Annotated in this window: 42 protein-coding genes, 2 tRNA genes and 1 pseudogene (2 of these 45 running past the window's edge); 32 read left to right on the top strand and 13 right to left on the bottom strand. The window is 45.8% G+C overall.

What is annotated here, in order from left to right; translation table 11 throughout:
* The 5 genes from H5647_RS13780 to H5647_RS13800 form a co-directional block, all read left to right on the top strand.
* Positions 1–2,205, top strand: partial view of a S8 family serine peptidase gene (locus H5647_RS13780; RefSeq protein ID WP_052692070.1) — the 3' portion only. The gene continues 3,666 nt to the left of window position 1, outside the view; 2,205 of the gene's 5,871 nt are visible here — the last part of the coding sequence; its start codon lies beyond the left edge, outside the window; the stop codon is at positions 2,203–2,205.
* A 185-nt stretch (positions 2,206–2,390) separates the two neighbouring features.
* Positions 2,391–3,419 (top strand): extracellular catalytic domain type 1 short-chain-length polyhydroxyalkanoate depolymerase, encoded by a 1,029-nt coding sequence (locus H5647_RS13785; protein WP_052692071.1) that lies wholly within the window; start codon positions 2,391–2,393, stop codon positions 3,417–3,419.
* Between the two features lie 434 nt (positions 3,420–3,853).
* The gene (locus tag H5647_RS13790) at positions 3,854–4,411 is read left to right on the top strand and encodes a hypothetical protein (RefSeq protein WP_045859354.1); all 558 of its coding nucleotides are present in this window, start codon (positions 3,854–3,856) and stop codon (positions 4,409–4,411) included.
* 449 nt (positions 4,412–4,860) lie between these two features.
* Positions 4,861–5,310: a DUF5675 family protein gene (locus tag H5647_RS13795; RefSeq protein WP_045859356.1), complete on the top strand. Its 450-nt coding sequence runs from the start codon at positions 4,861–4,863 to the stop codon at positions 5,308–5,310.
* A gap of 229 nt (positions 5,311–5,539) precedes the next feature.
* Positions 5,540–5,917: a glutathione S-transferase N-terminal domain-containing protein gene (locus H5647_RS13800; RefSeq protein WP_045859358.1), complete on the top strand. Its 378-nt coding sequence runs from the start codon at positions 5,540–5,542 to the stop codon at positions 5,915–5,917.
* Here the strand turns inward: H5647_RS13800 and H5647_RS13805 are convergent.
* Positions 5,883–6,590 carry a pseudouridine synthase gene (locus tag H5647_RS13805; RefSeq protein ID WP_045859360.1) on the bottom strand — a complete coding sequence of 236 codons (708 nt, stop codon included), beginning with the start codon at positions 6,588–6,590 and terminating at the stop codon, positions 5,883–5,885. The two genes, H5647_RS13800 and H5647_RS13805, sit on opposite strands and share 35 nt — an antisense overlap.
* A 281-nt stretch (positions 6,591–6,871) precedes the next feature.
* On the opposite strand from H5647_RS13805, the gene H5647_RS13810 reads away from it, so the two are divergent.
* The 4 genes from H5647_RS13810 to H5647_RS13825 all read left to right on the top strand — a co-directional run bounded on the left by H5647_RS13810 (position 6,872) and on the right by H5647_RS13825 (position 11,909).
* Positions 6,872–7,477: an HAD family hydrolase gene (locus H5647_RS13810; RefSeq protein ID WP_045859362.1), complete on the top strand. Its 606-nt coding sequence runs from the start codon at positions 6,872–6,874 to the stop codon at positions 7,475–7,477.
* Positions 7,478–7,530: 53 nt separating this feature from the next.
* Positions 7,531–9,354, top strand: a complete 1,824-nt coding sequence (locus tag H5647_RS13815; RefSeq protein ID WP_082087060.1) for a M2 family metallopeptidase — start codon at positions 7,531–7,533, stop codon at positions 9,352–9,354.
* 585 nt (positions 9,355–9,939) lie between these two features.
* Positions 9,940–11,178 (top strand): hypothetical protein, encoded by a 1,239-nt coding sequence (locus H5647_RS13820; RefSeq protein WP_045859364.1) that lies wholly within the window; start codon positions 9,940–9,942, stop codon positions 11,176–11,178.
* A 230-nt stretch (positions 11,179–11,408) separates the two neighbouring features.
* Entirely contained in the window at positions 11,409–11,909 is a 501-nt protein-coding gene (locus H5647_RS13825) for a hypothetical protein (protein WP_162926397.1), read from the top strand.
* 461 nt (positions 11,910–12,370) lie between these two features.
* On the opposite strand, the gene H5647_RS22335 is transcribed toward H5647_RS13825, so the two are convergent.
* Positions 12,371–12,505 (bottom strand): hypothetical protein, encoded by a 135-nt coding sequence (locus tag H5647_RS22335; RefSeq protein ID WP_268871355.1) that lies wholly within the window; start codon positions 12,503–12,505, stop codon positions 12,371–12,373.
* A 285-nt stretch (positions 12,506–12,790) separates the two neighbouring features.
* Between H5647_RS22335 and H5647_RS13830 the strand changes: the two genes are divergently transcribed.
* The 3 genes from H5647_RS13830 to H5647_RS13840 all read left to right on the top strand — a co-directional run bounded on the left by H5647_RS13830 (position 12,791) and on the right by H5647_RS13840 (position 15,013).
* The gene (locus H5647_RS13830) at positions 12,791–13,000 is read left to right on the top strand and encodes a hypothetical protein (protein ID WP_045859368.1); all 210 of its coding nucleotides are present in this window, start codon (positions 12,791–12,793) and stop codon (positions 12,998–13,000) included.
* 369 nt (positions 13,001–13,369) lie between these two features.
* Positions 13,370–13,738, top strand: coding sequence for a gamma-glutamylcyclotransferase family protein (locus tag H5647_RS13835; RefSeq protein ID WP_045859369.1), 369 nt, complete (start codon positions 13,370–13,372; stop codon positions 13,736–13,738).
* Positions 13,739–13,816: 78 nt separating this feature from the next.
* Positions 13,817–15,013 (top strand): TMEM143 family protein, encoded by a 1,197-nt coding sequence (locus tag H5647_RS13840; protein ID WP_236074898.1) that lies wholly within the window; start codon positions 13,817–13,819, stop codon positions 15,011–15,013.
* 150 nt (positions 15,014–15,163) lie between these two features.
* Here the strand turns inward: H5647_RS13840 and H5647_RS13845 are convergent, their stop codons facing one another.
* The gene (locus H5647_RS13845) at positions 15,164–16,564 is read right to left on the bottom strand and encodes a DEAD/DEAH box helicase (RefSeq protein ID WP_045859372.1); all 1,401 of its coding nucleotides are present in this window, start codon (positions 16,562–16,564) and stop codon (positions 15,164–15,166) included.
* Between the two features lie 352 nt (positions 16,565–16,916).
* On the opposite strand from H5647_RS13845, the gene H5647_RS13850 reads away from it, so the two are divergent.
* Entirely contained in the window at positions 16,917–17,219 is a 303-nt protein-coding gene (locus tag H5647_RS13850; protein ID WP_045859373.1) for a DUF6172 family protein, read from the top strand.
* Between the two features lie 20 nt (positions 17,220–17,239).
* Positions 17,240–17,689, top strand: coding sequence for a YehS family protein (locus tag H5647_RS13855; RefSeq protein WP_082087061.1), 450 nt, complete (start codon positions 17,240–17,242; stop codon positions 17,687–17,689).
* A 548-nt stretch (positions 17,690–18,237) separates the two neighbouring features.
* On the opposite strand, the pseudogene H5647_RS22450 reads toward H5647_RS13855, so the two are convergent.
* The 6 genes and pseudogenes from H5647_RS22450 to H5647_RS13890 form a co-directional block, all read right to left on the bottom strand.
* Positions 18,238–18,417: pseudogene (locus H5647_RS22450) on the bottom strand (integrase core domain-containing protein); the annotation flags it as partial.
* A 710-nt stretch (positions 18,418–19,127) separates the two neighbouring features.
* The gene (locus tag H5647_RS13870; protein WP_045859375.1) at positions 19,128–19,517 is read right to left on the bottom strand and encodes a hypothetical protein; all 390 of its coding nucleotides are present in this window, start codon (positions 19,515–19,517) and stop codon (positions 19,128–19,130) included.
* Between the two features lie 347 nt (positions 19,518–19,864).
* Positions 19,865–22,117, bottom strand: coding sequence for a ribonuclease R (gene rnr / locus H5647_RS13875; RefSeq protein ID WP_045859377.1), 2,253 nt, complete (start codon positions 22,115–22,117; stop codon positions 19,865–19,867).
* 247 nt (positions 22,118–22,364) lie between these two features.
* Complete coding sequence (locus tag H5647_RS13880) at positions 22,365–22,574, bottom strand: cold-shock protein (RefSeq protein WP_045859379.1); 210 nt, start codon at positions 22,572–22,574, stop codon at positions 22,365–22,367.
* Between the two features lie 331 nt (positions 22,575–22,905).
* Complete coding sequence (locus H5647_RS13885) at positions 22,906–33,903, bottom strand: invasin domain 3-containing protein (protein ID WP_045859381.1); 10,998 nt, start codon at positions 33,901–33,903, stop codon at positions 22,906–22,908.
* Positions 33,904–34,582: 679 nt separating this feature from the next.
* Positions 34,583–35,104 (bottom strand): MarR family winged helix-turn-helix transcriptional regulator, encoded by a 522-nt coding sequence (locus tag H5647_RS13890; RefSeq protein ID WP_045859382.1) that lies wholly within the window; start codon positions 35,102–35,104, stop codon positions 34,583–34,585.
* A gap of 289 nt (positions 35,105–35,393) precedes the next feature.
* Here H5647_RS13890 and ectA point away from each other — a divergent pair, with 289 nt between their 5' ends.
* From ectA to H5647_RS13910, 4 genes are all read left to right on the top strand, one after another.
* Positions 35,394–35,912 (top strand): diaminobutyrate acetyltransferase, encoded by a 519-nt coding sequence (gene ectA, locus H5647_RS13895; protein WP_408034003.1) that lies wholly within the window; start codon positions 35,394–35,396, stop codon positions 35,910–35,912.
* Positions 35,909–37,201, top strand: coding sequence for a diaminobutyrate--2-oxoglutarate transaminase (ectB, locus tag H5647_RS13900; protein WP_045859387.1), 1,293 nt, complete (start codon positions 35,909–35,911; stop codon positions 37,199–37,201). The genes ectA and ectB overlap by 4 nt, the downstream gene beginning before the upstream one ends.
* Positions 37,202–37,246: 45 nt before the next feature.
* Positions 37,247–37,651 carry an ectoine synthase gene (locus H5647_RS13905; protein ID WP_045859389.1) on the top strand — a complete coding sequence of 135 codons (405 nt, stop codon included), beginning with the start codon at positions 37,247–37,249 and terminating at the stop codon, positions 37,649–37,651.
* A gap of 106 nt (positions 37,652–37,757) precedes the next feature.
* Positions 37,758–39,155: a sodium/proline symporter gene (locus H5647_RS13910; RefSeq protein ID WP_045859391.1), complete on the top strand. Its 1,398-nt coding sequence runs from the start codon at positions 37,758–37,760 to the stop codon at positions 39,153–39,155.
* 805 nt (positions 39,156–39,960) lie between these two features.
* Here the strand turns inward: H5647_RS13910 and hemN are convergent.
* Entirely contained in the window at positions 39,961–41,364 is a 1,404-nt protein-coding gene (hemN, locus tag H5647_RS13915) for an oxygen-independent coproporphyrinogen III oxidase (protein ID WP_045859394.1), read from the bottom strand.
* Positions 41,365–41,597: 233 nt separating this feature from the next.
* Here hemN and H5647_RS13920 point away from each other — a divergent pair, with 233 nt between their 5' ends.
* The 7 genes from H5647_RS13920 (at position 41,598) to H5647_RS13945 (ending at position 47,079) form a co-directional block, all read left to right on the top strand.
* A complete protein-coding gene (locus H5647_RS13920; protein WP_045861400.1) occupies positions 41,598–42,095 on the top strand; it encodes a flavin reductase family protein in 498 nt (165 codons plus the stop codon).
* A gap of 186 nt (positions 42,096–42,281) precedes the next feature.
* Positions 42,282–42,357 (top strand) — tRNA-Val (locus tag H5647_RS13925).
* A 28-nt stretch (positions 42,358–42,385) separates the two neighbouring features.
* Positions 42,386–42,462: transfer RNA gene (locus H5647_RS13930), tRNA-Asp, on the top strand.
* A 409-nt stretch (positions 42,463–42,871) separates the two neighbouring features.
* Positions 42,872–42,997 (top strand): hypothetical protein, encoded by a 126-nt coding sequence (locus tag H5647_RS22340; protein ID WP_268871356.1) that lies wholly within the window; start codon positions 42,872–42,874, stop codon positions 42,995–42,997.
* A gap of 329 nt (positions 42,998–43,326) precedes the next feature.
* Positions 43,327–44,691: a sodium:proton antiporter gene (locus H5647_RS13935; protein WP_236074899.1), complete on the top strand. Its 1,365-nt coding sequence runs from the start codon at positions 43,327–43,329 to the stop codon at positions 44,689–44,691.
* The gene (locus H5647_RS13940; RefSeq protein WP_052692073.1) at positions 44,660–45,658 is read left to right on the top strand and encodes a 1-aminocyclopropane-1-carboxylate deaminase/D-cysteine desulfhydrase; all 999 of its coding nucleotides are present in this window, start codon (positions 44,660–44,662) and stop codon (positions 45,656–45,658) included. Before H5647_RS13935 ends, H5647_RS13940 begins: the two co-directional genes overlap by 32 nt.
* 281 nt (positions 45,659–45,939) lie before the next feature.
* On the top strand, positions 45,940–47,079 hold the full coding sequence (locus tag H5647_RS13945; protein ID WP_045859396.1) for a cyclic nucleotide-binding domain-containing protein: 1,140 nt from the start codon (positions 45,940–45,942) through the stop codon (positions 47,077–47,079).
* On the opposite strand, the gene H5647_RS13950 is transcribed toward H5647_RS13945, so the two are convergent.
* Positions 47,040–48,101 (bottom strand): DUF1853 family protein, encoded by a 1,062-nt coding sequence (locus H5647_RS13950; RefSeq protein ID WP_052692074.1) that lies wholly within the window; start codon positions 48,099–48,101, stop codon positions 47,040–47,042. The genes H5647_RS13945 and H5647_RS13950 overlap by 40 nt on opposite strands.
* A 36-nt stretch (positions 48,102–48,137) precedes the next feature.
* Between H5647_RS13950 and H5647_RS13955 the strand changes: the two genes are divergently transcribed.
* The 7 genes from H5647_RS13955 (at position 48,138) to H5647_RS13985 (ending at position 55,178) form a co-directional block, all read left to right on the top strand.
* Positions 48,138–49,022 carry an NAD(+) kinase gene (locus H5647_RS13955; RefSeq protein WP_045859398.1) on the top strand — a complete coding sequence of 295 codons (885 nt, stop codon included), beginning with the start codon at positions 48,138–48,140 and terminating at the stop codon, positions 49,020–49,022.
* A 14-nt stretch (positions 49,023–49,036) separates the two neighbouring features.
* On the top strand, positions 49,037–50,017 hold the full coding sequence (locus H5647_RS13960; RefSeq protein ID WP_236074900.1) for a metallophosphoesterase: 981 nt from the start codon (positions 49,037–49,039) through the stop codon (positions 50,015–50,017).
* Positions 50,018–50,065: 48 nt separating this feature from the next.
* Positions 50,066–50,923: a rhomboid family intramembrane serine protease gene (locus H5647_RS13965; protein WP_045859403.1), complete on the top strand. Its 858-nt coding sequence runs from the start codon at positions 50,066–50,068 to the stop codon at positions 50,921–50,923.
* Between the two features lie 21 nt (positions 50,924–50,944).
* Entirely contained in the window at positions 50,945–51,199 is a 255-nt protein-coding gene (locus H5647_RS13970; RefSeq protein ID WP_045859405.1) for a YeaC family protein, read from the top strand.
* A 15-nt stretch (positions 51,200–51,214) separates the two neighbouring features.
* Positions 51,215–53,881, top strand: a complete 2,667-nt coding sequence (gene pepN / locus H5647_RS13975; protein WP_045859407.1) for an aminopeptidase N — start codon at positions 51,215–51,217, stop codon at positions 53,879–53,881.
* A gap of 10 nt (positions 53,882–53,891) precedes the next feature.
* Positions 53,892–54,437 carry a cytochrome b gene (locus H5647_RS13980; RefSeq protein WP_045859409.1) on the top strand — a complete coding sequence of 182 codons (546 nt, stop codon included), beginning with the start codon at positions 53,892–53,894 and terminating at the stop codon, positions 54,435–54,437.
* Between the two features lie 120 nt (positions 54,438–54,557).
* A complete protein-coding gene (locus H5647_RS13985) occupies positions 54,558–55,178 on the top strand; it encodes a YceI family protein (protein ID WP_082087065.1) in 621 nt (206 codons plus the stop codon).
* 135 nt (positions 55,179–55,313) lie between these two features.
* Here H5647_RS13985 and H5647_RS13990 read toward each other — a convergent pair whose 3' ends face one another.
* Entirely contained in the window at positions 55,314–57,044 is a 1,731-nt protein-coding gene (locus tag H5647_RS13990) for a BatD family protein (RefSeq protein ID WP_045859411.1), read from the bottom strand.
* An 18-nt stretch (positions 57,045–57,062) separates the two neighbouring features.
* On the bottom strand, positions 57,063–57,671 hold the final stretch of the coding sequence (locus tag H5647_RS13995) for a VWA domain-containing protein (protein ID WP_045859413.1). The gene runs 1,410 nt beyond the window's last position; only the last 609 of its 2,019 coding nucleotides appear in the window; the start codon falls outside the window, past its right edge; the stop codon is at positions 57,063–57,065.

Consider the following 57,671-nt stretch of genomic DNA (forward strand, 5'->3'; position numbering starts at 1 on the left):
GATAACGATCATGGTACTCATGTTGCCGGTACTATAGGAGCAACAGGCAATGATGGCATCGGTATTGTGGGAGTTAATCACGCCGTTAAGCTAATGGCTGTTAAATTCTTAAGCGGCAGTGGCGGCGGCTCTACTGCCCAGGCAATCGAATCGATAGTCTATGCCGTCGATAATGGTGCAACCATATTGAATAACAGCTGGGGTGGAGGTGCAGAGTCCGTGGCGTTGTTAAATGCCATTCAGTACGCAAACGATCAAGATGTTCTATTTGTGGCAGCAGCAGGTAACCGTGGTACAAATAATGATGCTCTCCCTAGTTTTCCTTCTGGCTATGAGGTTGATAACATTATTGCGGTTGCAGCAACAGATCATAACGATCTGCTCGCCTCATTTTCCCAGTATGGTCTAGCCACTGTTGACCTAGGCGCTCCGGGTGTTGATATCTTAAGTTCTGTTACAGGGGGCGGCACTAGTTCCTTTAGTGGAACGTCAATGGCTACACCACATGTGGCTGGCGTTGCAGCGCTAGTAAAATCGTATAAAACATCGCTCACTACGCCCGAATTGAAGGCAATACTTTTGGAAAGCGTCAACCCAATTGATTCGTTGTTGGGCAAAACTGTCACTGGAGGGCGCTTGAATGCTTACGACGCTTTACAGCTTTCAGGGCCGGATTGGATAGTGCTTCCCGATATAAGGAATGGTTCATTAACGGGTGGTGAATCGGCCACTGTCGAGCTGAGTATAAATGCGTTGGCGCTTCCCGTTGGTGACTATGTTATCGACTTGGTGTTTGCTTCAAATGATCCTGAAAACCCAAGAGTTACGGTTCCAGTGACAGTCACAGTGACGGATGATGGTGTAGCACCTAGTGCTATTGTCGATCTTACCGTTAGCGATATTGCAGATACGCAAGCCGTATTCAACTTTACCGCAACAGGCGATGATGGCAGTCAAGGAACGGCTACTCGCTATGATATTCGTTATTCAGATGAGCGGCTAACAGAGCAGAATTGGAATGAAGCCTCTGCGGCTCTTGTCTCAGCCCAGCCTTTGGGGGCTGGAGAAACCGAAACCATTACTGTTACGGGGTTGCAAGGCAACTCTTCTCTTTGGGTTGGTGTGAAAGTTATCGACTTCGGTGATCTTGCGTCAGCGCTATCGAATGTGGTTTCAATTGATACGTTAAATACATCACTTGTCGTTACACCAAGGCCTATCCCCGTAATTGCGATTGAAGAAGGTGAGCTTGCAGTCGTCGAGCTTAGCCTTACGAATGACGGTGATATTGATCTAGAGGTGTCGGTAGCCGTTGATTACAATGCGTCTGGTGCGAGTCAGTTGCAATCGGCGCAATACGTTCACTCAGAAATCATCGAGAAAGGTGAAGAAGATCGACGTAGGGGATCGCCAGTAACGCTGTCGAGCGGTGGGCCCGATACTTTTGGCTATCGCTGGAGTGACAGCCATGATTCAAGCGGTCCCTTGTATGACTGGATTGATATAGCGTTGACCGGAACTGAAATTACTGGGTTTGGTGACGACAATGTTAGAGGGCCCATCACTATTGGTTTTAACTTCCCTTTTTACGGCGGTATACAAAACGAAGTATTCGTCTCCAGTAATGGTTTTATCTCTTTTGATCAAGCAATATTAAACGGCTGTTGTTCAGGTCAGCCCATCCCGCGTGAAGATTCCTATAATAATTTAATTGCTTGGCTATGGGATGACCTGCATCCAAAAGCAGGGCTAGTGCACTATCAGGTTTTTGATGACGAAAGATTTGTTCTTCAGTTTTCAGGGTATGGAGAATTTGGCGGCGCCGGTAGTATTGATGCTCAGGTCATTCTATCGGCCAATGGTGCAATAAAATTGCAATACAGAAATATCAGCAGTGGAATGGATATTTCAAGGGCCAGTATCGGGATTGAAAATGAAAATGGAACCGATGGTCTACAAGTGAGTATTTTTGCGCCCTATGTTGAAAATGAACTTGCGCTGGAGTTCACCAATTTTTGGTTGAGTGTGGGGCAGACCACTTTTACTCTTCCAACAGGGGAAACGGCAGCACTCCAACTTAATATAGATGGGCGCTCAATGACCGCTGATAGCTATGAAACCAACGTAACGTTATTTAGTAATGACCTGGATGAGCCGATAATCACGCTACCGGTTACCGTTGAGGTCACGGCGCCAATCGAGTAAATGGTAGTACTGTGTAGTGTGTAAAAAACCTCTCAAAAGGCATTGAGCGTTCCAAACGTGGTTCAAGTGATACTAAGGTCGAATGGCGCCTTATTCGTTGCGCTAATACTATGGTGTTCCGGCTAAGCGGCAATGTTGTTGCTTATTCTGGATCACTAATACCGATATTGACGAGACGTTATATTATGTTTAGAACGGCTAAAATTGCAGTATATTGCTGCATAATGCTATACCTCGTGGCGTGTGGAGGAACGGGCTCATCTAGCTCAGAGACCACCGAGGCATCGACAGCGCAACCGACAGCCGTTCCAACGGCAGAGCCTACGGTCGTTCCAACGGCAGAGCCTACGGTCGTTCCAACGGCAGAACCTACGGTCGTGCCCGGGGTATTATCTAAAATTGAAAATTTTGGGGATAACCCAACGCGTTTGGACATGCACTTGTACGTGCCCGAAAATCTACCGAATATGGCGCCGGTGTTATTGGCTGTGCATTACTGTACGGGCGACGGCCCAACATTTTACCGGTACACACCTTTTGCTAATGCTGCAGACACGAATGGCTTTATTGTTATCTACCCGTCTGCTACCCGTAGCTCAAAGTGTTTTGATGTAGCCTCTCCGAACGCACTTGTACGCGATGGCGGCAGTGACCCTCAGGTTCTACGCACCATGATCCGCTATGTGCAGAACAATTATAATGTGGATAACGACCGCATATTTGTTACTGGAGTGTCTTCTGGCGCCATGGCCACGAACGTGATGCTAGCGCTCTATCCCGATGTTTTTGCGGCTGGAGCAGCGTTTGCTGGCGTACCATTTTACTGCTTCGCTACGGGTAGCAGTATTGAATGGAATAGTGCTTGCGCAGGAGGTGCAAATACTAAAACTCCGCAGGAGTGGGGCGATCTCGTTCGTAACGCGAATATAGGTTATACCGGCTCCTACCCTCGTGTTCAGTTGTGGCATGGAACGGCAGATGACGTGCTCGATTTCATCAATTTTGGAGAAGCTATTGAGCAATGGACGGATGTACACGGCCTCTCATTAACGCCGGATAATAGTACTGAAATTTCGAATACCGTTACGCGCACTCGGTATGGTAGGGCGGGCGAAGAGGCCGTAATAGAAGCCTATCGAATGGAAGGCGTTTCGCACGATCTACCGGTTGATGGGGAAGAGGCACTACGCTTTTTTGGGCTCGACACGCCTTAAAACCCGAACCAAGATGTTTAGTTAACATATAGTGCTATCGAAAACATGCTTTTTTGGTTAAAGCGCAGTATGGGGTGCACCTATTCCGCATACTGCGCGTTTCTTCTTTTAATTGGCTTTTCTCTCTCGTTTTATTCCTACCTATCCTGCATGCCCCCCTCATCAAACACAAACAACGACACTTTAAACTTAACAGCTGCACAGAAAAGCCTGGCGCTAGAGGTGGCGGTTAAGTCTGTGAGGCTTCCTTTATTGTGCCCGTAGCGGAGGGCTGAATAGTCGTGTTGATACAGCTTAATGAGGTATGCGCTAATGCAGTACCTTATCCTAATAGACATAATTGTTTTTTTCTGGGAGTATTGCGCGCATCCGGTTTCAGATAGCGCAGTAATACAGGGCAAAAGTACGTCATTCATGAAAGGAGTAGGAAGACTATGAGCGGAATTATAACTACATTAAAAAAGTTGTTGGGTTGGGGCAGTGAATCGTCTAGAAGCTTGCCTACCGGACATCAGGCCAACGGCTCACATGTTACTCAGCTGTCTGTAAGCGTAATTGTTCATGCGGCTCAGAAAGAAGGTTACCTTGCCTCGAGCTTTAACCTGTCTTTAATAAAAAGTGATGGGAATAATTGGGGTATCGGTGGTGAGGGCGAGCAAGTGTTTAATGAAAAACCTGAAATTGCCGTGGGAGCAACCCGTTTTGATATAGAGTTAGTCGACAATAACCTATCAACGTTATATGTTTTTGGTAGCGGCGGCATTAAAAATAGCCAAGGGCAAGAGTCTATTTTTGTGATGGAGCCACCTAAAGAGCACGTATCCGATAGAAAGGCGTTTGATTTTGGCCCTCCATGGATTCCGTTAGATGGTTTGAGTGCGAGCAGCGCACTGGCGGGTGATTTGTACATCATTAACGGTGATGACCCGCAAGAAGGTGGGGCCCATCCAAAATTAATAGGAGCATGGGCGCTTAACGTAAAAGACGCATAGACAAATAACGTGTTATCTCGCGAACTAAACTTTGACGAGAGCATTACAGATAACTATTGCAGGTCGCAAGCGAGCTCATATACTATTTATTAAACCCTTTATTTATCGTCTTTAATGTACTCCTTCTGCCTACTGGGTGCCCCCTTGTTTATTCGCAGGTGTTGGTATCGTTTAAAGCATTTTTCTGGTCAGGTATAATTTGACGCCATTTATGCGCAAAAAGAACAATGTTTAAACGACGCGTAGCACTAAGATCTCAACTCAATAATGTGTGGGCATTGGCATGTCGCGATGCGGTCAGTAATTGTTGCGTGCTATAGCTGTCGTTAACAATGAACGTTTATAATCTTTCCCGTTTTTTAGTGTGTGTATCGAGAATTTAAATTGGCGTGAGTGGCTGTTACTTTTTAAGGCAAAACAATACCTCAATAAACCGAAGGAAATAAGCTATGGAAATAGTGGTCGATAGAATCGTATCAGATGATGATACAACCATCAGCAGAGTGTCAGTAGACGGAAAGTTTGTGTGTTTTGGCTTAGAAGATGAATTTCGTGAAGAAAAAGTTCAGAACGAAACACGTATTCCGGCGGGTACCTATAACATTAAATTGAGAACCGAAGGTGGTTTTCATAATCGATACCAAAAGCGTTATCCTGATATGCATAAAGGGATGTTGCATCTACAAGATGTGCCTAACTTCACGTATGTTTTAATTCATTGTGGCAATACAGATGAAGACACCGCGGGTTGTCTATTAGTGGGTGCTGGCTCGAATACAACGCCAGGTGATATGAGTATTTCGTCAAGCCGTGTCGCGTACGCCAATTTCTATCCAAAAGTCGTTGATGCGGCTGCAGCTGGTAACCTTAGCATTCGGTATGAAGACAACGACCTCTAGCCGAACGTTTATTTCAAGCGAATAGGCTACTTTTTTAAGCCTATTCGCCTTCTTTTCCCAATTATCACTCCCAGTCCGTTGTAGTCTTACCCACATTTACGTTTTTTATCGGTACCTTCCCCTGCCATACGTTACCTGTACACCGAGTGTAAACGTTCCATAGAGTCTGTTAGAGTACGCGCCTTTAAAATTCTGTAGCAATCGCACTAAAACAGGTGGTCTGTGTAATATGGTTAAATCGTTATTATTAAAAGGTTTGAGAGAAGGTTTGGGGCGAATTATAGTGTTGATAAGCTTCATTACGCGGCCCAGTAAAATCAAGCGTTCTACTGAGCAGCAAGCGGCAATAGCGTTGAAAGCAGAAGGTTTATCTATCTATCAATTTTATGCCTGTCCATTTTGCGTCAAAACGCGCCGCGCCGTACATAAGCTCAACCTGCCTATTGCATACAGGAATGCTCAGGCCGGAGAATACCGAGAAGAATTGGCTAAAGAGGGTGGCCAGATAAAAGTGCCTTGCCTGCGCATAGAAGAGGGCGATTCGGTACAGTGGATGTATGAGTCTGGGGATATTATTCGCTATTTGAACCAGCGCTTTGCTGCTTAAGCAATCGACATTTACCCTCGGGTAAATCGTCCAGAGTAAGGGCGCCAACTTGGTAGCGGTGAAGGCTTAGCACCTCGTTCTGAAAGACACCAAACATTCTTTTTATTTGATGATAACGGCCTTCAGTTAACGCTACTGTGGCACAGCGAGCGCCTTCAGGGGTTAGCGTTGCAGGCCGTGTGGTGATGTTTTCGTACTTAAAATAAATGCCCTCAGCAAACGCTCGAACGGTTTCTTCGGTTATTGTTTCGGCTAACGTAACACGATAATATTTTTGTATGTGGGCCGTTGGTGAGAAGAGGTTACGTGACCAATGGCCATCGTTAGTCAACAGCACTATTCCTGTTGAGTTAAAATCCAGGCGCCCCGCGATATGCAAATGGTCTTTCATCGGGTGATCGATCAAATCTATAACGGTTGTATGACGTTTGTCTTGTGTCGCACATACGACGCCTCTAGGCTTGTGCAGCATAAGATACACAGGGGAGTTGTCTTGCAGTAACTGCCCATTCACCGAGATTCTGGAAAACTGGGTTACAATCTGCTTATGATCGAGCGCAGTGTTCCCGTCAACTTCAACTTGCTTTCTGGCAAGCATCAGACGTACCTCGCTCATGGGTATTTGGGTTTTTTGGCTGATAAGCCGATCGAGTCGAGCACGTGTTGATTTCATAGTGCGAGGCACAATACCAGTAATCGGGGCAACTATCCAAATTTGAGCGCGCTATCAACACCTATGCTCTAAAGGTTATGTTAGCGTGTTTAAATGAAAACGCATTGGATGGCAATGGTGTGAAACAGTCTATCGGCGAGTCATGCGCAGTTACCCGTTTAGCAGTTGCTTGCTGCCCTCTGAAGGTTTGAAGTCATTGCATAACATTGTGTTGTGCTCCACCCTCGAATACCCATTAATGATTGGTATTTATTTTATTTCTTGCGCATACGGTAATGATTATGACGGCTATTAGTACACTACTATTTGATCTTGGCGGCGTTTTAATTGAACTGGATGGCCCTCCCATCAAAAAAGAATGGATTAACGAGACGCTCAGTCATGAAGAAAACTGGCAACGTTGGATGTCATCGTCGTACGTAAAAAATTTTGAGACAGGAAAAATTACGGCAGAAGATTTCGTAACCGGCGTTGTAAAGGAATTGAGCCTTAATACGTCGGAAGATACCTTTAGGCAGGCCTTTGTCGAATGGCCGAAAGCACTTTTTCCTGGTGTTACCGAACTTTTGTGCGCACTCAAAAAAAACTATAATCTCGCATTCTTCTCAAATACGAGCTCTCTTCACTTGCCCCGTTTATTAAACGAACTACAACTGGCTGATTACTTTGATTATACTTATGCTTCCTATGAAATCGGACATTTCAAACCGGATGTGAGCGGCTTTCACTATGTGTCGGCTGATATGGGCGTATCACCAGAATCTATTTTATTTATTGATGATAACCAAATAAATATTCAGGGTGCACTTGCAGCAGGGCTACAGGCCCAGAAGGCTGTAGGTTTCGATGACGTTTTAGCTGTGCTAACTCAGCATAATTGTTTGTAAAATATACAGATGGCGTGTTTTCACGCAGGCCAAAATATAGGAGTCGTGTTGCGATGAATAGGTTGTATAGCATATTAATTATGGGTTTGGTTTACTGTAGTGTTGCCGCTTGCGAGTTCCGTTCAAATTCACTAGCTTCCACAAATACAGTTTACAACGAAGAAAGTGCTAGGGTTTTTCTAGCCGAGGCTGAAGATGCAATTGCTGACGCTAGCGTGTTTTATAGTCATGCTGCATGGTTAAGCGCAACTTACATTAATATGGATAGTCAACATGTCGAAGCTCGTGCATTTAAAGATTTTACGCTGAAGACCGTAAAATACGCGATGCAGGTTAAGCATTGGGATAATGTTACGTTGGATCCAGTAACCCGCCGAAAGCTGAATGTTCTTCGAGCAGGGTTGGATTTCCCCTCCCCAAACGACGAAATGTTGGCGACTGAACTTTCTGAAATAGCAGCAAAAATGCAGGCGTTATACGGTGAGGGTAAGTATTGTCGTGAAACCGGCGAGTGTTTTAATTTAATCGAAATGAGTCAGTTCCTTGCGAAAAGCGATGATCCTAAATTAATGCAAGAAATGTGGGAAGGTTGGCGAACAATATCGCCTCCTATGCGCTCGCTTTATGAGCGGCAAGTTGAAATAGCCAACCAAGGCGCTCAAGACCTTGGGTTTGAGAACCTCTCCGTAATGTGGCGATCGAATTACGATATGCCTGCCGATATTTTTAGTCAATATGTCGATACTCAATGGAATATGGTAAAACCATTGTACGATGCACTGCATTGCCATGTACGTGCGGAATTGAATAAAACCTATGGTGATGAAATTGTATCTAAAACGGGCAAGATACCCGCGCATTTACTCGGCAATATGTGGGCGCAGTCATGGGGTAATATTTACAATAAAATTAAGCCTGCTGGTGAAACATCTAGCGTCGATATTACATCGCTTATAGAGGAAAAAGGAATGACCGAGTTAGACATGGTCGAAACCGGAGAAGCCTTTTTTTCCTCATTAGGTTTTGAGTCTTTGCCTACCAGCTTTTGGGAACGCTCACTTTTTGTCAAGCCAAGAGATAGAGAGGTGGTGTGCCATGCGAGCGCATGGAATTTGGATGACAAAGATGATCTGCGCATTAAAATGTGTATTCAAAAAGACTCCGAAGATTTTCAAACCATTCATCATGAGTTGGGGCACAATTATTATCAGCGTGCTTATAATCATCAGCCCTTGTTGTTTAAGGGAAGCGCGAATGACGGTTTTCACGAGGCTCTAGGCGATACCATTGCGCTTTCAATTACGCCCAGTTATCTTGTGTCCATTGGGATGCTGGATAAAGAGCCGCCCGCACATGAAGATTTAGGGTTTTTACTGAATCAAGCGTTGGATAAAGTGGCTTTTTTACCGTTTGGGCTCTTAGTGGATAAGTGGCGGTGGCAGGTGTTTAATGGCGAGCTGTCACCCGAAAATTATAATGAAGGGTGGTGGGCTTTGCGTGAGCACTACCAAGGTATAGAGGCACCGGTACACCGAAACGAAAATAATTTTGACCCCGGGGCCAAATACCATATTCCAGGCAATACACCCTATAGCCGTTATTTCTTATCGTATATTCAACAGTTTCAATTTCATCGTGCGCTTTGTGAAACAGCAGAATACGAAGGTCCGCTGCATCGATGCTCTATTTACGGTAATAAAGCTGCTGGAAAAAAACTAAAGGCCATGATGGAAATGGGCCGCAGTCGGCCATGGCAAGACGCCATGTTCGCGCTAACAGGCCAGCGGGAAATGGATGCAAGTGCAATTGTTGATTATTTTGCTCCCGTTAAAACGTGGTTAGATAAGCAAAATGAAGGTAGGGTTTGTGGTTGGTAATGTCATCGCACAATAAAAGCTTGTCCTACTTATTTCACTTGCTTAGTTAGTATTTTCTATAGGGCAAAATATTGTTTTAGTTTGCGATTTTCCCTTATCTGTTTTAATTTTGAACCGGCTTTATAGCATAAACGGCGCGAGCTTTCCTGGCGCCCCCTTTTTTATGTCAATTTATTGCTTCTGCTCAACATGAAGTGGAAGTTCTCGCTGTACTATAAAAATGCACTGTATCGTATAGCGGTATACCCATTAGCAATCTGTGGAACGACGGAGGTTAACGCGTTAAATAATGTCTTTGTAGGGTTGCTTCATTTTACAGCACTCTCACTTTGTGCAATAAATCACAGTGTTTCATCGGTGTTGAACGAGAGTTCTTACACGTTTATGCCCGCAACAATTGCTTAATATTGCAATACGTGGATATTGATAATGTGCGTGGTTATTCGTATTATCAATCCGTAAATACGTTAGAGCGCGCATTTTGCGTCGTAAGGAATGCACGCATTGTGATCGATGGATTAAGGGATGCTCATTTTCTAGTCGCGCTCAGCATTCAGAGCGTATTAAGAGGTATAAGGAGATACAATGACCGAAGAAACGCTGTTTAATGTTGTGTGTACGGGGGAGTTCCAGAGAGAGTTCGTGCCCAACGATGTTATTGCAGCATTTGCCTCGTTGGCCAAAATAGAGGCTTCAACAGCCAAGAAAATTATTCTTGGCAAGCGTGAAATTAAAAAATCGATTCCCCACGATAAGGCGTTTCATCTAAAAACAAAGCTTGAAACTCTAGGCCTTAAAATTAAACTAGAGCGTATCTTGCCAGATAGAACCTCTTTAGCGTTAGCGCTAGAGCCTATAGATAATCCCGAGATAACCACTTCTGCTGTACCCAGCCCAAGCTTGTTGGCACCTCAAGGGCTCTCTTTGGCTCCTATATCGAACGATGAGTCTCCCCTCGAGAAAATTACTAATACACCACCTCACACTCCCGCTGAGATGACATGCCCCAAGTGCAGTCTTGTACAGGCTCAGAATGACGAGTGCCATGGGTGCGGTGTAATTGTCGCAAAGGTTGCGAAAGTTAATGCTCCAATGGAAAAGTTAGCTAAAACAGAGCCTTCTAGGGCAAGCACCGTGCGGGATTCTGCTGAACGTATCGAAGAAAATAGCGGGATAACACTGAAAATGGTATTAGCGACGGCAGCTGCGGCTCTAATTAGCGCTTTTGTCTGGAAGGTTGTGGCGGTTCAGTTTTACACCGAGTTTGGTGTTTTAGCGTGGGCAATCGGCGGCCTAATTGGTGCAGCCGCTGTATTTTACGGTGCCTATGGGGATGACGCAGCCTACCTGTGTGCCGTAATGGCCTTAGTTGCTATCGTCGGTGGCAAGTACATGGTTGCATCGTCGTTATCACAAGAATATTTCAGTGAATTACGCGATTCATCGAGCACGGAATACTTGGATGAAATGGCGAGTGAGATGCAATACGAAGCGCAAGCAATGCAAACCGCACTTGCAGACGATCAGGCAATGCGTGAGTACATGATCGAGTACGGTTATGTTGACGAGCAAGATCCAGCAGCGATCGATCAACACTTAGTTGATCGTAGCCGTGTCTCGCTAGAAGAAGCCTATGAAGATTTCTCCTTGATGGTAAATTTGTCGTCAGGCGAGGACTTGGAAGGAGCGCTGGGGTCATTCGCCACAATGGAGGTATTTAAAGATAGCTTTGACTGGCTAGATTTCATTTTCATATTTCTTGGTATATCAACCGCCTACCGAATGGCGAGTGAAGGCCGTATATCATTCATCCGTAGAAATTGATCGTTTACCCGCTGGTTTATTTCCTATGGGATCGTGCATGAGTATGCCCGTATTTATCATAAAGGTAAGATGGTAAACGTAATTTACCCATCAAGTGGGTTCGCTATATTGTATTGTGTGGGTGTATTGCTAGTACATAATGTTTGACCGAAACCCATAAAATTTCATTAGAGTATTTCACTGATTTTCAGTAATGAGTCGTTTGGGTAACAGGCAAAGGACGTTCGTTTATGAAGTCTATAGTTTTGATGTTGGTGGCTTTTATTTTAGGTGGGTGCGTCAATTTAACGAAATACGAGCGCGCTAGCGTTTTGGGCCCAAAAGCGAGGGTTCGAGTAGTTACCGGTATGACCAGTACAAGAGTTTATAATGTTCAGAATAATGACTGTCGTCAATTGATAGGTTATGGATTGTTAAAGAAGGGGTATTCGGACGGTTCATTGCCTGAGAATAGTTTGGGTATGCCATGGATTCGCGAACGGAAGGGTGAAGTTGATAACTACCAATATATGGAGGTTTATATGTCAACAGAAAAACCTCAGGATATTTACGTAGCGGCTAAAAATAACTTCGGGAAAGCGACGTATAATTTTAGGGTAACCTTTGAAGAAGGTAAAGATTACGAGATACATTTTGTTTTTCCGTATGTTAGCGTGTATGAAATAAGTGCTGGTGGAAGCGATTTTTGGAAAATAGACGTCGAAAAAACTGAAACTTCCTGTATATACTAATATCTAGCACGCCAGTTAATCGGTAGTTCTTCAGCCTAAACGGACTAAACATCGAGAAACTCACATGGCAAAAAGGCTACCCTCATTAGAAGCGAATGCACGGGCGAAGCAAACCAACTTGTCCCCGGAATGCACGCCCCATTATTAAATGACCCTGAGGTTTTGCAGTGAATAAACCAAAAATAAACACTAAAAACTCACAGTAAAAAATTAGTTAAAAAAGAAGGGTGCTGGTGTTGTTTTTTGGCTTCGCTTAGGGTGGGGCATGGCTCATTACTTCAGCTTATGAGTGCGGTAATAATACACTCCATCACCTTGGCCTAAGGCATTGACTAATTACAGTCACGCCACTACAGCCGCCATGCCGTGTACGGATACGAGAAACGCTTACAGCAACTTTTAGCGTGTCTTACAGTAATCACTTGCGTTATTGCGGTAATTGATTTAGCGCGTACCACGGGCTACAAGATTGCAGGATTATCGAAACTTTGTACCGTACTGGCATTGGCCACTTGGGCCAAAGCAAAGCCACGATCAATATCAATAAAGCGGGAGGCTGTCTCTTGTTTCGCCACACCCAAGAGATGCTTGGGCATAAGAGTTTAAGTTCCACGCAGATCTACGCCACCGTGAGCCAACAGACGCTGAAAGAAGTGTGAATTAGACCGTATCGTATTATCTACCTTCCAAAAGAAAGCCAAACTGATGTGATTATCGTGATGCGCTATCGCCGTTTGTTCGAGATAGACTTGGCGGAGTTCAGGGAGACAACACACTAGATACCCCCTAATCCCATCGAAATAAAGCCGCCAGCCCCACTTAACATAATGCAGGAATTATGTGCAATGCCCCACAGAGCCGTATAAAAAGCACAAGGCACTGTGGGCCATTATTTTGCTCACTACCGTTTATACATCGGTCAGCATAAAAAACAAGAAGTGGATGAGGCCACCATGCAAAACTGGCTAAGCACCCAGAAGCTCACATGGCAAAAAGGCTACCCCAGCAAAAGCGAAAGCACGGGCGAAGAAAACCAACTCATCCCCGAAATGCACGACCCATTATTAAATGACCCTGATCTTTTGCAGTGATCGACACAATAAATGGCAATTGAGAATACGCTGGTTTTGCGTAAAGGTTGCGAATGCTATATTTCCCAGCCGCGATGGTTCTGTTGGTTTCGGGTGTGGTGTATATAGGGCATTGTTTTAGAAGCCTGTGGTAAATATTAATGAATAGGCAGCTTATTTTTTGGTTGTCTCGTCAAACCTGTAAAGATAAGTGTTTGTGTTGGCCGATGTTTGGCTTTTTATTGAATATTTATTTTTATGGCTTGTTGAAGCCGGTGGTGTTGTGGACGGTTGGTTCGTCATTAACCGCCAGATAGGCAGTTAATTTACCTGGCGCGTTATAGCGTTCTATAATGCGGCCACCCTTTAAGCTTTCTGTAGGATTATATTATGGAAACTCTTTTCGTTTACGGTACGCTCCGTACTACAGAAGGCCATCCCATGCACAATTTTCTGCGGGGCTATTGTGATCTATTAGGTGAGGCTAGCATGGGTGGGATTAAGGTACAGCTAGAGGGTTATTGTGGTGTGCAGCCTTCAGGCGACCCTAATGAAAGGGTGGTAGGGGAGTTGTACCGTATTCACTCTAACGCCAGTGATGATCTTTTTCGTGGGCTTGACCGCTACGAGGGCTGTAGCGAAGAGTGCACTGAGCCCCATGAGTTTTTCCGCCATCGGCAGGAGGTTAGGCTGCTGGCGGCTTCAGAGATTTATGATGCGTGGGTTTATTTGTATAGCAGTTGTGCGGGGCCAGAGTAGTTATCGTTAATTTCGCTTAGATATCGTTAGCCATTTTTAGCCGCTTTAAATTTAACATAGCAACGTAGGACACGAATCGTGAACAATACTGAGACGAAGGCTTTTAGATTTATTCCGTTTCGCGTAAGCGACATTGTTAAAATGTGTTTAAGTGAGAGTGAGCTGGCAGAGCAACGAGAGGCGTTTCTACAGTTTACAGGTGTGCTCACGCAAGTTTTTCATTATGAGTTCAAGGGCGTTTTGGACGCATTGAAAGAAGCCTATTCGCCAATGGACCCAGACGCCGACACGCGTAGTGTCTTTCCTGTTGCGGAAGATTCTACCGGCCAGTTTGTTGCACTCTTAAAGACCACATTGGAAAAAGCTAATTATCAGGCGGTTTCTGACGAAGAATTAAATCGGGCAATGACCAACGCGTCTTTATTTGATTTGCGGTTGCATGTGGATTTTAATGATTTTTCTGAAGTGTTGCTTTTTTGTAGAGGGCAGTCTGTGCAGCAACAGAGTGTTAGCCGTTGGTTTGGTTTGTCCTCCAAAACGGTGGAATTCGTTAACTACGACCGAGTGGTGGTGTACATACGTTTTAAATCGAATGAGAGTGTGTCGACGTTGAAACTTTTTCAAAATGTACCTCAAGCCGATTTGGAAATGTTGTTTCCCAACACTCAATTGCGTATGCGTACGCAGGATAAAATTCTCATTGGTGTTCCTGCGGTGGTGAGTGGGGCTATTGTGCTAACCACTAAGGTGGGGGCGACTTTTTTACTTATTGCTTCTATGTTGGGGTTTTGGTTTGGCTTTCACCAAAAAGCAGTGGAAATGAATGCAACCAATCTTTCTATTGTGTTCGCGGGTTTGGGTGCGCTGGGTACTTATTTGTGGAAGCAGTTTTCTAACTTTAAGAATCGAAAGTTGCGTTTTATGCAGCAATTAACGCAAAACTTATATTTTAAGAATTTAGATAATAACGCAGGTGTTATTTTTCGATTGATCAACGATGCTCAAGAGGAAGAGTGTAAAGAGGCTATACTGGCGTACTATTTTCTTTTGCTAAGCGATGCGCCGCTAAGCCGTAACCAGTTAGATGATAGTATCGAGCGATGGCTGGTAGAGAAATGGGGTTGCACGATTGATTTTGAAATAGATGACGCAATGGCGAAGTTGTTGCGGCTAGGTTTGGTGTATCACGCCCAAGGTGGCTACACTGCGTTGCCATTAAAAAAGGCGATGCTGATATTAGACCAGCGCTGGGATGCGTATTTCGACTTCACGTAAAAGCCGATTATACGGCTTCCCCATTACGCGAATTTTCTGCCCTAACTACAACTAAAGGCGGCTATTTTTAGCCGCTAACTCGTCGTTATAAAAATTTTTTATGCGCGTGTTTGGGTTCTAGCTAGGGGGTAGCAGTATTCGCTTATCCATTTAACGCGGCTTAATGGTAATATTCTTTTTAACCTTTTTATTCTTCCAAGGGAATGTGCCGTCGCTGGTTTTAGTGCTCGCCGTTTTCGGTTTTTTCACTGAGGCCTTTTGCTTAAGTTTGCTTGGTGCTTTGTCGTTTTGGGAAGCGCTTTTTTTATTGGCCGATTTTGACGGCGTATTTTTTTGGCTTTGTCGGGTTGCATCGCTTTTCGGCGACGTATCGAGTCTTTTGTTTTTGGGCACGTAGTTTAAAATGGAGATGGGCACTACTTTCCTTGGTGCGAAGGCTTCTAAATCCCTGCGCTCAACTATATGACCTAATCGGCTTTCTATCGCGCAAAGTGTATTAAAGTCATCTTTTGAAATAAGCGAAACCGCTTCACCTTTTGCGCCGGCACGGCCCGTACGACCAATGCGGTGAATATACTCGTCAACCTCATTGGGTAGATCGTAATTCACAACACGGTCTAGGGTGTCTATATCCAACCCTCGAGCAGCGACACCGGTAGCCACGAGCAAACCACATTCTCCCGACTTGAAACTGGCTAAAATTTCGGTGCGTGCCGCTTGGCTACGATCACCGTGAATATAGTCTGCGGTTATGCCGCGCTTTGCTAGTTGCTCAACCAGTTTTACGGCGCCGTGTTTGGTGCGAATAAAAATAAGTGCCTGTTGCCAGTTGTGCGTTTGAATAAGGTGGCTTAATAGCGCCGACTTTTTATCTTTATCGACTGTGACTAACCACTGTTCAATATCGGGTTTATTGATATTGCTGCTGCCCAACGATATCTCCACCGCATGAAAAATGGTTGTTTTGACGAGTTGCTTAACGGATTTAGACATGGTGGCTGAAAACAGCAGGTTTTGGCGTTCTGTGGGTAAGCGCTCGATGATCTTATTAATATCATCGACAAAGCCCATATCGAGCATGCGATCGGCTTCATCTAATACCAGGTATTCTAGTTCATCGAAATGTAGCGCGCGTTGATGGACCATATCCAACAACCTGCCGGGCGTTGCCACGACAATATCGACACCGGCAATCAATGCTTGTTTCTGACTTTCCATATCACTGCCGCCATACATGGCAATACAGCGAATGTCCGAATGGACGGAGTAGCGGGCGACATTCTCGGCAACTTGTACTGCCAGTTCGCGGGTGGGAACCAAGACTAACGCTCGAATTCGTTTACCGCGCAGTTTGCGACCGGCTACGCGGTCTATAATAGGCAGTATAAAACTGGCTGTCTTACCGGTGCCTGTCTGGGCGGTAGCAATAAGGTCTTTGCCCGCGAGCACAACGGGTATGGCCTGTTCTTGAATGGGTGTAGGCGTTACATAGCCCTTGTCAGCAATGGCCTGCAACAATGACTGACTTAAACCAAGCTCTGAAAACGACATATACCACCTTAGAAATAAGATTAAAAAAACAAAAAACGCCAAATACGCGAAGGTTCGCGCACTATACAGGATCGGCACGAATAGCCGTAGCTAATAGCACTGTATAAAGCCTGCGTTGCGAACGTTTGGGGGCGCTAACGCGTTAATAGCGTTAGGTGGCTAATACTCGCCTAGCAGCGCGTAAGCTTAAGGCCAAAGTAATGGTAGAATTGCCCCATAAACATTACACTGCGCGGCATTCGCTACGCTCCCCTGTACCATGCCTCTGCAAAGGAGTGCGTATAGAGGCTGCCCATGCTAGTCGCTACTCAATTGTAGCAACCCATTAGTAGGAACCATTAGTAGGAACCCAATGAAAAAGACCTTTAAGCTAGAACACCCTAAGATAAAAGTGCCGCGCGTAGTCGATTCTGTAAAGCACGATATTAGAAAATACCTCAAAAAAGAACGTAAACGACCTTTGCCTGCTGGGGCAAAGTATTGGGGTTTTGATTGTAAATTTGGGCAATCTGAAGAGACCGCTGTAGAGGTGCATTTGTCCACGCTAACGAAGAATATTGATGATCTTGTGGCCAACAATATTTTGACCATTTACGTGGAAATTACAGCGAAGCCCATTGAGGCCGCTGAAAACCCATCTGCACAGGAGGGGTAGCTATCAACACTAACGCTATATTGCAGCGAGTACAGACTATTTTTGGTCTCACCGATGAGCTTATGCTGTCTGTATTTGCGCAGGGCGGGCACGAAGGTAGTCAATCAGAGTTGGCCTCTTGGTTGGCTAGTGAAGGCGAGCCTGAATTTGCTTTGTGTAAAGATGAAAAGCTAGCGCGTTTTCTAAATGGGTTAATAAGCCATAAGCGAGGCGCTAAAGATGACACCATACCAGAGCCTGAGACTGTTCTAAGTAACAATATGGTGTTGCGTAAATTAAAAATAGCACTCAATTTACAGGCGGATGGTTTGCTCGAAATACTGATGCTAAACGAGGTTACGTTAAGCAAACATGAACTCAGCGCTTTATTTAGGCGCCCAGACCATAAAAATTATCGAGAATGCCTAGACCCATTGTTGAATAACTTTCTGGATGGAATGGAAAAGCACTTTCGTAAAAATCAAACGTAGACTTTGACGCAGTTTTTTGTGTGACGCGCCACGGTAAAACTTTTAATTGCAGAATTGACGTGGCGCACATGAACTTTCTTTATCACTAAGGCGGCTTAAAAGGGCGTCAGGTTTAGTTGTTAAACATATTGAACCCTGCTGACACTCCCAGCACAGTGTGCGCTCTTAAAATGTTTTTTTTATTCATTCATTCTCTATATTCGTTTCGCTAAGGTGCCCGTTCGGTGCCGCCTGATTTAATGCCGAGCACAAATTAGTGTGAGATGTTATACCTCATCGGTTATCGTGTAAAAACGCCCAACACCGAATACGTTGTAAAATAACGTTTTCTACTAAACTTTTATACAGCCATATCACGCGTTTATTTCGTTTTTACTAGGGCGTTATTGCAAGTTGACACCTTATTTTTTATGACGGTTCAACAAAAACAGGCAGTTCTGCTAAGATGAGCCTCCATTGAGCTGAGCGCATTACTCCGTTGTTATGAATAAACGCTACCTTGTAATCCTGCCATTATTAACCTCAGTTAAAAGTAGAGGGCTTAGCTTTTAAAGCAATTGTGTTGGTGGAATACCGGCAATGGCTGAATGTGGTCGATGATTGTTGTACGTCCACTGCCATTGAATCGCCAAGATTTGAGCGTGTTTTATATCCTCAAACAAATTGAGTTTCAGCTATTCTTGTCTAGCGGTTCGATTAAACCGTTCAATATAATGATTTTTAGTTGGTTTTCCTCGCTGAACACATCATAAAGTTTCTTATTCTGTCGTCCAATCAATGGATACTTGGCGAATATATTCGGGCCGTTGTTAAAATGAATGGCCGCAGGATTTTCCCGCCATTCAATCACTTGTTTCAGCGAATGAATGATTTATAAATTCTATAGATCACACTTGGTTGACCTCTAATGGGACAATCAGCGCTTCTGGCTTGTCACGCTTAGTTCGCTTTTTCGGCTTAATTCGCAGGTTTAATTTAAACTTGGTATAAATACGGTAACCGCGTTTATGATTCCAACGAAAGACTTTAGTGTTGCGTAAAAATAAAAAAATATAAACCAAATCCCCAGCGTTTGTTCGCTGCGGTTAATCTTAAAATACAATCGGCTATTTCCATATTTTTATCCGATAATCGCGCGTGGTATGCATAGCAAGTGACACGAATACTAACGTTGTATTGCGCATTCACTTTATGATTCAGTTCTCTGTGCCGAGCTGGCTTCACCACTTTTTTTGATGATTTTCTTTGTGGTATTTTCTTTAATATTCTCTACCGCGTTGTGAATTAAAATAAGAGTGGCTAGTGATATTGGCTAGCCACTCTTAACTAACACTTTCTATTGTTGCTCGTTAAGGTAACGATTAAACACAATGGGAACAATATAGAAAATAGGTAAGCTTATTCTACTGATAAATATTAATAGAGTAGCTGTGTAGTGTTAATTACAGTAGAAAGAGTAACAGTAATTATTCGTTGTGGTGGTGTAATAACCACTTGTACCACAGATTTGAGCAGCCGTTTGCGCTGCGCTAACAACCCCAGAGCCACAAGAATAGGCTACGCGTGTTGGGGTAGGTGCGGGTGTTGGAGTAGGTGTTGACTGTGAGCCTGCTCCACATTCAAAACGATAACAGCCCCCGCCCACACTATACGAATTGGTGCCACACTGGCCACACTGATTGCTCGCGTATTGTGCGGCAGACACCACGCCGGAGCTACACGCGGTTGTAACTGTGTCGCCACAATCAAAGGCTGCTAGCGACTGGCTGGGCATTAATGCAAAGCCAATAACGAAAGCCACTATTGATAAAATTCTTATGTTAAACATTGTAAATCTCCTGTTTTTTAGATTAGGCCCAATACTGTAGGGCACTCGAAGAGATTCATTCATCCCTGCGTGCTCTAAGTTAGGGTAAAAGGAGCGAGGTGTTTTGTAGGTTGGCTCACAAGTTAAGTTAATGGCGCGGGCTTCACGACATTTAAAAGCCTATTTGCAACACACGTATCATTCCGAAGCGTTGGTTGTGTATGGCGACGCTAATGTTTATTGATGCCAGTAATAGCGTGCCGTTAAAAAAGCGGGGCGGGGCCTAGCCTGCTTTAACAATATTTTTGTTGGCAGGCTGTTTTTAGAATGGTTATAGCGGTGAGAATGAAGCCGAGTTGCTATTATCGTTATACTGCCTGGGATCGTAGTGCACTCGAAAGAGTGAAATCCATTTTACGTTGACGTAAATCAACGGTTTTTAATTTAACGGTTACTCTATCGCCGAGAGAGATACGTTGTGTTCCATTCACCAGCTGTTGTTTTGAGGCATTAAAGACAAAGCTGCCTTGTGTAAGGCTGGCTAGTGGCACTAAACCTTCTACGCCTATTTCATCCAGCTCAACAAAAAAACCAAAACTGGCAACACCCGACACTGTTGCTTCATATGAATCGCCAATAAACTTTTCCATATACTCACATTTTAATGCGCTTTCAACTTCACGGCTTACGTCGTCGGCTTTGCGCGATTGTGTGGAACAATGCGTACTTAGTGCTTCAATTGCAGCCGCGTTATAGGGGTATGCTTTTTTAGAGAGTGTTTTTCCTGCGAACTTTTCTAGGTGAAGGAAACGGAGTATACGTTGAATACCGCTGTTTTCTTTGCCTCGGATTTTTGCTCGAATCGCTCGGTGCGTCACTAAATCTGGGTAGCGGCGGATGGGCGACGTAAAATGTGCATAGGCCTCGTAGGCTAAACCAAAGTGGCCCTGATTATTGGGGGCGTATTCTGCCTGACTTTGAGAACGTAAGAGTAGGATGCGGATAACACTGGCATCCGAACGCAGGCTGATTTTTTCCAGCAGTGTATTGTAATGATGAGACGTCGGTTTATCACCGCCAGCCAGTGCCAATCCTTTTTCGGAGAGGAGTGAGCGCAGTAGTGTTAATTTTTTAGGTTGTGGCCCTGCATGTACGCGAAACAACCCCGGTATTTTATGGCGAGCTAAAAATTGTGCCGTGGCGACATTAGCGCATAGCATAAACTCTTCTATCATTCGATGCGCATCGTGTCGTTTAATCGGTTTTATGCTGGCTATCTTCTGGTTTTTGTTAAGGTTAAGCGCGAGTTCCTGAGTATCAAACTCAATTGCCCCTCGCAGTTTTCGTGCGTGGCTTAAACGTAAATAGAGTGCGTGAAGGTTGTGAATATGCGGTGCTATTGCTGGTAGCGTTTCAGTGATTTTCTTTGCCATTTTTGAGCGTGGTTTGGCCACTATCGCATGGGCTTGGTCATAAGTGAGCCGGGCGTGGGAATGAATAATCCCTTCACAGAACAGCGATTGAGTGACGACGCCGTCATGGTTGATGGTCATGTCGCATACCATAACTAAACGATCTTCATGCGGGTTGAGCGAACAAAGCCCGTTTGAGAGGGATTCGGGCAACATGGGAATAACTTGACCAGGACAATAGATAGACGTGCCTCGCGCTTGCGCTTCTATGTCCAAGGCGTCGTTTGGCTGCACATAATGTGATACATCGGCAATGGCAACAAGTAACCGCCACTGTCCAGACTCTGTTCTCTCACAATATACGGCATCATCAAAGTCTTTAGCGTCGGCACCATCGATTGTTACAAAAGGCAGCGCTCTGTAGTCAATTCGTGCGTTTTTGTCCGATTCGAGTACGTGGTTGCCGAGCGATTCAGCTTTTTCTGTAAGTTCATCACGCCATTGGTCTGTAATGCCATGCCGACGTAGCGCTAGTTTCGTTTCCATTCCAGCGGAGTGCGGGTATCCCAACACTTCGGTAATTTGTACTTGCGTAGCGAGACGATAATTGGGGTAATGTGTGATTTTAGTATTAACATACTGCCCAGCTTTCGCGCCTAATAGTGGGTGATCGCCTAATTGAATTTTTTGTGGAATTTTAGTGTTTTCTGGAACTACAACATAATCTTTGCCTTGTCGCTTTAATAAGCCGGCTACATGCGTTGTTTTACGTTCAATAATTTTGATAAGCCTGTTGTTCGAGCGGGTGTTAGTGTCGGGCTCGAGTAATACCTGAACGACATCGCCATCAAATACATAATTTAATTGTACTTTTGGCAAAAATAAATCTTTATCGGTTGCGCTATAGCGCACGAAACCAAAGCCATCGGGGTGAATACTAATGACACCGTCAACAAGCAGGTTTTGATCTATTAATCGATAGCCTGCGCGTGGGTTGAATGCGAGCTGACCGTCGCGTTCCATTGCTCGTAGGCGTCGTCTAAGGGCTTCTTTTTGATCTGGCTCGTTAAGCTTTAGAGCGTGCGCGATCTGCTGGCGAGTCAGTTGTTTTGTTCTTTTACCAAAAAGGCCGAGAATATAATCACGACTGGGGATGGGGTTTTCGTAAGGTTGATGGGTAGATAATTGTGCGGCAGGGGTCAAACTCATAAAGTTCTCTTAACGCCGCCCATCGCTTTTTATTGTGTATCGTCAAGTTAGGAAACTAGAAATTTTCAATATTGAAAAAGGTAATACTGAATAAAGCATAAGGCGGGAATGACTCAGCGATAGAGCCGGTATAGTAATTCGAGCGGTAACTAAACTTGCTCAAGAGGGTGTTCAAAAAATATCACACTCACGCGATAAGGGTGAGTGTGACGTTAACACGCGTTTAAACCGTGTTAACGTAATCTGTTTAGATGCAAACAATATTTTCTGCTTGCGGGCCTTTTTGGCCTTGTGTAACAGTAAACTCTACGCTTTGACCTTCAGCTAAGGTTTTAAAACCCGTGCTAACGATTGCGCTAAAGTGAGCAAAAACGTCAGGGCCAGATTTTTGTTCAATAAAACCAAAACCTTTTGCTTCATTAAACCATTTAACTGAACCAGTTGTTGTATTAGACATAATAGATATCCTAGAAAATAATAGATAGTGCGCCCATGAATGGGGCGATTAAGCGGGAAGAAAACAGATATTTAACTGAGGATAACGCGAAGTATTACGATTAAGACAACGAGGTACAAACAAAAAAACAGGGCTTTCTCTCAAGCCAGGCGGCTAAGGTAACAGGAAGTAGCCCAATAAAGCAATTATTTAATGGCTATAGAACACATTAGAACGTTGGTGCATTGTTTTTGGTGCGAGCCGGGGTGGTGCTAATAGGTAGGTGTGGTACTGAAAGCGGTGGTAGCACCGTACCCACCCAAAAAAGTATCTAGAGCGACGACAACTCGAGCTAATAATGTTGCGCTGAAAATTTTGCAACGACTCGACGATTTGTTTTTCGGGCTTCTAAGGCTGTACTGTTGACTAGCGGCGCCGATTCGCCATAACCAATTGCCGTAATTCTTGCGGGCTCTATCGCCCTATCGTTACGTAGTATGGCGGCGACCTTATTGGCTCTTTTTTGGGAGAGTTGTTGGTTCGTTTGCTCGTTGCCAACGTCGTCGGTATGACCTTCTATTGTGACGTTTATCTTCGGGTATTTGCGCATAAATTCTGCCACGCGTTCTATTTCGCTGTTGTAATGGGTATTTACAATAGCACTGCCAGTATCAAATAGAATATTGAGTTTGATTTCTATCTTGGCTTCTTCCGATTGTTGGCTACAACCGCGCTCGTCTACGGGTTCGTTGAGGGGTGTTTGCGGGCACTGGTCGTGTAAGTCGATAACCCCGTCGCTGTCATCGTCCGTTGGCAGGCTAATTATAGCCGAGACAGGTTCGGGTGTTGATGTTGGAATTGTCGTAGGCATTGGTGCTGAACTGGGTGTTGCTATTGCAATCTTAGGCTGTTGTGTTGCGTTCTTTTTAGCGAAGGAAAACCCCACGGTTGCCAAATAGGTTTGCGCATCAACATCAAAGCTTGTGGCTTCTGCACGAATAAACATTCTAGAGGTTAGGTTCCATTCAAGACCTGCACCTAACATGAGTTGTGTACTGGTGTTTTGGTTATAGATATCGGTTTCGCCGGTGCTGTCATTTATTAGGCTAGCAAGGCCTCCGCGTATAAAAAAATTAGCTCTTTTATTGGCGTTGCGAAAATAGTAGCCCACGCTTAGGGACGGCGTTTTGTAAGTAATGCTTTGTTCACCGCCGAGCGATGGGTTTCTAGGCGCTGTTTTAGCGGCACCAAGATCGGTGTAATTGAATTCGGTAAATAGCGTGTCGGTAACTTGGTAACCTATATATAGTGCGTAAGCTGTGTCGTTTTTAGCGGTGATATCCCAACCACTATTGTTCTCATTGGGTTCCAAGTGGCTTACGCCCAGGCCTGCTCCCATATAGAGGGCTCTCTGGTCATCGCGTTCCGCCAGTATGTGGGATGTGGAGGAGAGTAGCAGAACGGCCCCTAGAGTAACGGCAAGACATGTACGTTGTTTGCGGTTTGATGTGGAGCCTAGTAGGGCAATAAATACTAGAAAGAGTAGGCTTGAAAGATCGGCTGTGCCGCCACCTTTAACAGCGGTTTCTATTTGTCGCTGTGCTTGCAGTTGGTCTTGTATGCCGTCGTTGTTGTAATCGCCATTCTCTTGATCGTCTGTGTAGCTATCACCGTCGGTGTCAACGTCTTGATAAGCAAGTAACCCATCGTTATCTATATCGACGGTACTGATGACGGCGTCGTCAATACCGTCGCCGTTGAGATCGCTACCACCGGTAAAGTCGGCGTCGTAGCCATCGTCAATACCATCACGATCAAGGTCTTGTCCCGTTCCATTGGTCATTACATTTTCTTCCGTATCGGTTAAACCATCGCTGTCACTATCGCTATCGTAACGATCGGGGTCGCCATCGTTGTCGGTATCAAAAACGTTTATTAGCCCTGTTTGGGTGTCGTCTATACCGTCGTTGTTGGTGTCTTGGCCGCCGGTATTATCGACATCGAGACTGTCTTGAATGCCATCGGCATCACTGTCGTTAGTGCCAAGAGCATCTGGATCGAAGGCGTCGTCTAGGCCGTCGTTATCGGTGTCGGTGAAGGTTGGTATGGCTAAGCCGCTTTCGAACCAGTCGCTTAACCCATCGTTGTCGCTGTCACGATCTAATCGGTTAGGTATACCATCATTGTCGGTGTCGCCATTGCCTTCGATTGTGTCGGGTATACCATCGTTGTCATCGTCGATGTCTTGGTGTTCGGGTATGCCGTCACCGTCGCTATCAAGAATATGCCCGCGAACGGTGTTGTCACCGTCGAAGGCGTCGTCTAGCCCGTCGCTATCGTTATCGCTGACAACGTCGATACGGCCATCGCCATTGGTATCGAGCAAGACGGCGGCGGTACTTTCGATATCGCTAATGCCATCGTTATTACTGTCCAGATCAAAGAGGTCGGCAGTGCCGTCGTTATCGGTGTCGGGCAGCATGGTTAAGGGGGGTTGGCCATGATCGGCGAGCCCATTTTCATCACTATCGATTACGCCGGCTTCTTGGGCATCGAGCAGGCCGTCATTATCGCTGTCGAGGTCGAAGATATTGGGCACGCCATCGTTGTCAGTGTCATTAAACGTTGCAGCGTCGTCGATTCCGTCGGCATTAAGGTCGGCACCTCCGGTGATATCGACATCATAGCGGTCGTCGATGCCATCTGCGTCGTTATCGTGGCCGGTTATAAGGTTTTCAAGGCCGTCGTTAATGCCATCGTTATCGCTATCGGCATCGCGGAAATCCGGTAGGCCGTCGCCGTCGGTATCGCGAAGGGCGGGGTTATCAACCCAGCCATCGTTGTTGCTATCGGTGCCGTCGACAAAGTCACTGTCGAAGGCATCGTCTATGCCGTCGTTGTCACTATCGGTATAGATGAAACCAAATTCTAGCGCATCAGGAATGCCGTCGTTGTCTGAATCCAAATCAATGATATCGGGGAGGCCATCGCGGTCACTATCACGCAGTGCGTTGTCGTCTATGCCGTCGCTATTTGAGTCTTGGCCACCGGTTTGGTCCACGTCGATACTGTCGTCTATGCCGTCGCTGTCGGCATCAGTGCCGGTAATGTCATTCTCTTGTGCGTCGGGCATTCCGTCGTTGTCGCTATCGCGGTCGTATATGGCGTTGTTACCGTCGTTGTCGGTGTCATTGTCGGTTTCTAGGCTATCGGGTAAGCCATCTTCGTCGCGATCTAGCACATTATCGAGGTAGTCCACTACGCCGTCTCTGTCGTTGTCGGCGTCGCCTTCGATGGCGTCACTGATTCCATCACCATCGCTATCGAGGTCTAAATAGTTTGGCTGACCATCGAGATCGGTATCGCGTTCTCCTTCGAGCTGGTCGGTTAGGCTATCGCCGTCGCTATCTCTATCCCGGAAATCGGGCGTTGTGTCGCTGTCGGTATCGCGCGTGTTAATGGCATCGTCTATACCGTCGCCGTTGATGTCACTTCCCCCGGTTTGATTGCTGTCGAGAGTATCGCTAATACCGTCGCTGTCTTGATCGCTGGTGCTAAAGCCGCTTTCTGTTGTATCGACAATGCCGTCGTTGTCGCTATCAGTGTCTTGGTAGTCGGGTAAGGTGTCGTAATCGGTGTCGATAGCGGCGGCAATGTCGTCGATACCGTCACCATTGGTGTCGCTGCCTGTAGTGCTATCAACATCGTAAAGATCATCGATTTGGTCATTGTCGGTGTCAATTCCTGATGCTCCGCTTTCGAGCAGGTCGGGTATCCAATCGTTGTCACTATCAAGATCGCGATAGTCGGGTATTGTGTCGCTATCGGTGTCGAGTAGCTGGGCATCGTCGTCGATACCGTTAAAGTCAACATCACTTCCGCCAGTTTGGTCTGGGTCGAAGCTGTCGTCGATGCCGTCACTGTCTGTATCGATTCGTGTGGTATTACTTTCAATCAGGTCGGGCAGGGCATCGTTATCGCTATCGATATCGAGGTAGTCGGCCCACGCATCACCGTCGGTGTTGCGTGCTTGTGCTAGGTCGTCGATGCCGTCGTTGTTGATGTCCGTGCCACCGGTTTGGTCTAGGTCGAATGCATCTATAATGCCGTCCATATCGGCATCACTAGGTGCTGTGCCGGCTTCTAGGGCGTCGGGCAGGGTGTCGTTATCGCTGTCTAGGTCTCGGAAATTGGTGAGGCCATCGAGGTCGCTGTCGGTTGTGCCTTCATAGGCGTCGGGCAGTGTGTCGTTGTCGGTATCGAGGTCTAGGTAATCGGGTATTCCGTCAGCATCGTGGTCGCTGGGTAGAATGTTGTCATCAATTCCGTCGTTGTTTGCGTCGTTGCCCTGTGTAATGTCGACATCAAATCGATCGTTAATACCATCAAAATCACTGTCGTTAGGGAAAAGTACGCCTTCTATTGCGTCGAGTAGCCCGTCGTTATCACTGTCAATATCACGGTAGTTGGGTATGCCGTCCATATCCGTATCTTGCGTGCCTTCAAGTATATCGGGTATGCCATCGGCGTCTTCGTCACGGCTGTTATCGAGGTAGTCGGGCGTTCCGTCTAAGTCGGTATCGCGGGTACCTTCAATGCTGTCGGCGATGCCATCGTTGTCGGAGTCGGTGTCTCGGCTGTTTGGGGTTCCGTCGCCGTCGGTATCGTCGCTGCCTTCGGTTAAATTAGGGATGCCGTCGCCATCGTCGTCGGTATCGGTAATGTCCGGCGTGCCGTCTTCGTCTAGGTCTTCCAGAATGGTTAGCGTAACCGTGGCGGGAGCGGAGTTTTCAAGCCCGTCGTGTACGGTAAAGGTGAAGCTATCGGTACCACTATAATGGGTGGTTGGTGTGTAGAGTAAAGCTGGGCCTGTGCCGGAGAGTGTGCCGTTTACAGGTGTACTAACGATGTTGAAGGTGAGTGTTTGACCGTCGGGGTCGGTGCCGTTAAGGGTTAGCACGGCTGGAATGTTTTCTACGGTAGTTTGGCTTTGCGGTAAGGCGGTAGGCGCAGCGTTACCACCTGTCACGGTTAAATTAAAGCTCGGTAATGAACGTGTGACGAGGCTGTCGCTCACTGCAATAACAATGTTATTGGTAACACCATTGTCGGTTGCGTTTGGCGTGCCAGAAAGTTCTCCGGTTGTGGTGTTATAGCTGGCCCATGTTGGTTTGTTGGTGATGCTGAAGATTAGCGTATCACCCGCGTCGACATCCGTTGCTGTTGGTGTGAAGTTGTAATGACTATCGGCCGCAACACTCGTAGCGGGGCTGCCCACTATTGCTGGTGCGTCGTTGGTATTGGTAACCGTAAGGTTAAAGGCCGCGAGCGACACAATGGATAGGCCGTCTGTAACACTCAACACCACATTGTCGGTTGTACCAACATCCCCATTGGTAGGCGTTCCGTTAAGCGCGCCTGTTGTTGTGTCGAAGCTAGCCCAGGCGGGCAGGTTACTAATGGCAAATGTTAATAGATCACCATCGGCATCGGTTGCCGCTGGGATAAAGCGGTAAGGGGTATCTTCTGGGGTACTTGTAGTGGGTGATCCCGACATTATGGGGGCGTCGGCCACAGCGATAATATCGAAGCTGAGTGCGGCACTGTGGATGCCGCCATTGCCATCAGTGGTTTCCATCGCTATACCGCCCGCATTTATGCCACTTAGGTTTGCGGTGGGCGTAAAGGTTGCGTCTGTGAGCGCGGTGTTAATCTCAACTAAGCTACCCGTAAAGGCCATGGTGGTGTCATTGGTCCCCGTGCCAACGCTAAAGCTAAGGCCGGCACTACTAATGCTCAGTGTTCCACCTGTTGCAACAAGCGTCGTTGTTTGGCTGTCGCCGTCGTTGTCGGCTATTGTGAATGTGTTTTCGAGCGCGATATTTGCATCATCTTCATTCGCGTTTGGTGCCGCAGGCAGCGTAATAACTGGGGCGTCGTTAGAGGCGTTAATATCAAACACAAGTGCTTTGGAATCGGTGCCACCGTTACCGTCGTTGGTGGTTACTTGAATGCCACCAGCATTACTGCCGTTGAGGTTGGGTGTGGGTGTAAAGGTTAAGGTATCGAGCGCCGCGTTGGCATCGGTGAGTGAGGCTACAAACACCATGCTGGCATCGTTGGCGCCGTCACCTGTGGTGAAGGTTAAACCGGTTGTGGTGAGGCTGCCGGTACCGCCGGTAAGGGTAAGGGTGACGGTTTGAATATCACCATCTACGTCGGTCAGGTGAAGCGTATTGTCTATGGCGATAGCGGTATCGTCTTCAGTTATTGACGGCGCCGAGGGTAAGGTTACGTTAGGGGCGTCGTTTACAGCAGTAATATCAAAGCTTACGGTGGCATTGGTGGTGCCATTGTCGTCGGTCGTTTGAATCGCAATGCTGCCGGCATTGGTGCCGTTGATATCGGCGGAAGCATCGAAGGTCATACTGTCGAGCGCGGTGTTTATGGCCGCTAATGTGCCACTAAAGGCTGCGTTGCTGTCGCTGCTGCCGTTGCCAACGGTAAAGGTTATTCCTGTGGTGGAAAACGATACGGTACCGCCGGTAATCGTTAACACTACGGTTTGGTTGTCCGTATCACTATCGTTAATTTGTATGCCGTTATCGAGGGCGACCAATGCATCATCTTCGCTCACTACCGGTGGTGCGGGCAATGTGATGATGGGTACGCCTGCCGCGGAAATGTCAAAGGTGAAGCTTTGTGTATCACTGCCGGTATTCCCGTCGTTGGTACTGATTTGAAGCCCACCAGTATTGGCGCCACTGAGGTTGGTGGTGGGTGTAAAGGTCATGGCATCAAGTGCAGTGTTGAGTGAGGCGAGGGTGCCGCTGAAGGTCATGGTGGTGTCGTCGGTACCGTCACCGGTGCTGAACGTGAGGCCGGTGGTGCTTACGCTGGCAGTACCGCCAGTAAGCGTGAGGGTGACGGTTTGAGCATCGTTGTCGACATCGATGATACCCACGTTATCGGCAAAGGCGACATTGGCCACGTTTTCAGCAACAGCAGGTGCCGACGGTAATGTGATGATGGGCGCATCGTTGGTGTTGGTTACGGCGAGGTTAAAGGCCGGTAAGTTTACCGTTTCGATGCCATCAGTCACGCTTATGAGAATGCCAGTGGTAGAGCCGACATCGTCATTGCTGGGTGTGCCTGACAGTACGCCGGTAGTGGTGCTAAATAGCGCCCATGTGGGCGGGTTGGTAATGGCAAAGGTAAGCGTGTCTGCCGCGTCAATATCATTGGCTGTGGGGGTAAAGCGATAGGCGCTGTCTTCGGCTACGGTGGTGATGGGTGTGCCGGTGAGGGTGGGGACATCGTTAGTCGCAGCAATATTAAACACTAAATTTTCCGAATCACTTCCACTGTTTCCGTCATTCGTAGTGATCTGAATACCACCTGCATTGGAGCCGTTTACATTTGCCGTGGGTGTAAAAGTGAGCGCATCAAGAGCGGTGTTTATATTCGTAAGTGTTCCACTAAATTCCAGGCTGCTATCGTCTGTTCCGTCACCCGTAGCAAAACTCAAACCTGTGATGCTTAGGCTTGCCGTTCCACCGGTAATGGTTAAGCTAACGGTTTGGTTGTCGTTGTCGACATCCGTAATAATTACCGTATTGTCGATAGCGATATTAGCGTCGTCTTCGTTAACTGTTGGCGACGCTGGCAGCGTAATAATCGGCGCATCATTTTCAGCGGTAATATTAAATAATAGACTTTCTGAATCGGCTCCGCCGCTTCCGTCATTGGCAGAAATCTGAATGCCGCCCGCATTAGTGCCATTTAAATTTTCGGTAGGCGTGAAGGTGAGTGTATCTAAAGCAGCATTAATATTGGATAAGGTTCCACTAAAAACCATGCTGCTATCGTCAGTACCATCGCCGGTTGTAAAACTTAAACTGGTTGTGGCGAGGCTCGCAGTACCACCGGTAATCGTAAGAGTAATGGTTTGATTATCACTTTCTATATCGAAAATATTAATGTCGTTTGCGATAGCAACATTTGTATCATCTTCGGTTACAGTTGGGGATGTGGGTAGCGCCACAATCGGCGCATCATTGTCGGCCATTATAGTAAATAACAAACTTTCTGAATCGGTTCCGCCGCTTCCGTCACTAGTGGCAATCTGAAGGCCGCCCGCATTAGTACCATTTAAGTTGGGTGTCGCTGTGAAAGATAGGGTATCTAAAGCGGTATTAATATTGGATAGGCTTCCACTGAAGATCATGCTGCTATCGTCGGTGCCGTCACCGGAGGTAAAACTTAAACCAGTGGTAGAAATACTCGCGGTACCACCGGTAATCGTAAGAGTAATGGTTTGATTATCACTTTCTATATCGAAAATATTAATGTCGTTTGCGATAGCAACATTTGTATCATCTTCGGTGACCGTGGGAGAAGTGGGTAATGTAACGACAGGTGCATCGTTGGTTGCGGTTATAGTTTGGCTTGCTTGTATTGCATTATTACCCGCAACATTTTCAACGTCTGCGGTGGCTGTTTCGCTTAGATTCAAGGCTTGTAGTGCAAGTGCTGGAACAGTAATTGACCACGCGTTAGACGCTACGCTGCCGGTATAGGTTGAGCCGTTCAGCTCTAATGTAACCGTCTGGCCATCTTCAACGTTTGTCGTTGTACCTGTAAAATTAATATCAGTATTATCTTCGGTAGCATCAATAGTGTTGTCGCCAGCCACGGTGTTCAGGCTTATGCTTGGGGTGGTAAGGCTATGGCTTACGGTACGAGTTGCTTGCGGTGCAACGTCACCTGCCAACGTGGCAACATCGGCTGTTAATATGGTTACGGTGGGGAGTGCTTGTGCATCTATAGCAGGAAGTGTTGCTGTCCATGTGCCATCGCCACTGACGGACGCCGTGTAGGTGTCGGAGGCCGTAAAGTTAATAGCGATTGGTGTGCCGGATGCGAGGCTAGTGATAGAAATATTGTCAAACGCGATATCGCCTTCTATATTGGCAGATTTACCGTTTGCATTTAACTGCAAGCCAATACCTACCACGCTTGTTAGATCGAATCCAGGTTGTACATAATTGAGGTTGCCCGTCGATATATTCGTGAGTGTTAGGGTTGTCCAACTGTTAGCAACTAGGCCGCTTGCTTGCTGCCATACAATAGCGGCATAGCGGTCACTGCTATCGCGTACGTAGGGCTGAACCGACAAATTGCCATCAACGACGTAAGGGGAGGGAACCTTCACATCAACAGCGTAGGTAGCGCCGGTCATGTCAATGGATTCAATAGGCGATTCGGTCGTAACCACATCAGTTGTGTTACCCCATGTCACGTCATACTGAAACTCGCCGCTTGTGATGGTTTTAGTGGCAGTGGCCGTTCCTCCCCAGATTAAAGGGGCACCCCAATTACCTGCATTGAGTGGGTCATAAGTGGTTACGGTAACGGTCTGTGCGGTTTCGACGCCGTTGGTGGTGCCTGGAATTGAAACGTCGCTATCGTCTTCCACGATATTGATAACATCATCGCCGGCGACGGTAGTGATAGCGATAGACAGTTCAACAAAGTTGACGGTTGTCGATAACATTGTATTACCATCAATTGATCCGCTAATAGTGGCCGTAGCAACTGTTGTGTTGGAGGTGAGCGTTGCCGTATAGGTGCCATCACCGTTGTCGCTAATACTGCCAAGGCTCCCTTTATCAGTGTTTAATATAATGGTGCTGCCGCCAACGCTAATGTTTGCGTCGGCACCATCTTTGGCTTGAACCGTTATTATTGATGTGGAAGCGCCCGTAGCCGCTATAGCGGTTGGCGAAGCGCTAATTGTTGAGTTATTGCCCGTCGCTGTATAAATAACGAGTGATCCCGCTACCGTATTAGAGACGTTACCGGCGGCATCTGTACTTAGCACTTGGACGCTATTAGAGTTGCCGTCAGTGACGGGGGAGAATGAACCGGCAACCGGGGCTTCACTGCCTGAATCTAATGACCAGGCACCACCGGATGTGGCCACAACATCAAAGGTGGCGCCGCCCACAATGACACTAACAGTTGAATTGGCCTCAGCCGTTCCAGAAAGAGTAGGCGTGGTGTCGGAGGTGGTGGTAGGCGTGACTACAGTTGGATCTGTCGGTGGCGTTACGTCCACTTTTGTTTTTTGAGGGGCGCCAAAAAAACCACTAACAGCGCTATCGAAAGCAAATTCTCCTGTGCCATTATCCTTCGAAAACGTGAAATAAAATTCGGAACTCGGCTGAAGTGCAATTTGCAAACCGGTATCGGTGTCGGCGAGTACTTCGTAAATACTGACATCGTCCATGGCCAAATCATTACCGATTAGGCCAGCAGTGTTGCTAATAAGGCTTAAGGTATTGGACGCCGTTGTGGCGGTAAATGTACTGGTAAACTCTTCCCACGGTGTTGTGGTTGCACCGCTTGATTCTAGATCACCTGATTCTGCGAGCACAACCACAGGGTTAACGCCATCATCCAAGACAAAATCTACATTAGGTTTTATGTTGGCGTTATCATCGTTAATGTTGGCTAAAAAAGCGGTGAAGTTATAAATTTTTCCAGGTGTTAACGTTAAGGTAAACTCCCAGAACGGATCGACAATATTGTTGCCCATATCGATTAGAGCAAACACGGTACCGTTATTCGCTAGGGTTTCATTAAAATAAGTATTGCTGCTGTTTCCACTAGTGCCGTCAAATAGCGCATATTTCCCCTCTCCCCAATCACCTGAGCCGATAGTGTTGCCACTGTCGTTAGTGCCTAAATAAGTGTAGCTAGACGTAAAGCCTGTATTGCCACTTTCAAACCCTGCATTTGAAACAAGATTGGTGCCCGACGTTGATGAGAATTCGAATTCATCGTCAGCGGCACCCGCGCTATTAACGAGTGAAGAAACGGAAATGGCGGTAGGATTATCGACGGTGTAACTGGCTACTTGTGACTGGAGTGTTTCAATAATCTCATTGGTTAAACCGCCGTCTAATGCATTAAACAAAATATCGGGTGAGACAGTAATAGGTGTGCTTGTGCCCGACTCAAAAAATCGGTAAACCACATCAATTGATTGAGCACTTTTCCCTACGAGAGATATTTTTGCACGGTTTTCATCGGTCGACCAGGTGACCGAATTTGTGTCGCCGCTAGAATTTGTAAGAAGCTCTATCGCCATATCGATATTGGTTCCGTTTACAGAACCAATATTTGACCAAAGACTAGTTGTGCCGATTGAGCCTGTGTCGGAACCGCTTCCAGCGGTTACAGAGGGTGCGCCAGAGAAGGCAAGCGTTGTGGCTGCATGTACAGAAATCGACTGTGCGCAGCTAAAAGCTATACACAAACAATAGGCTGCTAACTTTCTTACCATCTAAAATTCTCTTCATAAGTGACTATGTGAACTCGATAAAAGTCGGGCTCATTAAATAACTCCTTTAAGATAGTAATTCCGTCGCGCTGAGTACCACTGTAGATATCTGCTATTAAATTTTACTGCAAAAGCCATGCTTAGCCTAATAGGGTTGGCAGGCAGAAAAGAGTGTGAATTATTTTTTAATAACGCGAAAAGGTCTTTTTCATATTTCTTATTTCGTATTAGCGATTAATTAGAAGGTTTTTAAAGGCGCGTAAAACCAATTAAATCAAGGCGTTATTTATTACTACAATAAAGGACATTTTTTTTATGATTAATAGCCAAAAAGACTACTTAAAACCCCAAATAAAGTAAGCGTATATGCCGGGCTAATTAAAAGGAGCTGTATCAGTTGTTTCGATTTTTTGCAAAACGCGAAATTAGCGGATGAATGGGCAGAATCAAAAAATTTAATGGAGCAAAGGGGTAATGTAGGGCTAAAAAATACGGCAGAAGAAGGGGTTCGAAAGAAACAAAAAACGGGCTATTGAAAATTGTATTCTTAGGCCGCCTGTAAGTTGATGGTCAAAAGGAACGTTGAGTTACGGACGTGGGAGGTGGGGCGCTCTAGAGGAGTTGCTTTCGCGAAACCTCATTCGCGAAAGCGTGCCACACCCCGTGTGCGACACTACATCGATTAATCTTCGTTCTTTATGGGGTAGGTTTCAGATTTGTCCATGACTGTGCTTTGTCGATCTAATACACCAATATCCAGTACGGGGGCAGCGTCAATATGTTGCGCATCCATCATTTGGGCAACACGCTGCAGTGACGAAATTATCATGGTTTGCTCCCAGCCCTGAAGGTCGCCAAATTGGCGAGCAAAATGCTCCTGCAGTGGTATGGGCGCCTCTTTCAGTATTTCCGTTGCCTGATCCGTTAGATAGGCATGCACTTTTCGTCTATCTTCTTTGGAGCGCTCTCGAAAAACGAGTTCACGTTTTTCGAGTCGATCTAGAATGCTGGTTACTGTGGCCTGGCTAAGGCTTATTTCATTGGCTAGCTCGCCAATGGTCACTTCACCCTTATCTCGGATGGTTTGTAGCAGCAAAATCTGCGGCGCAGTAAGCCCTGTAGTTTTGGCTAAGTGTTTGGAGTGTAGGTCGGTGGCTCTAATTACGCGCCTTAGTGCTACCAACACCTCTTGAATACTATTCAAAATGTTCCTTTTTGTCGGGTATGAAAGAGCGGCGAGTATAGCCTAGATTGTTTTGAAAGCTAAAGAAATAGCGCTGTCTGAGTGTTGTAGCCGTTTCGTGAGGCCCAGCCAGCACTGCACGTAGCAATGTTGCTAGAGAAAAAACAATATTTAGTGTACGATGCTTCGCCTTCAAAGCATTATTTTAGCTTTTCATTGCTCATAATCGTTTTATATGCCCATTATGTAGCTATACGCCGCTTAGATATCCTTAGAGAACTAATTAATAATCTTATTTTAGGTGAGCGATTTGCTTTACTCTCAAAATATCCAACTAAGAATGCCGGTACTAGAAGACGGTATGCCCGTTTACCAGCTCGTTCAACGCTGCCCACCGCTCGATACTAATTCCAGTTACTGCAACGTCCTGCAGTGCGGGCATTTCGCCAATACATCAGTTGCTGCCGAATTAGACGGCGAACTTATGGGTTTTGTTTCGGGCTACATTATTGCAGAACGACCAGACACGCTCTTTATCTGGCAAGTTGCGGTAGATGATCGTACTCGCGGGCTTGGCTTGGCGTCCCAGATGCTGTCACACATACTAAATCGTCCCTGCTGCAGCACTGTTAGGTACCTAGAAACCACCATCACAGAAGACAACCAGCCGTCGTGGCGATTATTTGAGCGCCTTGCAAAACAACTAGAGACTCTTATTCAGCCCTCACCGTGGTTAGATAAACAAATACATTTTAAGGGTCAGCACGAATCTGAATCGCTGGTTCGTATCGGCCCCTTTAATTGTGCCCAAACAAGAGGTATATCATGAAAATTTTCGATGAAATCGAATCAGAAGTACAAAGCTATGCTCGCTCATTCCCGCGCGTATTTAATCGCACCAAAGGCGAGCTTATGTGGGATTCGGATGGGCAAGAATATTTGGATTTCCTTGCAGGCGCAGGAACCTTAAATTACGGGCACAACAACGAGCTCTTTAAAGCACCGCTTCTTCAGTACATCGAAGACGATGGTATTGCACATGGCCTTGATATGCATACCAAGGCCAAGGGCGAATTTTTACAGGCGTTCAACGACAATATACTTAAGGCTCGCAGCATGGAATATATCATGCAATTTACGGGGCCTACGGGTACTAATGCTGTTGAAGCGGCCATGAAAATTGCACGCAATGTGACGGGGCAACAAAACATTGTCACGTTTACCAATGGCTTTCACGGTGTCAGCCTGGGTTCTTTGGCCGCAACGGGAAACTCGCACCACAGAGATGCCGCTGGTGTGAGCTTAACCGGCACCCATCGCATGCCTTACGATGGATATCTAGGGGATGATATCGATACCACAGAATACCTAGATAAAGTGCTTTCCGATTCCAGTAGTGGTATTAACTCTCCCGCAGCGGTAATTGTTGAAACAGTGCAAGGCGAGGGTGGGATTAACGTTGCGAGCATTGAATGGCTCAAGAACTTGCAGGCGGTATGTCGAAAGCACAAAATTTTATTAATAGTGGATGATATTCAAGCTGGCTGCGGCCGTACGGGTAGCTTTTTCAGCTTTGAAGAGGCTGGTATAGAGCCGGATATTATCACCCTGTCTAAATCCCTAAGTGGCTATGGGTTGCCTCTTGCAGTAGTACTAATGAAGCCGGAACTCGACCAATGGAAGCCCGGTGAGCATAACGGTACCTTCCGTGGTAATAACCTAGCCTTTATTACCGCAAGGTTGGCTATCGAGCATTATTGGAAAGATAATCGTTTCGCCGACGAAACCAAACGCAAAGGCCAATACATTTCAGCCCGTCTAGAAAAAATTGTAAATCAATACGGTGAAGGAAACTTTTCGGCGCGAGGGCGTGGCATGTTTCAAGGTATTAACTGTGTCAACGGTGAGATAGCCGGCGAAATTACTCGTCGAGCCTTTAAGAAAGGGTTAATCATCGAAACTAGTGGTGCCGACGATCACGTGGTTAAATTTTTATGTGCCTTAATTATTTCAGATGAAAATCTTAAAAAAGGCATTGATATTGTTGAAGAATCGATCCGCGAAGTCTGCGCAAAAGAAGATATTCCTGAAGAGGTTGTATATTTTAGAGCCAGTTAAGTATCGGTAAGACGAACAGAACAAAAAGTAGAGCGAGACAATACAATGATCGTACGTAACCTATTAAAAGCCAGTCAGTCTAATCGAAAAATAGTATCGCCCGAGGGCAACTGGGAAAGTACGCGCCTTCTTCTCAAAGAAGATAATATGGGGTTCTCATTTCATATTACCACCATTTACAAAGGCGCCGATTTTGACATGCACTATCAAAACCACCTAGAGTCGGTTTATTGCATTGCAGGTGAAGGTGAAATAGAGACTACGGCTGACGGTAAGAAATACGCCATTTCACCCGGCACCGTTTACGCACTCGATAAGCATGACAAACACACGCTTCGAGCCTTTGAAGAAATGACCATGGCCTGTGTCTTTAATCCGCCGCTTAACGGCAAAGAGGTTCATAATGCCGAAGGCGCCTACGAATTAGAAGCCGAGACAATCGCCGAGTAATGGCACTCTATAATAGTAAGTAATTAACGTAATTGGGCCTGCTTTTTGCGGGCGAGATGGCTACGTAACCTGGCGGTACTTATAATAATAAATTGGTAATAAAAGAATGACGTATTCGTTTATTGGGTTTTTACTCTGTTTTACAGGTATAGGTTTGGCCTCCGCATGGTATAGCCGCGGAACAAAAGAAGATTACTATCTTGCCAGCGGTAATATACGCCCTTGGCTCGTAGGTTTGTCGGCAGTGGCCACCAACAATAGCGGTTATATGTTTATTGGTGTCATTGGGTACACCTACGCAACGGGTCTTGCTTCCATCTGGCTTATGATAGGCTGGATAGCAGGCGATTTTTTAGCGTCACTTTACGTACATAAACGTTTACGGCAAGCCACCGAAAAAAGCGGTGAAATTAGCTATGCTGGCGTTCTTAGCCAGTGGCACGGCCAAGAAGCTCCAGCACTCCAGCGTGTAATCGGTGTAATCTCTCTTCTCTTTTTGCTCACCTATGCAGCGGCTCAAATGGTAGCCGGTGGTAAGGCGCTGCACGTTTTATTAGATTGGCCATTATGGTCTGGTTCTGTGGCGGGCGCCGTTCTCGTTAGCCTCTACTGTTTTGCTGGCGGCATACGTGCATCCATTTGGACTGATGCCGCACAATCCATTGTCATGATAGTGGCCATGGCAACACTTCTAATTGTCGCCGTTGCAAATCTTGGCGGTACGTCGAACGCTATAGAACAAATGCAAAGTGTTGATGGTTTCATGGACTGGTTCCCAAAAGGCTTAGTATTTTCTGGTTGGGTGGGTGGAGGCTTATTTATTGTTAGCTGGTTATTCGCCGGCTTCTCTGTAATAGGGCAGCCCCATATTATGGTGCGCTTTATGACCCTTAATAATGCCGGAAACATGCGTCAAGCAAAACTCTGGTATTACTTTTGGTTTATTACGTTTTACGCCATGGCCACTGGTGTTGGTATGCTGGCCCGTATTTATTTATCGGATGTCGGGTTGTTTGATGCGGAACTGGCATTACCCATAATGGCACAGCAGCTATTGCCTCCTATTCTCGTTGGTTTGATACTTGCCGGTATATTTGCAGCCGCAATGTCAACCGCCGACTCACTCGTACTAAGTTGCTCAGCGGCCATCACCCACGATATTCTGCCACATAAAATTGAACGCACATGGGTTCTTAAGCTCACCACCGTCTTTATAACTGGCCTTGCATTGTTGCTCGCACTTTCAAATAATCAAAGCGTTTTTAACATGGTAATAATGGCCTGGTCGGGATTGGCTAGCGCCTTTGCACCGTTATTAATAATGCTGTGCTTAGGTAAAAAGCCCTCGCAAACCACCAGTATTATTGCTGTTGTTCTAGGGTTTTCCGTCGCGCTATTGTGGCGGTACGCTGGGTTGCAGGCTCTGGTGTATGAGGGCTTGCCCGGCATAATAGCCGGCCTAACAGTTTTCTTTGTATCGCCAATTGTTAGAAGAAAAGCGTAAGGCGGCCAGATTAAGAACAATGTTGGCGATTAGGTGCCGCTATTTTTTTAGGCTGTTTTTGGAGATGCGGATCGCTTTCAAACGTTGCTCTGGTTCGAATGGATGAGGCCATAGGGGCAAGGGGCTTAATAAGAGTTCCAGCTCGGGGCGAGTGCCTTTCTCATTCAATAGCGGCGGCTTACTCAACATTAACACGCCCATTGGTCTAAGGGGTTCTATAGCCCCACAATTCTAACCTCAGTTAAAAGTTGTGGGCTTATTCGTTACAGTAATTACCGTGGTGCATGTGTTTTTCGATAGAGCCTTGTAAGACCTTTCCAATGCCTTTGTTCATACCGCCCTATAACTATTTTTTTCTTCAGCAGTGTATCTACAAGGTTGTCTGTAACGCGATATGGCTTGATTTGCTGTGACCAGTTGTCTTAGTACATTCCGTGCAAAGCAATAGTGTGTTGCGCTCTCCTTTGCAATTTCTGCATTTTTTTTTGCTGGCGTTGCGCGTAGTGATATTTTCGCAGGCGGCGGTAAAATCTAATACTTGCTTGAACACCATAATATTCGTACTCCTCACATCGTTTTCTTAGGCCATTCAGTTAGATTTTTAGCGTCATTATTGGGGCAGGATTCTGTTTTTTGGCGTGCTTAACGGACGCCATCATCCCATGCGTTTCAACTATAACGACATATCTACAGTATCTGAGGCGGGAAAAAGAGGGTTGATTGGCATCAAAATGATTACAGATTGCGGTACAGCGAGATGTTGCCGTTTTGTACTTGCATTGGGCAACACAAGAATTTCTTGTGGCTATATGATGCGAGAGTATTTTGGGGCTCTAACCTGTTTTAGTTGCGAACGGTTGAGATAAGCATCAAATGCCATGCATATTCGTCGAATAAGTATGCGCCCAACGCTATGGACGCGTAAGCTTTCTGCTGTTATCGAGAGCAGGCCGTCGTCTTCTAATTCGGCGAGTGACGACAGTTCAGGCGCGAAATATTCTTTAAATCTGATACCGTACAGCGCACTTACGGAAGCAAAATCTACTTCAAAATGACAAATAAGCTCTGAAATCACGTGCTGACGAACGTGGTCGTCTGACGAAAGCGCAATGCCTTTTTGAGTGGGGAGCTCTTGGTTTTCAATTGCGGCGTAGTATTCTTCTACGCCTTTTACATTTTGAATAAACATAGAGCCAAATGATGCGATAGACGATACACCAAACGAAAAAAGCTCACAGTCACCGTGCGTGGCGTAGCCTTGAAAGTTTCGGTGGAGTTTTTTGTTCGATTGCGCTTTTGCTAACTCATCTGAAGGTAGGGCGAAGTGGTCCATCCCGACATATACGTAACCGGCCAATAGCAACCGTTCGATGCTGTTATACAAAATTTGGAGTTTTTCTTGTGGCTCTGGCAGTTGTCGAGCATCAATTTGTTTTTGCGTTTTAAACAGTTCTGGCATGTGGGCGTAATTAAAAACAGATATGCGGTCTGGCCTAATATCGATGACTCTTTCAAGTGTTTCACCAAAGCTGACCGTAGATTGCAGTGGCAACCCATAGATTAGGTCAACGCTTGTTGATGTAAACCCGAGTGAACGTGCAGAATTTACCAGCTCAGTAACCTCTTCTACGCTGTTAAATCGATTGACGGCCTTCTGTACGTGTTCGTCAAAATCTTGAACCCCCATACTTAAGCGGTTAAAGCCAAGCTGACGTAAATGTTTTAGTCGATTAGGTGTAACGCCTTGAGGGTGTATCTCTATTCCATATTCGCCCGAATCATCCTTGTGTAGCGTAAAATGTTTATTGATCTCTCTCATCAATAAGGACATTTGGTTGTCGCTTAAATAGGTAGGAGTACCGCCGCCCCAGTGAAGCTGGTCGACGGGGCGGGAGGTGTCGATATGATGAGCCTGCATCTGTATTTCTTTCATCATCGCGTCGACATAGGGCGTCGCTAAGGCTTTATTGGCGGTAATGATCTTATTGCAGCCGCAGTAATAGCAAACGGTATCACAAAAGGGGATGTGGAAATAAAGCGATAACGGAGATGCCGAGCGGTTACTAGTCTCGACTGCGTTTAGCCACTGCTGCTGAGTAAAACCCTCTTTAAATTGAGGGGCGGTGGGGTAGGAAGTGTATCGAGGCCCCGATAAATCGTGCTTTCGAATAAGTTCGTTATCCCATAACTGGCGGATTGTGCTTGGCATATAGCGCGGTACTCATGATGGTGATGGCAATGTTGATAAGTATAAATGGCTTGAAAGGCGTGCGATTGACCCATATCAATACGCGGGGTAGACTCAGCCCAGCTTACGTTACCCAACGCTTAAGAACCGGTTTGCAGCCCCTACCTGCGGCCCCCTCTAAGAAAAGGATTATCGAGAAATTCAGTTGCTGTTGCCTTCTAAAAGGCGCACTAAAAATCAAGGTTTTTAATTTTATGACCGAAGTATCAGGCGACACAACCACTACAATGTTTGATGGCATGCGCCGGTTGTTATCCGGCGTTACCGTGATTACGGCTAATAATTCTAAAGGCGAGAGATTTGCTATGACAGCGTCATCTGTCACGTCTGTTTCAGCCGAACCTCCTTCGTTATTGGTGTGTATTAATCGCCAAGCAACGTTGGATCATGCAATTTTGGAGACCCAGTTTTTCTGCGTCAATGTTCTTGCGCCAAAGCATAAGCAAATCTCCATCAATTGCGCTACACCGGAGGCCGGCGATAGTCGATTCGAACATGGGCACTGGCAGCAAGACTCAAAAACAGGTTTGTTCTATTTAGGTGATGCACAGGCTGTTTTTATCTGCAGTAAGAAAGCGACATTCGAATATGGCACTCACAATATTGTGGTGGGCGATGTGACTACAACGTTAATCGATGCAAGCGAGGTAAGTGTACTGGGCTACTTGAACGGAAGCTATCTAGAACTCTAAACTGGCAGGGCGGCATATACGCAAGCGCCTCATCGCCTAATTAAAGTGCAAAGTGACCAATAAGTCTGCGTTAAGGACGTAAATTGAAATCAGTTTAAAAAAAACGCTGGAACTGTTTGACAACAAGTTAGAAAAAGGTAGAATGCGCCCCTCTCGCGGAAGGACGTCTGAGCGATCAGATTATGCGGGTGGTTAGCTCAGTTGGTAGAGCGGCGCCCTTACAAGGCGTAGGTCACAGGTTCGACCCCTGTACCACCCACCAAAACTTCCTAGAGAGTAGTGACTACTGCGGCCCGGTAGTTCAGTTGGTTAGAATGCCGGCCTGTCACGCCGGAGGTCGAGGGTTCAAGTCCCTTCCGGGTCGCCATATATAAAAAGCCTCACTCTATCGAGTGGGGCTTTTTTCGTTCTAGATTGCCTTTGTTTCAGTATCGAACCTTCCGCCTAATACCTTAGCGCCACCTACTATCTATTGGAAAGTAAGCTACAGTTAAAGTGCCTATATAATTAAAATATTGGGCGAACCGCTGTAAGTAGAACGGAAACGATGATTTCCTTTGGCACGAACTAACTTGTCAACAGACTGTCATATTTCCAACGTATTGTGGAAACACGCAATCCAACCACTCTTGGTTTACCTATTTGTTGTCTCAAGTGTTGCTTCAGGCCAGTGCAAACAAAAAAATAAGCGCGGCTAGGCAGCAGAACCTTCACGGTTAACCCTTTAGCGTAAAATGTTTTAACGGATTGCTAGCTTTAGATCATAAGGAGTTGTAATGCACGATTATTTAGAAGAGTTACTTTATAACAATGGGCAAAATCTCGGCGATGACTGGGATTCCGATGCGCAAGAATCTGATATTGATGAGGAAGACGAAATAGATGAGTGTGAAAGTTTTTAATTAATGCATTTGAGTCATATTTAGGTGTACGTTAACACTTAAGAAAAGCGGGGCAGGTCAATCACCATCGCCCCATATCATAGCGTTCAACGCCCCCCCCCCCCCGCGATACTGAAATCCCGTAAGCCGAACGTTCATTAACTACGTGGTCGTCCTGCCGGCTCAAATCGTTACGCTATTCACGTTTATAGTGAATATTGCCGTTCAACCCGCGTTTCTGAAGGCCTGTTCACAACGCAAATTTAGTGAGTGGTCAATAATGACAGCAATATCGCCTGTTTTTAGCTGCAGGTGCCCGTTGTTTGGTAATCAGTAGGTAGTAAGCGAACGTGATTTTCGACCATGATGAACTAGCTCGAGCCGTATTATTTTTTAACGATGCTGGAGCCATTGTCAAAGAAATGCATTATACGGAATTTGAGGCAATATTAGATAACTATGTACCCTCTATCGACTGGGCAGGTCAAACGGCAAAATCGGTGTGTATTGACCTTGATTCAAAGCTCCGTATTCGCACGGCCATCTTTTTTACAATCGGCTTTAACGCCAAGGGTGAAGTTGATAGTACGTGGAATATACCGTTAGACCAGTTAATTGGTAGTGCCATCAGAGGCCCTGATTTGGGTGCAGGCCCTATTCGTTTAGTGTGTGCTAGCCAATGCCCCATCCAATATTTTAAAGATTCCTTATGGGACCCGGATATGCGTTCGGGCAAAAACCATCTATCGATACTCTCTAAGGCCGCGCTGCGTAATAAGCTCTCCATTCAATTTAGGGAGGGGCCACACGAGCCTGCGCAGGCAGGCTCTCCCCCTATATTGAATAACGAACTATTAGAGCAAAAGATTAGCGGTGAGCTAAGAAAAGAGTATGCATCCGAATTTAGAAACCAGACAGCTCAGCTACTAAAGGATCAGCGTCTTCGCGCGGCAACAATAAGCAATGAAAGTAAAAAAAGTATTGCCTCTTTAAAGGTTGATTACAGCAATCGAATTGAGGAATACAGGACGATAATCGCTGAGAAGAACCGGACGATAGAAGAGGAGCGCGAGCGTAACCAAGCACTAAAAGAAACAATAGACGGCCAAGCAATGAAAATTGAGGGGCTGAGAGAATATTTTGAGCATAAGCTTGAGAAGGCTGAAGGGCAGGGAGCCGAGCATATTCATAGTCTCCGAGATAATCATCAAGCGGAAATTGAGGCCAAAATAACGGTTGCGACAACAGAACTGAACGAAATGTTGCAGATGCGTGAGGTAGAGCTTATGTATCGCAACGAGCAAGAGCGACAGCTTCGGGATGAAATTTCGCGCCTCAGGAAAGAAAACGAAGCGCTGATGGGCAATACAAATGAGGGGCTTCTTTCAAAAATGGTGGGCAAGGGTATTAGTTTTGTTAGCTATCAACCTGGCGCAGGGCACATTACAATACCGTTTGCCGATATAGCGGATTACATGACGAATTCAGTCGCCTACGCTGCCGCCCAATGTGGGGTGAAAGAAGCACTTTACAAAGCATGGCTCGACCATTATCAGGCACCTGTCTGCAGTGCTATCGACGAAAATGGCAGTATCTGTGGCGAAAACGTTCCCCGCATAACCAACCCAACCGATTTCCATAGTGGTGATGAAGATCGATGCAGTGCCCACAAAGAGATTAAAAGTGCCGGAAGCCTCAAAGTTGTTAGTGGCTAAGTCACTAACGCAACTCCTTAATTATGAACCACAACATCTCGCTCAAATGGCCCCCCTCCAAGGCATAGATCTGCCATCGCTTAGCGATGCAGGTGTGCGTCTAAGCCTACTGAGGCTCGATTTAATGCATGAGCGCCTTAGCGGAAATAAATTGTTTAAGCTGTACTACCATCTAAAAGCGTATAGAGCGCTCGGGCAAGCTATACCCATTGCCAGTTTTGGTGGTGCATACTCGAACCACTTGCATGCTTTAGCGGTAATGGGCGATATGCTTGGCTTCCCCACGATTGGCATCGTACGCGGTGATGGTTTTGATTGCGCTAATGCGACGCTAAACGATCTTCAGCGCCTCGGCATGCAGGTACATTTCGTTGATCGAATGCGCTATCGGGGGCGTAACAGTGACGAATTATTAACCTCGTTAGAGCACACATTAGGTAAGGTTTTTTGGGTGCCGGAAGGTGGTGGTGGCAAGCTAGGTATTAAAGGATGTATAGCCATTGGTCGACGATTGCGAGCTTTGCAGGCCGATACTATTGCTGTGGCAACGGGTACAGGCTCAACTTTAGCGGGTATTGTAGCGGGTTTGTCGTTTGGAACAGAAACACCAATGGCGCGTGTATCGCCGGTGCTTGGATTTAGCCCATTGAAAAAAAGTAGTCAATGGATGAGCGAATCCGTTGCTGAATCGCTACCGCTGGTTGGGTGCGCAGCTCGTCCTTCGTCTTGGCAGGTGACAGATGAGTTCCATTTCGGTGGTTTTGGGACGTTTCCCGTTGAATTAAACGAATATCTACATGAGTTCGAATACAGAACACGTGTATTATTGGACCCCGTGTACACCGCTAAGATGATGTACGGAATAGAGCGTTTGGCTCTAAGAGGTTTTTGGCCGAAAGGAAGTCATATTGTCGCGGTTCACACGGGTGGGCTGCAAGGTAGGCGTGGCTTCCACTTGAAAGACTAGTGTCCCGCGCGCATTCGCTAAGCGCCTACCAATTGCATGTAATTCATCTATGCATGCGCTTCATATTTTACTGTAACTGTTTGGGGCTATAGTCTTTACAGTGCGGTTAAGAAAAGGGCCGAGCCACACTGTGTACCGTTCATATTTAGCCCTATCATACAGGGGCGCTATACTATGATCGTTACTAAAGTGTGCCGTCGTTATAGTGACAGTTCAATGAGTGCTACTAGCTTGTATAAATGGCTAGTTACCGCGCTAAAATAGTGGGAGAGTTTGTTTAAATGGGATTGTTACAAGGCGCCGTAATGCATCATTCAGAACAAGAAGAAGACGATTTGCTTAATGCATCAGGAGCACTTGTTCCCTTAAAAGCAATGAAGCGAAACTTTTTAGAAGATCTTTTCTTGCGTGCAGAAACACAAACGGTTTTCGCGCAAGACATCATCTTTGATATTGATAGTTATGATAATCAACATGTTTACCTCTTGTTTGGTGAAGTAGAATTACACTATCGCTCGGGTCATAAAGAACATATTCAAGCGGCGTTAAACCAACTCCCGTTAGCGCAAGAGCAACCACGTCAATGTCGAGCAGTTGCCTTAACCGATGCAACGGTATTAAGGATTGATAGTGATCAACTTGACCGAACACTTAGCTGGAGTCAAATAGCACAATATTTAATGTCCGAGGTTTCTCTGCAGCGTGATCTTGATGAGGATCTCGACTGGATGCATACGGTATTAAACTCAAACCTTTTTTATAAAGTGCCGCCGGTTAATGTGGAGCAAATATTTTCTCGCCTCACGCCAATGGTGGTGCATAGTGGTGAGGTAATTCTTAGGCAAGGCGAGATAGGGGATTGCTGTTACTTTATTAAAGACGGTAGCGCTACGGTTACTCACTACAATGAAGCCAATAAAAGCATAGAGAAAGTTGCCGATATTGCAGCAGGGCGTTGTTTTGGCGAAGATTCTTTGGTGTACGAGCAGGCACGAAACGCAACAATCACGATGAGTTCTGATGGTGTGTTAATGCGGCTGGAGAAAACAGATTTTCTATTATTATTAAAAGAAGCTGTCGTTGACGAAGTCAGCGACAAGGATCTGGTCAATATGGCGGAGCAGCCAATCCTTGTGGACGTGCGAACCGAAGAAGAGTATTCCGCAGGGCATTTTGCACTGTCTGCGAATATTCCGCTTAACTTGCTCAGTATAAAAAAACGCTTGTTGCTACCAGAAAAAGCGTATGTATTTTACTGTAATTCCGGGCGACGCAGTCGAGCAGCCGCCTATTTACTGGGTAAGCAAGGTTATAATGTCCTAGCGCTAAAGGGGGGGATTGATGGCGATAGCCTCTCGAATCAGCTTGTTACGGAGCCGGGTTATATCATTCGAGACGGCGAATTAATTTCTGGCCAATAGTTGTTCACCACCATTAACCGGCTTGTTTTCTTTTCGGTATGTACGTCGTCCGCAAAAGAATGCTCTGGCTGATGCGTGAGTTCAAGCATATAAGGAATCGCCGAAGGCGAGGGCAGGTCAAAAGCGGTCAAAGGGTTGTTGACGCCGTTTCCCGTCAGCCACTCTGTTTTTTTGAGCAGGCTAACCGTAAAGTATTGGCTAGTTTTGTTGGCCTCTATTAAGTTTTTCAATTCTTTTTCGTGTATCCAGTGGCCCATTAAACATTCAGCGTTCGCAATTGCAGGTTGAGCGATTAACGCTGACCAGTGTATAAAAAACATACCTTTTACCAAGTATTGTGATTGCGCCTCACAGGAGGTAGGGTTGCCGTTAAGCTGCAGCGCTTTTTTTCGAGCCGCCTTCGAGCGCTGAAATAGTGTTAGTTGTTTTGCCAATAAGTGGTCTATTTTTAACCCAAGCTTGTCTTTTGCGTTAGGCCCGAGCCAGTGCATAGGGTCATACGGTAAGCTCGCTTTTTGGGGCAGTAAAAAAAATTTTACTGCGGCTTCTACGTGTAATAATTGATTTTGCTGATCTTGTAACAGGAAATCGAACTCTCCAGCGGTTATACCATCCTCATTAATTTGTATATTTTGAGCTAACAGGGCAGGGCGGTTCGTCTTGACTGCAGGCAAGGACTGGAGCGCAAAGGCAATTAATTGTTCAAAATAAACACCAAGCCGCTGAGGGCTTTGTTTTATAGTTAGGGTGTATCGATCCGGTAAACCGCGTAAACTTATGTTTTCATCCAGCTTGGTTAGCCAATGAATAACGGCCTGCTGGCTGTCAGGTAGGCCCCACAGGGTTTTACCAGCACTAACACTATTACCCAGTTCTTTTTCGACTAAATCCGGGCTAAAAATTACCCATGCAAGATCGTTAACCGCAGAATTTTTGAAACGCAGCCATATTTCTGTTTGGTTGCCACAAAAAATGTGAGAAAGATCCGTGGTGGGTAAATTGGCGACTTTCGGTTCCGTCATATAAAATCCAATAATCTCAACTTATTTAATATAACTATGACTGCATATAAAACCATCGGCCTGATTGGTCGGCTCGCGAGTGCGAACACACAATATTCTATCAGCCGGCTTGTATCTTATCTTGGCAAGCAGCAGGTGGAAATATTGCTTGACGAGGAAACAGCGTCAGTTTTGCCCGATGCCAACCTTCCTATTACGCCTCGCATAGAGCTGGCAATTCGGTGTGACCTCATCATAGTGGTGGGGGGGGATGGAAGTCTACTGTCCGCGGCTAGAGCCTTTGCGGGTCATAACGTACATTTGTTGGGTATTAACCGTGGCCGGCTAGGCTTTTTAACGGATATATCGCCCGAAGATATTGAATACAAAGTTGGTGAAGTGCTAGAAGGTAAATTTCAAACAGAACAACGATTTTTGTTGGATTGTAAAGTTGTGCGTAATGGCTCCATATTATCTTCTGGGTTAGCGCTAAATGACGTTGTTGTTCATCCCGGTAAGTTTATACGCATGATCGAGTTTGAATTGTATGTGGGCGATGAGTTCGTTTACCGGCAACGCTCGGATGGGCTTATTGTCTCATCACCTACAGGGTCAACGGCGTATGCGCTAAGTGGCGGTGGGCCGATCATGCACCCTAATCTTGATGCTATTGCGCTGGTGCCGCTATACCCGCATACGCTCAGTAGTCGTCCCATCGTTGTCAGTGGAACAAGTGTTATTCGGCTTATTGTTTCCGAGCAAAATAATTTGAACCCACTGGTCACTTGCGACGGTCAAAATCAAACAACGTCTCAGCCAGGCGATGAGGTGGTCATCACAAAATCTGATAAAACTATAACGCTCATCCATCCTGAGGGACATGATTTTTACGAAACCTGTCGAACGAAGTTAGGTTGGGCTAGCCACACAGGAAATACCTAAATTAGCAGATGAATATGCAAGGCTACGATATTATTGGCGATGTACACGGTTGCGCCCAAACGCTAGAAAAACTTCTGGTAAAAATGGGCTATTGGAATAAAGCACCTGATGCTGAATTTCCCGTTTATAGCCATCCCTCGCGAATGGCGATATTTCTAGGCGACATTCTTGATAGAGGGCCCCGTATAAGAGAAGCTCTGCACATAGTAAAAGGTATGGTCGATGCCGGCAGCGCATACTGCGTGATGGGGAATCATGAGTACAATGCCCTTGGTTACACGACGCTTGCCCCAGAATATCTTGATAAGACTTACGTGCGTGAGCACAACAGCCGTCACAATAGGCTTATTGCCGAAACCTTAACGCAGTTCGCGAGCTACCCAGAAGAATGGCGAATGTTTCTAGAATGGTTTCAAACGTTGCCAATATTCTTAGAATTCGATGCTTTTCGCGTTGTACATGCTTGTTGGGATGCAGAGTTAATCGCAGAGTTTTTAGTGCTGAACAATAATCAGACCCAGGTTACCACACAATTTATACGGGAATCGGCAGAGAGGGGCTCCTTTCCACAGCGTTTTATGGATAGACTCACGCGAGGTACCGATTTGGCATTACCGGAAGGTCGAAAAATTGCAGGTAAAGACGGTTTGGAACGGCGGGCTTTTAGAACAAAATTCTGGGCAAAAGCACCAAAAACCCTCCAGGATGTCGCGTTTCAGCCGGACCCCTTGCCTGATGATATTGGAGCCTTATCTTTAAATCACGAGCAAAAAAACGCGCTACTGTGTTATTCAGAAAACGAAAAACCGGTTTTCGTTGGTCATTATTGGCTACAAGGGAATCCCGAACCGGTCACAAAAAATTTGGCCTGTTTAGATTACAGTGCCGTAAAATATGGTCGCCTCGCGTGTTATCGATTTGACGGCGAACATTATTTAGATAAATCCAAATTTTGCTGGATTGATGTCACGCCCACTAATAGCAGCGATGCTTAATTCGCGCGCTAGTCGCTCTACAGCCTTCACACGAACCGAATGACCTCTATGAATTGGATAAAAATCGCTGAATTTCCGGTGGATGCTCCCTTACACGGCCTCCATCAATATTTAGATGCGCATAACGTCGCGCACCGAATAGCAGAGCATGGCGGCGTACAGGAACTATGGTTGTTGGATGCAGCGGAAACATCTGTAGTCGAGCGTTACTTTTCGGAGTATTACAGGGATGGTACGGTGTCTGCCACCACGCCAATATCCCGCGAAAAAAAGCCTACAGCAGCAGGATATTTTGGCGCATTAGTTCGCCGTTCGCCTTTCTCCATTGTAATGATCGCACTCGGTATTGTGGGCTATGTTATGCAGGATATCCTGCATGCGCAATACTGGGTGGATCAATCCCTTTTCCTACCGTTGTTAGCGGCATTGTCGCAAGGTGAACCTTGGCGTTTAATTACTCCGGCTTTTATTCACTTCAATTTTTTCCACATTTTATTTAATGGATTGTGGATGTGGGAGCTTGGTGCGCGTGTTGAGCAATTTTCAGGAAAGGTACGTTACCTCTTTCTTTTTGTTGCCACAGCGATAGGGGCAAACTATTGCCAATTTCTTATGACCGAAGGCAATATATTTGGCGGCTTATCTGGTGTAGTGTACGGTTTGCTGGGCTACTTATTTGTGTGCGGCCGAGTATCAAAAAGTAAGCTAGTGACTATGCCCGTGGGGCTATACGGTTTTATGTTGGCATGGCTAGCGCTTGGTTTTTTCGGCGTAGTCGATTGGTTTATCGATGGTCAAGTGGCTAATGGTGCGCATTTGGGCGGTTTACTAACAGGTCTAAGTGTCGCAGGCCTTGAGTATTTATGGTCAAAATACATTACTAAATCAAATAAGTATCAGCGCTAGAAAAGAACTAAAGAGAGTATTATGACCCCTGAAGATATTTTAAGAACAATGACACCAGAAATCTATCGTCGTTTTCAAACTGCCATAGAAATACGAAAATGGCCAGATGGAAAAGTATTATCGCCAGAACAAACAGAGATTTGTCTACAAGCCATAATTGCTTATGAGCATAAATACGTACCCGAGAACGAACGCACTGGCTTTGTTCCACCGAAAAAAACGCCGTGTTCAGATGATACGGGAAAAAAATCTGAAGAAACCTTGAAGTGGCAGTAGCCCTGGAGTTCAATTGTGAATAACCCCAAAACCATTTATCTAGCCGATTACCAAGCGCCACTTTTTACGTTAGAAAAAACTAAGCTAAATTTTGATTTGTATGAAAATCATGCAGAAGTAAGATCCGAATTAACGTTTCTAGCAAACGAGAGCAATAGCGCTCACCCTTTGGTCTTACACGGTCAGGGGCTTACGCTAGTGAGTATAGCGATCGACGGAACAGTACTGGATGATTCCCGTTATTCAGTGAGCGATGATTGTCTTACTATACCTAACGTGCTCACTCACTTTACGTTGACGTGTATAACCAAAATAGAGCCACAAAATAATACCTCTCTGGAAGGGCTCTATAAATCGCAAAAGATGTTTTGTACGCAGTGCGAAGCTGAAGGATTTAGGACAATAACCTATTTTCCGGATCGACCAGATGTAATGAGTGAATTTACTGTGCGCATAACGGCCGATAAGGCGTTATACCCCGTACTACTATCAAATGGAAACAAAATAGGAGAAGGGGCGCTTGACGAGGGGCGTCATTGGGTTGAATGGCACGACCCACATAAAAAACCGAGTTATTTATTTGCATTAGTGGCTGGCGACCTCGTTAATCTTGATGGCTATTTTACAACGTCCTCTGGACGTGAAGTATTGCTACGTATATACGTAGAAGCTAAAGATATTAATAAATGCGAACACGCGATGCAGTCGCTAAAAAAGGCCATGAAATGGGATGAAGATGTTTATGGGCGGGAATATGATCTGGATGTTTTTATGATCGTTGCCGTAGACGATTTTAATATGGGCGCAATGGAAAACAAAGGCCTTAATATTTTTAATACCAGCTGCGTGCTGGCGAGTAGTGCAACCACTACTGACGAGAGTTTCTTGTCAATCGAGGCCATTGTTGCACACGAATATTTCCATAATTGGTCTGGGAATCGGGTCACCTGTCGTGATTGGTTTCAACTTAGTTTAAAAGAAGGTTTTACTGTTTTTCGAGATGCAGAATTTTCATCGGATATGGGGTCACGCACCGTAAAACGGGTTGAAGATGTAAACATGTTGCGCACGCATCAATTTGCTGAAGATGCCGGGCCAATGGCACATGCGGTTCAGCCAGCCTCGTTTATTGAAATATCCAATTTCTATACGTTAACCGTTTATGAAAAGGGCGCAGAAGTTGTTCGAATGATCCATAGTTTGCTTGGTGCAGCGCTATTTCGCCAAGGCAGCGATTTATATTTCGAACGCCACGATGGTCAAGCTGTAACCATCGACGATTTTATAAAAGCTATGACAGACGTTTCGGGTAGAGATTTTACGCAGTTTATGAATTGGTATCGTCAAGCCGGTACACCTCGTGTAAAAGTAAGAGGAAAGTATAACCCTGATGCGCATACCTATAATCTTACGGTCAAACAAAGCTGCCCCCCCACGCCAGAATGTGAAATGAAATTGCCTTTCCATATTCCTATGGCAATGGGTTTAATTGGTCTAGAAGGCCCACTCAGTTTTACGCTTAAAGATAATGCTGGTGAATCAAGCACCCATAGGGTCGTTGAAATTACTGAGAAAGAACAAACGCTCGTTTTTGAAAATGTTAGAGAAGAGCCTGTGCCGTCGTTATTTCGCGATTTTTCGGCGCCTATAAAGCTAGACTTTCAGTATACGCTTACCGATTTGGCTCGGTTAATTACGCGTGATGACGATGGCTTTTGTCGTTGGGATGCTAGCCAACAAATGGCGGTTTCAGTTATAAAAGACGTTATGCAGGCACTGGGTAATGAACCAGCACCAACGGTTAACCCGCAACTATTAGAAACGCATAAGCAACTCCTGGAGCAAGCTATAGAAGCGGCTTCGGGTAAGAGTGAGCAAGATCTGCAAATGTTGGCTTACACGTTAACCTTACCGAGTGAAGAGTACCTTAGTGAAACGCAAACAATAATCGATGTTGAATGCACCCATCATGCGCGTGTTCGAGTGAAACGTAAATTAGCGCAGCAATTTTACGGGTTGTATCACGATCTATACACCTTGCTGGACAAGCCCAAGGCGTACTCAGCCGATACACAGAGTATCGCTGAGCGAAAGCTTAAGCATACGGCTTTGAGTTATCTCGTTGCCTCTGGCAAGCAGGAAGCGTTGGCGTTGGCAAAAAGTCAGTTCGATAAAGCCGATAATATGAGTGATGAGTTTTCGGCATTAGCTGAATTGGTACACAGTAATAGCCAAGCAGCTATTGCGCTAAAAGAAGAAAGTCTTGCCGCGTTTTACACAAAATGGGCCGATGATACATTAGTAATGAATCGATGGTTTTCCGTTCAAGCGAGCAGCTCGAATCCAACAACACTTTCGACCGTAAAACAGTTAATGGATCATCCTAGCTTCGATAAAAACAACCCGAATAAATTGCGTGCACTAATTGGTGGTTTCTGTAGCCGGAATGCTATCTGTTTTCACGATCGATCGGGCAAGGGGTACGCATTTCTCAGCCAACGTATTTTAGAGCTTAACGATTCCAACCCCCAGATGGCCTCGCGCTTACTAGCGCCATTAACGCGTTGGAAGAAGTATGATGATCAGCGGCAGCAATCTATGCGACAAACGCTTTCTACGTTGTTGGAACACCCAGCCTTGTCGAAAGATGTTTTTGAAGTGGTTACCAAAAGTTTGGCATGAGTAATTGACAATGAACCTTAAAAATACCTCTCAGCGTTACGGCCTAGTGAGTATCATACTCCATTGGCTTGGTGCCATCGGTGTGTTTGTCCTGTTTTTTCTTGGGCTTTGGATGATGGAACTAGATTATTACGATGCTTGGTATAAAAGTGCTCCGGCACTGCACAAGAGTATTGGTTTTGTGGTGGTGCTACTTTTTGTTGTCCGCTTCTTGTGGCGTTCTTATTCTAAACCGCCTACCGCATTGAAATCTCATAAATATTGGGAGGTTTTGGTCGCAAAAGTGATCCATACAGCATTCTATTGCGTAGTGGTATCCATGTTAATAAGTGGTTATTTAATCACAACGTCTAAAGGGCAGCCCTTGGAAGTACTAGGTTTTATAGCACTACCTGCCACTGTTACCGGCATAGAAAATTTAGAGCATTATGCGTCTGAGGTTCATGAGTTTATGGCATTTCTTATTGTCGGCGTTGCGACGTTGCATGGTCTAGCGGCGTTGAAACATCATTTTTTCGATAAAGACACTACGTTAAAACGCATGCTCGGTCTATAGCTTGGTCATTAGATCGTATCGTGTAGTTAACTCAGTGCCCAACGACGTTTTTTAACCGTTATTTAACGTTTATATTCCAATAAAAAACCATGCATTACCCAAAGTATAAGGAAGGACATCATGAAACACTTAACAATACGATTAACCCAACAGCGTATATCCCATTATTTATTGGGTGTAGTTTTACTTGTTGCCAGTATAACCGCCCCAACCATTAGCGTAGCTGATGATTATGTCATCGATACAAAAGGTGCTCACGCCTTCGTTCAGTTTCGCGTTAAGCACTTAGGTTACAGTTGGTTATATGGACGATTTAATTCATTCGAAGGTGAGTTTAGTTACGACCCTAAGAAACCAAACGCGAGCACGGTGGATATTACCGTTGATATGACCAGCTTAGATACGAATCATGCTGAGCGCGAAACACACTTGGCTGCACCAAAATATTTAAACTCTGGCAAATATACAACCGCTAGCTTTAAGAGTACTGCCTACAAAGCGATAGGCGATAAAACCGCTGTATTGACAGGTGACCTCACGTTTATGGGCGTAACAAAGTCGATCAATATTGATGTTGAACATATAGGCGGCGGTGCTGATCACTGGGGTGGCTACAGACAAGGGTTTGAAGGCAAGGCAACCATTACCCCGAAAGACTTCGGCTTGGATATGGCCTCAAAACTTGGCGAAGCTGCGGCACAGGTCGAGCTGATATTATCAGTTGAAGGCATTCGTAAGTAGATATTCTCTAAGTCCCAACAGGTGGCTACATATTACCTATATGGCCACCTGTTGGAAGTATTGTTAAAGAGACGTTCAGTGTAGGGCGCCCAGGCCTTTTTTCAATGCTCGCCATTCATCCCAACGTCCAAACATTTATTCCCCATATAATGGCTTTAACGTTTTACAATCTTTGGTTCCTGTTTTGGTAGCCGCTTCTTGCCAATCTTTAATCGCACTCATTAACAAGTTTGGGTTCCAGTGTTTATCGCCGTTAGCGCTAAAGAGTGCGCTATCCAAGGCGGAGAGTTGGGTTTCAATCACGGAATCTTTTGTAGCACGGGCTATATCGGCAAGCGCATGGATTTGAGCGAGAGGCCAATTAGCGTTAGCCCAGTTGATCGTTGCTGTACGCACAACGTTAAGATCGCTACCACGACAAGCGTGTTGCAGCGCCTTCCATGCTTGCTTCTTATTGGCGCTCATCGTAAGCCCATGGTTGTTTTCAGGTTCTGCTTTTACGTGAGTGTTTTTTCTCAACCGAAGCACCCATACGCTAAACCACAGTGTGGTACACATAAAGAATACCGCGAGAGCTTGCCACAAAATACTGACATTCTGCTGCGATTCTACCGGCTCTATAGGGGTAAGTGGTTGTGGTTGCCCTAGAGCCTCGCTTCTCGCATGTGCATTCGCTTCTATATCAGAGTTTGCTGCAACTATAACCGTTCGCGAGGGTAACGCTGCATATTTCAGCTCGTTGGCTTGGCTGTCCCACCACGGAATACTGACAGCCGGAATAATGACTTCGCCACTTTCCGAAATGACTACAGCCAAGGTTTCTACTCGTTGTGATATTACGCCCTCAGCACCTTTGCTCTCTCTTAATTCTGGTTGGTCTGCGTAGAATTTAACGCGAGCGTCCGTGGGAGAGCCGATAATAGTGGGAAGCTGAGAAGACATTAAACCATTTGCGGTTAATGTTAGCGTGCGCGTTATGGGCTCACCCACCTTAAAGTTTTCTGGAGCCGTATTCCATTGTTCGGTTAATGACAGTCCGCTGGACGGAAGCCATGTTGCATTAGTAGGAAATTCAGCCGGCTGGCTTGCTACCTTGATGGTTTTATCTGCCGTTCGTAATCGCTTTATTTCATAGCGTGCACCGCCATAGTTCCATAAATTGCGATTTTGCGTTTTTGCTATTTTGGCAGACCATGTTAAGGAAGGCAGCGAAATGTCGCCACTAGCCTGTGGAAAAATCGCATAGTTAAATGCTGCAACATTATAGGTTTTACCCTGGATGTTACGACTAAAGTTGGATCGCTCTAATGGTTCAACAATAGCGTTTTCAATTACTGGTGCAGGGTTTTCCAATCCTTCAATATTGACAGAATAAAACAATTGATAGGTAAGCAATATTTGTTCTTGTACATGGGAGGAGGTTGTATTGAGGATTGTCTCAACAAAAATATCATCCTGTTGGCCTGCGGGGAGAGGCGCATTTGCAGATACGGATATTACGATGGCATCGGTGAAGGCATTGTCGAATTTAAATGATGGCACAACCAATCGGCCAACGCCTCTAGGTAAAAGAACCATACTCCATTCGGTATGGGACTCGACACTTCCGTTCGAATTGCGAATCTGGTTGCTTGTCGATTGATTTAAAATTTCGAATTGATCTGTTAACGCGCTAAAATCGGGTTGTGACTGTGTCGAACCACTGTAACGAACGACAAGATTAAACGTTTCATTCATGGACACCTGCGTACGATCTACACGGGCCGTAAACGTTTGGGCCTGTGCAGTGCTATTCAACAGCCACAGCAATACCATTATTCCAACGGAAAATACTGTGTTCAAAAGGGGGGAAGTGGGGTTGTTCATTCTAGTCCTCATAATCATTTACCAACGTTCCTCTTCTTTTGTTTGATTCGGAAATAGCATGGAGTTTTGTCGTACGCTACGTTTGCGCTGGCTATTTTCATACTGAAATTTGTTCCGTAAAAGCCCGCTGGGGTCGTCGGGTACTTTTCTCAGCCATTGCTCAAGTGACTGCTGAGCTTCTTGCTGTGCTTTTTGTTCAGCCATTTGCGCCAACGACATTGCTGCAGGCGCATCTTCGGTTGCACTATCGTCGTCACTAGCATCTGGTGGAGTTATAGACTCTGCTGAATCTTGTTGTTCGGGTGTATTGTTGGCCGTGCTTGCTTCGCTTTCTTGTTCAGGGCGCTCTTCATTCTCAGCTGTTTGATCATCTTGCTGACCGTATTGTTGCTCTAAGGCTTCTTCTTGCTCATCGGATAACGCTTGCGTGTTTTCTCCCGGAGTTTGCTCAGAAGAATCAGAATGCTCACCCGATTGTTGGTCGCCCTGTGGTTCGTTGTTGGCTTGCTGCTCGTCGCCTTCATTAGAATCAGATTCACCGCCAGCTTCGCCTTGCTGTTGGTTGCTATCAGATTCGTTAGGGTTTTGTTGTTGATCTTGATCACCTTCGTTTTGATCACCGTCTCC

The organism is Teredinibacter purpureus (assembly GCF_014217335.1).
GTDB classification, from domain to species: domain Bacteria; phylum Pseudomonadota; class Gammaproteobacteria; order Pseudomonadales; family Cellvibrionaceae; genus Teredinibacter; species Teredinibacter purpureus.

What these genes read in the sequence shown, in the direction of transcription:
- H5647_RS13785 (WP_052692071.1), top strand. Translation starts at nt 2,391, where the DNA reads ATGTTTAGAACGGCTAAAATTGCAGTATATTGCTGCATAATGCTATAC.
- H5647_RS13790 (WP_045859354.1), top strand. Translation starts at nt 3,854, where the DNA reads ATGAGCGGAATTATAACTACATTAAAAAAGTTGTTGGGTTGGGGCAGT.
- H5647_RS13795 (WP_045859356.1), top strand. Translation starts at nt 4,861, where the DNA reads ATGGAAATAGTGGTCGATAGAATCGTATCAGATGATGATACAACCATC.
- H5647_RS13800 (WP_045859358.1), top strand. Translation starts at nt 5,540, where the DNA reads ATGGTTAAATCGTTATTATTAAAAGGTTTGAGAGAAGGTTTGGGGCGA.
- H5647_RS13805 (WP_045859360.1), bottom strand. Translation starts at nt 6,590, where the DNA reads ATGAAATCAACACGTGCTCGACTCGATCGGCTTATCAGCCAAAAAACC.
- H5647_RS13810 (WP_045859362.1), top strand. Translation starts at nt 6,872, where the DNA reads ATGACGGCTATTAGTACACTACTATTTGATCTTGGCGGCGTTTTAATT.
- H5647_RS13815 (WP_082087060.1), top strand. Translation starts at nt 7,531, where the DNA reads ATGAATAGGTTGTATAGCATATTAATTATGGGTTTGGTTTACTGTAGT.
- H5647_RS13820 (WP_045859364.1), top strand. Translation starts at nt 9,940, where the DNA reads ATGACCGAAGAAACGCTGTTTAATGTTGTGTGTACGGGGGAGTTCCAG.
- H5647_RS13825 (WP_162926397.1), top strand. Translation starts at nt 11,409, where the DNA reads ATGAAGTCTATAGTTTTGATGTTGGTGGCTTTTATTTTAGGTGGGTGC.
- H5647_RS22335 (WP_268871355.1), bottom strand. Translation starts at nt 12,505, where the DNA reads ATGCCCAAGCATCTCTTGGGTGTGGCGAAACAAGAGACAGCCTCCCGC.
- H5647_RS13835 (WP_045859369.1), top strand. Translation starts at nt 13,370, where the DNA reads ATGGAAACTCTTTTCGTTTACGGTACGCTCCGTACTACAGAAGGCCAT.
- H5647_RS13845 (WP_045859372.1), bottom strand. Translation starts at nt 16,564, where the DNA reads ATGTCGTTTTCAGAGCTTGGTTTAAGTCAGTCATTGTTGCAGGCCATT.
- H5647_RS13850 (WP_045859373.1), top strand. Translation starts at nt 16,917, where the DNA reads ATGAAAAAGACCTTTAAGCTAGAACACCCTAAGATAAAAGTGCCGCGC.
- H5647_RS13870 (WP_045859375.1), bottom strand. Translation starts at nt 19,517, where the DNA reads ATGTTTAACATAAGAATTTTATCAATAGTGGCTTTCGTTATTGGCTTT.
- rnr (WP_045859377.1), bottom strand. Translation starts at nt 22,117, where the DNA reads ATGAGTTTGACCCCTGCCGCACAATTATCTACCCATCAACCTTACGAA.
- H5647_RS13880 (WP_045859379.1), bottom strand. Translation starts at nt 22,574, where the DNA reads ATGTCTAATACAACAACTGGTTCAGTTAAATGGTTTAATGAAGCAAAA.
- H5647_RS13885 (WP_045859381.1), bottom strand. Translation starts at nt 33,903, where the DNA reads ATGGTAAGAAAGTTAGCAGCCTATTGTTTGTGTATAGCTTTTAGCTGC.
- ectB (WP_045859387.1), top strand. Translation starts at nt 35,909, where the DNA reads ATGAAAATTTTCGATGAAATCGAATCAGAAGTACAAAGCTATGCTCGC.
- H5647_RS13905 (WP_045859389.1), top strand. Translation starts at nt 37,247, where the DNA reads ATGATCGTACGTAACCTATTAAAAGCCAGTCAGTCTAATCGAAAAATA.
- H5647_RS13910 (WP_045859391.1), top strand. Translation starts at nt 37,758, where the DNA reads ATGACGTATTCGTTTATTGGGTTTTTACTCTGTTTTACAGGTATAGGT.
- hemN (WP_045859394.1), bottom strand. Translation starts at nt 41,364, where the DNA reads ATGCCAAGCACAATCCGCCAGTTATGGGATAACGAACTTATTCGAAAG.
- H5647_RS13920 (WP_045861400.1), top strand. Translation starts at nt 41,598, where the DNA reads ATGACCGAAGTATCAGGCGACACAACCACTACAATGTTTGATGGCATG.
- H5647_RS22340 (WP_268871356.1), top strand. Translation starts at nt 42,872, where the DNA reads ATGCACGATTATTTAGAAGAGTTACTTTATAACAATGGGCAAAATCTC.
- H5647_RS13945 (WP_045859396.1), top strand. Translation starts at nt 45,940, where the DNA reads ATGGGATTGTTACAAGGCGCCGTAATGCATCATTCAGAACAAGAAGAA.
- H5647_RS13950 (WP_052692074.1), bottom strand. Translation starts at nt 48,101, where the DNA reads ATGACGGAACCGAAAGTCGCCAATTTACCCACCACGGATCTTTCTCAC.
- H5647_RS13955 (WP_045859398.1), top strand. Translation starts at nt 48,138, where the DNA reads ATGACTGCATATAAAACCATCGGCCTGATTGGTCGGCTCGCGAGTGCG.
- H5647_RS13960 (WP_236074900.1), top strand. Translation starts at nt 49,037, where the DNA reads ATGCAAGGCTACGATATTATTGGCGATGTACACGGTTGCGCCCAAACG.
- H5647_RS13965 (WP_045859403.1), top strand. Translation starts at nt 50,066, where the DNA reads ATGAATTGGATAAAAATCGCTGAATTTCCGGTGGATGCTCCCTTACAC.
- H5647_RS13970 (WP_045859405.1), top strand. Translation starts at nt 50,945, where the DNA reads ATGACCCCTGAAGATATTTTAAGAACAATGACACCAGAAATCTATCGT.
- H5647_RS13980 (WP_045859409.1), top strand. Translation starts at nt 53,892, where the DNA reads ATGAACCTTAAAAATACCTCTCAGCGTTACGGCCTAGTGAGTATCATA.
- H5647_RS13985 (WP_082087065.1), top strand. Translation starts at nt 54,558, where the DNA reads ATGAAACACTTAACAATACGATTAACCCAACAGCGTATATCCCATTAT.
- H5647_RS13990 (WP_045859411.1), bottom strand. Translation starts at nt 57,044, where the DNA reads ATGAACAACCCCACTTCCCCCCTTTTGAACACAGTATTTTCCGTTGGA.